At 41.5% G+C, this 57,671-nt stretch carries 60 protein-coding genes and 1 pseudogene (1 of these 61 running past the window's edge); 38 read left to right on the top strand and 23 right to left on the bottom strand.

Annotated elements, in window-relative coordinates:
- The 5 genes from DWX43_RS22710 to rsmI all read left to right on the top strand — a co-directional run.
- On the top strand, positions 1-584 hold the 3' portion of the coding sequence (locus tag DWX43_RS22710; protein ID WP_118621986.1) for a LysM peptidoglycan-binding domain-containing protein. The gene continues 379 nt to the left of window position 1, outside the view; the window shows 584 of its 963 coding nt (coding positions 380-963); the start codon falls outside the window, past its left edge; the stop codon is at positions 582-584.
- A 175-nt stretch (positions 585-759) separates the two neighbouring features.
- On the top strand, positions 760-1,755 hold the full coding sequence (holB, locus tag DWX43_RS22705) for a DNA polymerase III subunit delta' (protein ID WP_109733883.1): 996 nt from the start codon (positions 760-762) through the stop codon (positions 1,753-1,755).
- A gap of 4 nt (positions 1,756-1,759) precedes the next feature.
- Positions 1,760-2,665, top strand: a complete 906-nt coding sequence (locus DWX43_RS22700) for a stage 0 sporulation family protein (protein ID WP_109733882.1) — start codon at positions 1,760-1,762, stop codon at positions 2,663-2,665.
- The gene (locus tag DWX43_RS22695; RefSeq protein WP_109733881.1) at positions 2,655-3,368 is read left to right on the top strand and encodes a tRNA1(Val) (adenine(37)-N6)-methyltransferase; all 714 of its coding nucleotides are present in this window, start codon (positions 2,655-2,657) and stop codon (positions 3,366-3,368) included. Before DWX43_RS22700 ends, DWX43_RS22695 begins: the two co-directional genes overlap by 11 nt.
- A gap of 49 nt (positions 3,369-3,417) precedes the next feature.
- Complete coding sequence (gene rsmI / locus DWX43_RS22690; protein ID WP_109733880.1) at positions 3,418-4,266, top strand: 16S rRNA (cytidine(1402)-2'-O)-methyltransferase; 849 nt, start codon at positions 3,418-3,420, stop codon at positions 4,264-4,266.
- A gap of 661 nt (positions 4,267-4,927) precedes the next feature.
- On the opposite strand, the gene DWX43_RS22685 is transcribed toward rsmI, so the two are convergent.
- Both DWX43_RS22685 and DWX43_RS22680 read right to left on the bottom strand, forming a co-directional pair.
- The gene (locus DWX43_RS22685) at positions 4,928-5,584 is read right to left on the bottom strand and encodes an ABC transporter ATP-binding protein (protein WP_118621984.1); all 657 of its coding nucleotides are present in this window, start codon (positions 5,582-5,584) and stop codon (positions 4,928-4,930) included.
- Between the two features lie 128 nt (positions 5,585-5,712).
- The gene (locus DWX43_RS22680) at positions 5,713-6,249 is read right to left on the bottom strand and encodes a nucleoside recognition domain-containing protein (RefSeq protein WP_109733898.1); all 537 of its coding nucleotides are present in this window, start codon (positions 6,247-6,249) and stop codon (positions 5,713-5,715) included.
- Between the two features lie 147 nt (positions 6,250-6,396).
- Between DWX43_RS22680 and DWX43_RS22675 the strand changes: the two genes are divergently transcribed.
- Positions 6,397-8,148: a DUF885 domain-containing protein gene (locus DWX43_RS22675; RefSeq protein ID WP_118621982.1), complete on the top strand. Its 1,752-nt coding sequence runs from the start codon at positions 6,397-6,399 to the stop codon at positions 8,146-8,148.
- Here the strand turns inward: DWX43_RS22675 and DWX43_RS22670 are convergent.
- Complete coding sequence (locus tag DWX43_RS22670; protein ID WP_109733877.1) at positions 8,145-9,221, bottom strand: GGDEF domain-containing protein; 1,077 nt, start codon at positions 9,219-9,221, stop codon at positions 8,145-8,147. The genes DWX43_RS22675 and DWX43_RS22670 overlap by 4 nt on opposite strands.
- Before the next feature lie 97 nt (positions 9,222-9,318).
- Between DWX43_RS22670 and DWX43_RS22665 the strand changes: the two genes are divergently transcribed.
- The 4 genes from DWX43_RS22665 to DWX43_RS22650 all read left to right on the top strand — a co-directional run bounded on the left by DWX43_RS22665 (position 9,319) and on the right by DWX43_RS22650 (position 14,758).
- On the top strand, positions 9,319-9,930 hold the full coding sequence (locus tag DWX43_RS22665) for a nucleoside recognition domain-containing protein (RefSeq protein WP_118621980.1): 612 nt from the start codon (positions 9,319-9,321) through the stop codon (positions 9,928-9,930).
- Positions 9,931-10,063: 133 nt separating this feature from the next.
- On the top strand, positions 10,064-12,379 hold the full coding sequence (locus tag DWX43_RS22660) for a beta-L-arabinofuranosidase domain-containing protein (RefSeq protein ID WP_118621978.1): 2,316 nt from the start codon (positions 10,064-10,066) through the stop codon (positions 12,377-12,379).
- A gap of 31 nt (positions 12,380-12,410) precedes the next feature.
- The gene (locus tag DWX43_RS22655; RefSeq protein WP_118621976.1) at positions 12,411-13,658 is read left to right on the top strand and encodes an aminopeptidase P N-terminal domain-containing protein; all 1,248 of its coding nucleotides are present in this window, start codon (positions 12,411-12,413) and stop codon (positions 13,656-13,658) included.
- A gap of 29 nt (positions 13,659-13,687) precedes the next feature.
- Positions 13,688-14,758, top strand: coding sequence for a Xaa-Pro peptidase family protein (locus DWX43_RS22650; protein ID WP_118621974.1), 1,071 nt, complete (start codon positions 13,688-13,690; stop codon positions 14,756-14,758).
- A gap of 64 nt (positions 14,759-14,822) precedes the next feature.
- On the opposite strand, the gene DWX43_RS22645 is transcribed toward DWX43_RS22650, so the two are convergent.
- The 6 genes from DWX43_RS22645 to DWX43_RS27110 form a co-directional block, all read right to left on the bottom strand.
- The gene (locus DWX43_RS22645) at positions 14,823-15,785 is read right to left on the bottom strand and encodes an ABC transporter ATP-binding protein (RefSeq protein WP_109733872.1); all 963 of its coding nucleotides are present in this window, start codon (positions 15,783-15,785) and stop codon (positions 14,823-14,825) included.
- Positions 15,778-16,830 (bottom strand): ABC transporter ATP-binding protein, encoded by a 1,053-nt coding sequence (locus tag DWX43_RS22640; RefSeq protein ID WP_109733871.1) that lies wholly within the window; start codon positions 16,828-16,830, stop codon positions 15,778-15,780. The genes DWX43_RS22645 and DWX43_RS22640 overlap by 8 nt, the downstream gene beginning before the upstream one ends.
- Positions 16,831-16,844: 14 nt before the next feature.
- On the bottom strand, positions 16,845-17,768 hold the full coding sequence (locus DWX43_RS22635; protein ID WP_109733870.1) for an ABC transporter permease: 924 nt from the start codon (positions 17,766-17,768) through the stop codon (positions 16,845-16,847).
- A gap of 9 nt (positions 17,769-17,777) precedes the next feature.
- Entirely contained in the window at positions 17,778-18,698 is a 921-nt protein-coding gene (locus tag DWX43_RS22630; protein ID WP_109733869.1) for an ABC transporter permease, read from the bottom strand.
- 78 nt (positions 18,699-18,776) lie between these two features.
- Positions 18,777-20,414, bottom strand: a complete 1,638-nt coding sequence (locus DWX43_RS22625) for a peptide ABC transporter substrate-binding protein (protein ID WP_109733868.1) — start codon at positions 20,412-20,414, stop codon at positions 18,777-18,779.
- Between the two features lie 20 nt (positions 20,415-20,434).
- Positions 20,435-20,608, bottom strand: coding sequence for a hypothetical protein (locus DWX43_RS27110; protein ID WP_181368869.1), 174 nt, complete (start codon positions 20,606-20,608; stop codon positions 20,435-20,437).
- 232 nt (positions 20,609-20,840) lie between these two features.
- Between DWX43_RS27110 and DWX43_RS22620 the strand changes: the two genes are divergently transcribed.
- From DWX43_RS22620 to DWX43_RS22600, 5 genes are all read left to right on the top strand, one after another.
- Positions 20,841-21,620 carry a Uma2 family endonuclease gene (locus tag DWX43_RS22620; protein WP_118621972.1) on the top strand — a complete coding sequence of 260 codons (780 nt, stop codon included), beginning with the start codon at positions 20,841-20,843 and terminating at the stop codon, positions 21,618-21,620.
- 30 nt (positions 21,621-21,650) lie between these two features.
- Positions 21,651-22,352: a FadR/GntR family transcriptional regulator gene (locus DWX43_RS22615; protein WP_118621970.1), complete on the top strand. Its 702-nt coding sequence runs from the start codon at positions 21,651-21,653 to the stop codon at positions 22,350-22,352.
- A 287-nt stretch (positions 22,353-22,639) separates the two neighbouring features.
- Positions 22,640-24,013 (top strand): gluconate:H+ symporter, encoded by a 1,374-nt coding sequence (locus DWX43_RS22610; RefSeq protein WP_118621968.1) that lies wholly within the window; start codon positions 22,640-22,642, stop codon positions 24,011-24,013.
- A gap of 70 nt (positions 24,014-24,083) precedes the next feature.
- Positions 24,084-25,829 carry a dihydroxy-acid dehydratase gene (gene ilvD / locus DWX43_RS22605; protein ID WP_118621966.1) on the top strand — a complete coding sequence of 582 codons (1,746 nt, stop codon included), beginning with the start codon at positions 24,084-24,086 and terminating at the stop codon, positions 25,827-25,829.
- A gap of 39 nt (positions 25,830-25,868) precedes the next feature.
- Positions 25,869-26,957, top strand: coding sequence for a sugar kinase (locus tag DWX43_RS22600; protein WP_118621964.1), 1,089 nt, complete (start codon positions 25,869-25,871; stop codon positions 26,955-26,957).
- 57 nt (positions 26,958-27,014) lie between these two features.
- Here DWX43_RS22600 and DWX43_RS22595 read toward each other — a convergent pair whose 3' ends face one another.
- Positions 27,015-27,929: a LysR family transcriptional regulator gene (locus DWX43_RS22595; protein WP_118621962.1), complete on the bottom strand. Its 915-nt coding sequence runs from the start codon at positions 27,927-27,929 to the stop codon at positions 27,015-27,017.
- Positions 27,930-28,169: 240 nt separating this feature from the next.
- Between DWX43_RS22595 and DWX43_RS22590 the strand changes: the two genes are divergently transcribed.
- The 3 genes from DWX43_RS22590 (at position 28,170) to DWX43_RS22580 (ending at position 31,069) form a co-directional block, all read left to right on the top strand.
- Positions 28,170-29,591 carry a M20 family metallopeptidase gene (locus tag DWX43_RS22590; protein ID WP_118621960.1) on the top strand — a complete coding sequence of 474 codons (1,422 nt, stop codon included), beginning with the start codon at positions 28,170-28,172 and terminating at the stop codon, positions 29,589-29,591.
- 61 nt (positions 29,592-29,652) lie between these two features.
- A complete protein-coding gene (locus tag DWX43_RS22585; protein ID WP_118621958.1) occupies positions 29,653-30,375 on the top strand; it encodes a DUF5058 family protein in 723 nt (240 codons plus the stop codon).
- 1 nt (position 30,376) lies between these two features.
- Positions 30,377-31,069 (top strand): hypothetical protein, encoded by a 693-nt coding sequence (locus DWX43_RS22580; protein WP_118621956.1) that lies wholly within the window; start codon positions 30,377-30,379, stop codon positions 31,067-31,069.
- Between the two features lie 121 nt (positions 31,070-31,190).
- Here DWX43_RS22580 and DWX43_RS22575 read toward each other — a convergent pair whose 3' ends face one another.
- The 5 genes from DWX43_RS22575 to DWX43_RS22555 are packed head-to-tail and all read right to left on the bottom strand — an operon-like array spanning position 31,191 to position 33,744.
- Entirely contained in the window at positions 31,191-31,643 is a 453-nt protein-coding gene (locus tag DWX43_RS22575; RefSeq protein WP_118621954.1) for a GNAT family N-acetyltransferase, read from the bottom strand.
- Positions 31,643-32,170, bottom strand: a complete 528-nt coding sequence (locus tag DWX43_RS22570; protein ID WP_118621952.1) for a GNAT family N-acetyltransferase — start codon at positions 32,168-32,170, stop codon at positions 31,643-31,645. The genes DWX43_RS22575 and DWX43_RS22570 overlap by 1 nt, the downstream gene beginning before the upstream one ends.
- A gap of 25 nt (positions 32,171-32,195) precedes the next feature.
- On the bottom strand, positions 32,196-32,876 hold the full coding sequence (locus DWX43_RS22565; RefSeq protein ID WP_118621950.1) for a phage head-tail adapter protein: 681 nt from the start codon (positions 32,874-32,876) through the stop codon (positions 32,196-32,198).
- 51 nt (positions 32,877-32,927) lie between these two features.
- Entirely contained in the window at positions 32,928-33,278 is a 351-nt protein-coding gene (locus DWX43_RS22560; protein ID WP_118621948.1) for a DUF2200 domain-containing protein, read from the bottom strand.
- A complete protein-coding gene (locus DWX43_RS22555) occupies positions 33,268-33,744 on the bottom strand; it encodes a GNAT family N-acetyltransferase (RefSeq protein WP_118621946.1) in 477 nt (158 codons plus the stop codon). Before DWX43_RS22555 ends, DWX43_RS22560 begins: the two co-directional genes overlap by 11 nt.
- Before the next feature lie 223 nt (positions 33,745-33,967).
- On the opposite strand from DWX43_RS22555, the gene DWX43_RS22550 reads away from it, so the two are divergent.
- The 16 genes from DWX43_RS22550 to DWX43_RS22470 all read left to right on the top strand — a co-directional run bounded on the left by DWX43_RS22550 (position 33,968) and on the right by DWX43_RS22470 (position 49,485).
- Complete coding sequence (locus DWX43_RS22550) at positions 33,968-35,164, top strand: ATP-binding protein (protein ID WP_118621944.1); 1,197 nt, start codon at positions 33,968-33,970, stop codon at positions 35,162-35,164.
- A gap of 328 nt (positions 35,165-35,492) precedes the next feature.
- A complete protein-coding gene (locus DWX43_RS22540; RefSeq protein ID WP_000420682.1) occupies positions 35,493-35,807 on the top strand; it encodes a YdcP family protein in 315 nt (104 codons plus the stop codon).
- A gap of 15 nt (positions 35,808-35,822) precedes the next feature.
- Entirely contained in the window at positions 35,823-36,209 is a 387-nt protein-coding gene (locus tag DWX43_RS22535; RefSeq protein ID WP_000985015.1) for a YdcP family protein, read from the top strand.
- A gap of 28 nt (positions 36,210-36,237) precedes the next feature.
- Positions 36,238-37,623, top strand: coding sequence for an FtsK/SpoIIIE domain-containing protein (locus tag DWX43_RS22530; protein ID WP_000813488.1), 1,386 nt, complete (start codon positions 36,238-36,240; stop codon positions 37,621-37,623).
- Positions 37,624-37,625: 2 nt separating this feature from the next.
- Positions 37,626-37,778, top strand: coding sequence for a hypothetical protein (locus DWX43_RS22525; RefSeq protein WP_000879507.1), 153 nt, complete (start codon positions 37,626-37,628; stop codon positions 37,776-37,778).
- A gap of 22 nt (positions 37,779-37,800) precedes the next feature.
- Positions 37,801-39,006, top strand: coding sequence for a MobT family relaxase (gene mobT, locus DWX43_RS22520; protein WP_000398284.1), 1,206 nt, complete (start codon positions 37,801-37,803; stop codon positions 39,004-39,006).
- 42 nt (positions 39,007-39,048) lie between these two features.
- Positions 39,049-39,270: a hypothetical protein gene (locus tag DWX43_RS22515; RefSeq protein WP_001009056.1), complete on the top strand. Its 222-nt coding sequence runs from the start codon at positions 39,049-39,051 to the stop codon at positions 39,268-39,270.
- 116 nt (positions 39,271-39,386) lie between these two features.
- Complete coding sequence (locus tag DWX43_RS22510; RefSeq protein WP_000342539.1) at positions 39,387-39,884, top strand: antirestriction protein ArdA; 498 nt, start codon at positions 39,387-39,389, stop codon at positions 39,882-39,884.
- An 88-nt stretch (positions 39,885-39,972) separates the two neighbouring features.
- Complete coding sequence (locus DWX43_RS22505; protein ID WP_000723888.1) at positions 39,973-40,365, top strand: conjugal transfer protein; 393 nt, start codon at positions 39,973-39,975, stop codon at positions 40,363-40,365.
- A complete protein-coding gene (locus tag DWX43_RS22500) occupies positions 40,349-42,796 on the top strand; it encodes an ATP-binding protein (RefSeq protein WP_000331160.1) in 2,448 nt (815 codons plus the stop codon). The genes DWX43_RS22505 and DWX43_RS22500 overlap by 17 nt, the downstream gene beginning before the upstream one ends.
- A 2-nt stretch (positions 42,797-42,798) precedes the next feature.
- Positions 42,799-44,976, top strand: a complete 2,178-nt coding sequence (locus DWX43_RS22495) for a membrane protein (protein WP_000804748.1) — start codon at positions 42,799-42,801, stop codon at positions 44,974-44,976.
- Complete coding sequence (locus DWX43_RS22490) at positions 44,973-45,974, top strand: bifunctional lysozyme/C40 family peptidase (RefSeq protein WP_000769868.1); 1,002 nt, start codon at positions 44,973-44,975, stop codon at positions 45,972-45,974. Before DWX43_RS22495 ends, DWX43_RS22490 begins: the two co-directional genes overlap by 4 nt.
- Positions 45,971-46,903, top strand: a complete 933-nt coding sequence (locus tag DWX43_RS22485) for a conjugal transfer protein (RefSeq protein WP_001224318.1) — start codon at positions 45,971-45,973, stop codon at positions 46,901-46,903. The genes DWX43_RS22490 and DWX43_RS22485 overlap by 4 nt, the downstream gene beginning before the upstream one ends.
- Before the next feature lie 244 nt (positions 46,904-47,147).
- Positions 47,148-47,264: a tetracycline resistance determinant leader peptide gene (locus DWX43_RS22480; protein WP_001814923.1), complete on the top strand. Its 117-nt coding sequence runs from the start codon at positions 47,148-47,150 to the stop codon at positions 47,262-47,264.
- 15 nt (positions 47,265-47,279) lie between these two features.
- Positions 47,280-49,199, top strand: coding sequence for a tetracycline resistance ribosomal protection protein Tet(M) (gene tet(M), locus DWX43_RS22475; RefSeq protein WP_026389858.1), 1,920 nt, complete (start codon positions 47,280-47,282; stop codon positions 49,197-49,199).
- A 118-nt stretch (positions 49,200-49,317) separates the two neighbouring features.
- Positions 49,318-49,485 (top strand): cysteine-rich KTR domain-containing protein, encoded by a 168-nt coding sequence (locus DWX43_RS22470; RefSeq protein ID WP_000336323.1) that lies wholly within the window; start codon positions 49,318-49,320, stop codon positions 49,483-49,485.
- A 59-nt stretch (positions 49,486-49,544) separates the two neighbouring features.
- On the opposite strand, the gene DWX43_RS22465 is transcribed toward DWX43_RS22470, so the two are convergent.
- The gene (locus tag DWX43_RS22465) at positions 49,545-49,898 is read right to left on the bottom strand and encodes a helix-turn-helix transcriptional regulator (protein ID WP_001227347.1); all 354 of its coding nucleotides are present in this window, start codon (positions 49,896-49,898) and stop codon (positions 49,545-49,547) included.
- A gap of 504 nt (positions 49,899-50,402) precedes the next feature.
- Between DWX43_RS22465 and DWX43_RS22455 the strand changes: the two genes are divergently transcribed.
- Positions 50,403-50,825 carry a sigma-70 family RNA polymerase sigma factor gene (locus DWX43_RS22455; RefSeq protein ID WP_000804885.1) on the top strand — a complete coding sequence of 141 codons (423 nt, stop codon included), beginning with the start codon at positions 50,403-50,405 and terminating at the stop codon, positions 50,823-50,825.
- Entirely contained in the window at positions 50,822-51,052 is a 231-nt protein-coding gene (locus DWX43_RS22450; RefSeq protein ID WP_000857133.1) for a helix-turn-helix domain-containing protein, read from the top strand. The genes DWX43_RS22455 and DWX43_RS22450 overlap by 4 nt, the downstream gene beginning before the upstream one ends.
- A 225-nt stretch (positions 51,053-51,277) precedes the next feature.
- Here the strand turns inward: DWX43_RS22450 and DWX43_RS27475 are convergent, their stop codons facing one another.
- Positions 51,278-51,529 carry a hypothetical protein gene (locus DWX43_RS27475; RefSeq protein WP_001845478.1) on the bottom strand — a complete coding sequence of 84 codons (252 nt, stop codon included), beginning with the start codon at positions 51,527-51,529 and terminating at the stop codon, positions 51,278-51,280.
- On the opposite strand from DWX43_RS27475, the gene DWX43_RS22440 reads away from it, so the two are divergent.
- Positions 51,513-51,716 (top strand): excisionase, encoded by a 204-nt coding sequence (locus DWX43_RS22440; RefSeq protein WP_000814511.1) that lies wholly within the window; start codon positions 51,513-51,515, stop codon positions 51,714-51,716. The two genes, DWX43_RS27475 and DWX43_RS22440, sit on opposite strands and share 17 nt — an antisense overlap.
- Before the next feature lie 81 nt (positions 51,717-51,797).
- Complete coding sequence (locus tag DWX43_RS22435) at positions 51,798-53,015, top strand: tyrosine-type recombinase/integrase (protein ID WP_001291561.1); 1,218 nt, start codon at positions 51,798-51,800, stop codon at positions 53,013-53,015.
- 283 nt (positions 53,016-53,298) lie between these two features.
- Here the strand turns inward: DWX43_RS22435 and DWX43_RS22430 are convergent, their stop codons facing one another.
- The 6 genes and pseudogenes from DWX43_RS22430 to DWX43_RS27105 all read right to left on the bottom strand — a co-directional run.
- Positions 53,299-53,970 (bottom strand): AAA family ATPase, encoded by a 672-nt coding sequence (locus DWX43_RS22430; protein WP_118621942.1) that lies wholly within the window; start codon positions 53,968-53,970, stop codon positions 53,299-53,301.
- 20 nt (positions 53,971-53,990) lie between these two features.
- On the bottom strand, positions 53,991-54,884 hold the full coding sequence (locus DWX43_RS22425; RefSeq protein ID WP_118621940.1) for a GNAT family N-acetyltransferase: 894 nt from the start codon (positions 54,882-54,884) through the stop codon (positions 53,991-53,993).
- Positions 54,881-55,228, bottom strand: coding sequence for a hypothetical protein (locus DWX43_RS22420; RefSeq protein ID WP_118621938.1), 348 nt, complete (start codon positions 55,226-55,228; stop codon positions 54,881-54,883). The genes DWX43_RS22425 and DWX43_RS22420 overlap by 4 nt, the downstream gene beginning before the upstream one ends.
- Positions 55,229-55,244: 16 nt before the next feature.
- Positions 55,245-55,769: a histidine phosphatase family protein gene (locus tag DWX43_RS22415; RefSeq protein ID WP_118621936.1), complete on the bottom strand. Its 525-nt coding sequence runs from the start codon at positions 55,767-55,769 to the stop codon at positions 55,245-55,247.
- A gap of 280 nt (positions 55,770-56,049) precedes the next feature.
- Positions 56,050-56,967, bottom strand: coding sequence for an Rpn family recombination-promoting nuclease/putative transposase (locus tag DWX43_RS22410; RefSeq protein ID WP_118621934.1), 918 nt, complete (start codon positions 56,965-56,967; stop codon positions 56,050-56,052).
- Between the two features lie 470 nt (positions 56,968-57,437).
- Positions 57,438-57,671, bottom strand: a pseudogene (locus tag DWX43_RS27105) (hypothetical protein); the annotation flags it as partial.

Raw genomic sequence — 57,671 nt, 5'->3', positions numbered from 1 at the left:
TTTACGCAAATTTGAACTGGTGGAATCAATATCTTCCCGGGCTGGATCGGTTTACCAAGTGGATTGCGCAGTATAACAGTACTTGTGATTATACTGGCAAAAATAAGGATATGTGGCAGTACAGCAGTACCGGACGGGTAGCAGGAATCAATGGAAACACAGATATGAATGAGTGCTACAGGGATTTTCCAAATGAAATTAGTGGAGGACTAAAGACCCAGCAGCACGGCACCAAACCGGATGGGAAACCAGAATTCAAACCGCAAAATGGGACAGGTACTGAAGAAAGGACGCATACTGTACAACGAGGTGAAACATTGAGCCAGATTGCGGCGAGATATGGAACGACGTATCAGCAGCTTGCAAAGATCAATAACATAGCCAATCCAGATTTAATTTACCCGGGCCAGATTCTTAAAATAAACGGTGTGGTGGCTTCATCAAAGTCATACACTGTTCAAAATGGTGACACATTGTCAGGCATTGCATCCAAGTATGGTACAAGCTATCAGCGACTCTCCCAGATTAATGGTATCAGTAATCCGGATCTGATTTTTCCGGGACAGATTATAAGAATCAGTTGAATATCCATCTCCGGGCAGTAAGAAAATATCAAAGAAAACCCGCATTTATGGACTATATCTTCACGAAAAATTATGATATACTTAATGAGTAGTTCACAACTTTGTAAGATACCTGTAGTACAATATACGAAAAGTAACTTACAAAGGGAAAATAGAAGAGGCAGCAGGTGATTTTATGAGCGGATTTAAAGATGTAGTGGGACATAAGAATATTATACAATATATAGGGAATGCAGTGAAGACGGACAAGGTTTCCCATGCATATATCCTAAATGGGGAAAAGGGGTCCGGCAAGAAACTGCTTGCCAGCCTGTTTGCTATGAGCCTGCAGTGTCAGGACAGGGAAGAAGACGGGGATGCGTGCGGCAAGTGCCAGTCCTGTAAGCAGACGGTTAATAATAACCAGCCTGACATTATCAAAGTGACACACGAGAAGCCGAGTACCATCAGTATTGATGATATCCGGGAACAGGTGAATAATGATATTGTGATCAAGCCTTACAGCAGCAGATACAAGATATATATCATTGCCGATGCGGATATGATGACTGTTCAGGCCCAGAATGCGCTCCTGAAGACAATTGAGGAACCGCCGGAGTATGCCGTGATCATGCTGCTGACGGAGAATGCTGAGACATTGCTGCCGACGATACGGTCCAGATGTGTAATGCTTAAGCTGCGTAACATTAAGGACCAGCTTGTGAAGAAGTATCTGATGGAGCAGATGGAGATACCAGATTATAAGGCGGATGTTTGTGTGGCATTTGCGCAGGGTAATATGGGCAAAGCCATTATGCTTGCTACGTCCGAACATTTTAATGAGATCAAGGAAGAGGCAGTTCATCTGCTGCGAAATATTAACGAGATGGATCTGAATGAACTGATCGATGCCGTGAAGAGATGTATGTCCTACAAGCTGGAGATTTCGGATTATCTGGATGTGATCGCGATATGGTACCGTGACGTGCTGATCTATAAGGCAACACGCAATGTGGACAGGGTGGTTTTTTCAGACCAGCTGAAGTATATCAAGGATCGTGCAAATAAGAGTTCCTATGAAGGGATTGAGATAATTTTAGATGCACTTGAGAAAGCAAAGTCAAGGCTTAAGGCAAATGTAAACTTTGAGCTGACGATGGAATTGCTTTTACTGACAATAAAGGAGAACTAATAGGATGACTAAAGTAATAGGTGTGAGATTCCGTACGGCCGGGAAGATTTATTTCTTTGCGCCGGGGAAGTTCGACATCAGGCAGGGTGATAATGTAATCGTAGAGACTGCGCGCGGCGTTGAGTTTGGACGTGTCGTTGCAGGGCCTAAGGAAGTAAAGGATGAAGAGGTGGTTCAGCCGCTGAAGTCTGTGATCAGGGTAGCTACTGAGCAGGACAGCAAAGTGGAGGAGAAGAACCGGGAAAAAGAAAAAGAGGCTTTCAAGATCTGCCTCGAGAAAATCCGCAAGCATGGGCTTGAGATGAAGCTGATAGATGCAGAATATACATTTGATAATAATAAGGTATTGTTTTATTTTACGGCTGACGGAAGAATCGATTTCAGAGAACTGGTAAAGGATTTGGCAGCGGTTTTCCGTACAAGGATTGAACTGAGGCAGATTGGTGTGAGGGATGAGACTAAGATCCGCGGGGGAATTGGCATCTGCGGAAGGCCCCTTTGCTGTAACACCTATCTTTCCGAATTTGCAGCAGTTTCGATTAAGATGGCGAAGGAACAGAACCTGTCCCTGAATCCGACGAAGATTTCCGGTGTATGCGGGCGCCTGATGTGCTGTCTGACGAATGAGGAAGAGACTTACGAGGAGCTTAACAGTCAGCTCCCGTCCCTTGGAGATACCGTCACAACAGCTGAGGGGCTTACCGGAACCGTACATTCACTGAGCGTGTTAAGAAAGCTGGTCAAGGTAATTGTAACTTTGGAGAATGATGAGAAGGAGATCCGGGAATATAAAGCGGAGGAACTGAAATTCAAGCCAAGGCGCAGGAAGGCCAAAGTATCCAGGGAAGAGATGAAGAAGCTTGCAGAACTTGAGAAAGGTGAAGGAGCATCGAAATTAGATGACAACTAAATTATATCCCGGGGAGCGGCTCGATGACCTGCAGCTGGACGGGTACGAGATCATTCAGAACCCGGAACGTTTTTGTTTCGGGATTGATGCGGTGCTGCTTTCTGATTTTATCAGAGTAAAAAAGGATGAGACTGTGCTAGATTTAGGAACCGGGACTGGTATCCTGCCAATCCTGATGGCGGCCAAGACATCCGGCAGCCATTTTACAGGGCTGGAGATACAGGCTGAGAGCGCAGACATGGCAAGGCGGAGTGTGATTCACAACCGGCTTGAAGATAAGATCGATATCGTAACAGGAGATATAAAAGAGGCGGCTGAGATACTGGGGCCGGCCTTTTTTGATGTAATCGTAACAAATCCACCATATATGCTGGATCAGCACGGACTTAAAAACCCACAGGATGCAAAAGCAATAGCCCGGCATGAAATTTTATGTACACTTGATGATATTTTGCGAGAGAGCGGGAAAATGCTGCGGGAAAGTAAGGGCAGATTTTACATGATACATAAGCCATTCCGGCTTGCAGAGATCATGGTGAAGATGAATCAGTATAAAATAGAACCAAAACGGCTGCAGTTTATTCACCCTTATGTGGATAAAGAACCAACAATGGTGATGATAGAGGGGATAAAAGGCGGTAAATCCCGGGTGACAGTAGAACCGCCGGTAATCATGTACAAAAAGGTACAGGGCAAAAGTTAATTTGGGACGTAGTAAACCTGAAAAAGATTACGTCCTCTAAGGAGGGTTTATGTCAGGAACTTTATACTTATGTGCGACTCCCATCGGAAATCTTGAGGATATGACGTTCCGTGTGATCCGCACGCTGAAAGAGGTGGATTTGATAGCTGCGGAGGATACCCGCAACAGTATTAAGCTGCTGAATCATTTTGAAATCCAGACGCCTATGACGAGTTATCATGAGTATAACAAGTTTGATAAGGGAAAAAAGCTTGTGGAAAAGCTGCAGGATGGGATGGATATTGCTTTGATAACTGACGCCGGGACGCCCGGGATATCTGATCCGGGGGAGGAACTGGTTAAGATGTGTTATGAGGCAGGAATTCCAGTGACATCACTTCCCGGTGCGGCGGCCTGCATTACGGCGCTCACTTTATCCGGCTTATCCACTCGGAGATTTGTATTTGAAGCGTTCCTTCCGACGGAAAAGAGGGAGCGGGCCTGGGTGTTGGAGGAGCTGGAGAGAGAATTCAGGACGATGATCCTGTATGAAGCTCCTCACAGGCTTGTGAAGACTCTGAAGCTGCTTCTTGAGCATTTAGGAAACCGGAGGGTAACTGTGTGCAGGGAGCTGACGAAGCGTCATGAAACGGCATTTGCAACGACCCTTGAAGAGGCAGCGGTTTATTATGAAAATAATGAACCTAAGGGGGAATGTGTGCTTGTTATTGAGGGCAGGAACCGAGAAGATGCCGTGCGGGAAGAGCGTGAAAAGTGGGAAGAGATGAGCGTTCAAGAACACATGGATGTATATCTGTCACAAGGCCTCAGTAAAAAAGATGCCATGAAAAAGGTGGCAAAAGACCGTGGTGTGCAGAAGAGGGAGATTTATAATTACCTCGAAGGCAGGGGGGAATAAAATTAGTAAGATTGTTAAAAATTTGTTGATATTCTAAGATTATTTTAGAAAAATATCACATTGACGTTTTGAACGAGTGAGTATAAAATAAAAACCAAGTTCAAAGTGAACCAAGCTGACAACGGTGTCGCGGATATCGCGGCACCTTTTTGCAAAATTTCGGATATGACATCAGTGCTGACGTCAGGTAAGATCTCAGGAATATGACATCAGGTAAGACATCGAGGATAGACAACAGGCAGGACATCTGGGACAGACATCAAGGATATGACAACAGGCAGGACATCTGGGACAGGCATCAGATAAGGCAACAGTTTTGACATCAGAGATCAGTATCATGTAAGGCAGCGGGGAGAGACATCATGTTCAGACAGGAAAGACATTTAAGAATCCGGAATTATAACATAGGACTTGGATTGAACTCATGTTAGGGCGTATTGCATAAGCTGCAATACGTCTTTTCATTTAAAGAAAAATATTTGAATGAAAGCATAGATATTTTTTAAAATAGCCACTTAAATGCAAATCTACAAAAATAAAAGTACATAAAAACAGCTGCCGCATACAATAAACTCTCAACAGGACATGATACAATGCAGATCAGGTAGTACCAATATTCTGTATAAAAAATTTAATATACGGCAGCTTTAAAAAAACTATTTTACTGACGTACTTCTGTAATTTCCCCTTCTTTCATAAAAACAATTTTTGTTCCGAGTGTAATTGCTTCATCATAATTATTTGTCACATAGAGCACAGTTATCCCCAAATCTTTATTGATTTTCTTGATATCTGCGATCATTTCCTGACGGCACTGTTCATTCTGCCTTGCGAAATCCTCATCAACAAGCAAGACTTTTGGATGGCATACAATAGCCCGTCCCAGGGCAACTTTTTGTTTTTCCGATTCAGAAATAGACCGGATTTTCTTGTCAATGATGCCCGAAATACCGAAGAAATCGGCAGCTATTTTAACGCGGGTATCAATGACTCCGCGGGGGAGGTTGCGCAGTCTGAGCCCCAATGCCATGTTATCGTAAACGTTAAAATGAGAATACAGTACATAATTCTGAAAAGCCATTGCAAGGCTCCTGTCTCTGGGGAGGATGTCATTAAGCAGTTCCTTTCCCAGATAAATTTCCCCGGTAGTGATATCCTCCAGTCCGCCTATCATGCGGAGTATCGTAGATTTACCACAGCCGCTTGGACCGTGGAATGTTACAAATTCACCATCTCCAATTTCAAGAGAAACATTTTTAACGGAAATAAATCCGTTGGGATAAGTTTTATTTAAATTCTTCAAAGTCACACTGGCCATAGAAACACCTCCGCTTTTTCTTAACACAATTTTAGCACATCCCATATGGCAATGCAAAGGGGTCAGACCCTTTTGCAGTTCATTTTCTGAATTGTATCTGAAAATTCGAAAAACGGAGCTCAAAAGGGTCAGACCCCTTTGAACATCATCCCCGCGAGGAGCACACTTGCGACGAGTCCTGCGAAGGTTGCGAGCAGTGCGCCGGGCAGGGTGTAGCGTGATTTTTTTATTTTGGCGGTCATGAAGTATACGCTCATGGTGTAAAATATGGTTTCTGTGCATGCCATTGAGATGGAGGCGATGAGTCCGAGGCGGGAGTCGGTGCCGTATTCTTTAAAGATGTCGAGAAGCAGCCCTGTTGCCGCGGAGGAGGAGAACATTTTTACAATGGTAAGGGGGACGAGCTCTCCGGGGAAGCCTATGTACGCGGTAAAATGGCCGATCAGGGAGGAGAGGAAGTCGAGGAAACCGGAGGCGCGCAGGATACCGACGGCGACCATGAGGCCGATCAGGGTGGGCATGATCTTTATGACTGTGAAGAACCCGCTTTTGGCTCCTTTGATGAAATTGTCGTATACGTTCGTTTTCATCAGGACTCCATAGGTGACGATGGCGAGTATGATAAAGGGAACAATAAAGTCTGTGATATAAAGAAAAAACTGCATGAAATACCTCGGCCGGTTATTTACTATTGCTTTATTTATATGCCTTTTTCTGAAAATCAATGTATAGAAATTACAGGAAATGCCTTCGTTTAGCATATCGTCTTTCTTTTTTTCATAAAATAAAGCAAAGATATCAGGGGAGTTCTTATGCCATCTCTATTTCCCAGACATATAAAGAAGCGGCTTCTTGCCGTTTGTCTTACTATCAGCATAGCAGGTACATTGCTGTTCACGGGGTGCAGCCAGAAGTCCGGCGCCAATCAGAATAAAACATTCCAGTCATTTACAAATGAAGTATTCTGCCAGGAGGTTTCCTCGAATTCGATCAGCCTCCATTATTCCCTGAAGGATCCGGAAAAGTACGGGATCAGGGAGGACCCGGTAACATTCGGAAGCTTTTCGGCAGATTCAAAAGCTGCTGAGGCTTCTTACGAGAACCTGAAAGCTGCTTTGAACCAGTTTTCTTATGACAGCCTGTCTGTGGAAAACCAACTGACTTATGATGTTCTGGATTATTATCTACAAATGGCCCAGAAAAATGCAAATTATCTTTTATATGAGGAGCCTCTGGGACTGGTCAGCGGAATCCAGACGCAGCTTCCGGTACTGCTGTCGGAATATCAGTTCTACAGTGAGGAAGATATTGATACATATCTGGAACTCATGCAGACCACTCCCGATTATTTCGATTCTCTGATTGCATTTGAGAAGGAAAAATCAAAAGCCGGATTGTTTATGGCGGATTATGCGGCTGACACGGTTATTGCCCAGTGCACAGCCTTTATGGAAATGGGGGAGAGTAATTATCTGATTTCTACTTTTGTGGACCGCCTCAAGGAACTGAATATTTCAAGTGCACAGCAGAGCAGTTATATTAAGAAAAATGCCCAGATGCTTCAGAGCTATGTCCTGCCGGCATACAGCCGACTGGTTTCGGCAGTGCAGAGCCTTAAGGGAACCGGAAAAAATGAAGAGGGACTCTGCCACCTGCCTGATGGAAAAAACTATTATGAGCAGATTGTGGAAGAAGCGACCGGGTCGGGCAGGACAGTACCGGAGCTGGAAGATCTGACAAGACGGCAGATCATATCAGATCTGGAGGCTATGGAAGAAGTTCTCCAGATTGCAGGGAATGAAGCGAAAGAAACGGCTGCTATGGAGGATAACAACCCAGTTACGATTCTGAATGAACTGGAATCGAAGACAGGGAAGTCATTCCCGGAGCATCCTGAGACTGTGACTCAGGTAAAATATGTCCCGAAAGCAATGGAAGAACATTTAAGCCCGGCTTTCTATATGATACCGGCAATCGATAACACGAAAGAAAATGTGATTTATGTCAATCAGTCACAGATGAGCAATAACCTTACATTATATACAACTCTTGCCCACGAGGGTTACCCGGGACACCTGTACCAGACTGTTTACTATGCAGGAACAGACCCGGACCCATTAAGGAGTATCTTCAACTTTGGCGGATATGTAGAGGGATGGGCAACCTATGCAGAGATGTGCAGTTATTATCTTTCTTCGCTGAGTAAGGAGCAGGCCACACTGCTGCAGAAAAACAGTTCGATTATTCTCGGATTATATGCACTTGCCGATATGGGAATCCATTATGAAGGATGGAGTAAGATTGACACCATTGCCTTTTTTAAAAACTATGGAATCAAAGACAGTAAAGTGATTGAACGGATTTATGAACTGATCATCGGCTCACCGGGAAACTATCTAAAATACTATATCGGATATGTGGAATTTCTGGAATTGAAGAAGGAATGGGCAAAACAAAAGGGCAATGATTTTTCACAAAAAGAATTCCACGAGGCGGTGCTCTCTGTCGGGCCTGCACCATTTACACTCGTGGAAGAATATATGGGGAAACTGACGAACCATTAATGTAAAATATGGTAGAACGCATACTGGTTCTTTCCGTTTTGCTTAGATAAATAAAGAGCTTCATCACCGTGCTTGAACAGTTCCTTAAAAGAATTGCCGTCCTCCGGGAAAAAGGCGACTCCGACGCTTGCGCTTATATGCGGAATCTCTTCTCCGGCAGAGTCATTGATATTACCGACATCTTCAAGAAATCTGGAAATACGCTGCCGGATGATCTCCGGATCAATGCAGTCAGGAAGAAAGACGATAAACTCATCCCCGCCGAGCCGTCCGATAATATCCGTTGAACGAAAGGAATGCTTCAGTGCAGATGCAATCTCCTTGAGCACCCGGTCTCCACAGTCATGCCCTTTGGAATCATTGACCAGCTTAAAATTATCAATATCAATGACAAGGAGGGCACCTTTCGAACCATTCTGAGCAGTAAATGCCGTGATCTTTCTTTCACAGAAACCACGGTTCCACAGGCCGGTCATCTTGTCTGTATCTCTCTGGATTGCCAGAATATTATTGGACATAACCTGCTTCATATTCAGGTAGTTAGACTGATGAGAAGTCAGGATACTGATCAGGAAAAATATAACGGTATTAATGATATCGTAAGATGCAACATACGGAACTTTAAAGTATCTCGTCATAATACAGAATATAAGGGAAAACACACTCATAAAGAAACACATTCGCGACGGAAGATCGATCATAAATAGAGGCAGAACGACCAAAAACACAATAAATGTGACAGCGTTCATATCAGGCTGTGCTATAGTGCCGAGATAAACTGCGGCAGACATAATGACCGAATATGTGATATAAAAAGCAATAGGAATGGCATGTATATGTTTCTTTAGAAATGTTTTAGTAAGTATATTCAAAATTAAGGATGCAAGAAATAGCGTAATGTATGCTCCCGTAGCGGTTAGAAATTCTTCAATTACCAGTGAAATAACAATCAGAGGAATTCCTGCAATTGTCCCCAGCATGGATATAAGACGCAGGGACTTTAAATTTTTATCAGCAATGTCTTCATAATATGTATGATAATTTTCAACATAAAAATTACTATATGGAATCATAACAGGTACCTCGAATCATGAAGTTATTTTGAGTCTATTGTAACATAAAAATCACAGAAATATTACATTAATCTTAAAAAAATCAAAGGAGGAAGAAATGCTGAATTATTTGTGGGCAGCCATGATCATAATAGGAGTCGTATTCGGCGCTTTTAACGGCAAAATGCCGGATATCACCAATGCCGCTCTGGATTCTGCGAAAGAGGGTGTAACATTGTGTATTACTATGATGGGTGTTATGTCATTCTGGGTAGGGATGATGGAGATCGCGACAAGAGCGGGAATTATAGAAATGGCATCGAAAAAAATGAGACCGCTGATCCGGTTTCTGTTTCCGGATATACCAGAAGGACATAAGGCGAATGAGTATATAACAACAAACTTTATTGCCAATTTCCTTGGGCTGGGCTGGGCGGCGACACCGGCCGGGCTGCAGGGCATGAGTGCACTTGCAGAACTCGAAAAGGAGAGGCGGCAGAAGGGGATTAATACAGTAAAACCGGGAGTGGCTTCGGATGAGATGTGCACGTTTCTAATCATGAATATCTCATCGCTGCAATTGATACCAGTGAATGTGATAGCTTATAGGAGTCAGTACGGATCTGTGAACCCGGCGGGGATCGTCGGCGCGGGGATACTGGCGACGGCGGCGAGCACGATGGTGGCTATGGTCTATTGCAAGATGAAGGCGAAAAGGCGGAGGGCCTGAAAGGGTCCTCCGAACTCTAAGCGGGACATTATCCGTATACATGATTTATCAAACACACTCTGGTTTGATGTTAAGTAATGTGTTATGATGAAGAAAAATCGGACACGCGCTTAAACAAAAGGAATAGATTATCATGATGACAACGACAGAAAAACAAAATGTGATTGAAGAAGACATTCATGCCATTTATCTGGGAAATTTGAATACCGTAGAATTTAACCTCGATCTTCCAACTAAGGGGAAGAATGGGAGCGTCATTACATGGGAATCTTCTCATGAAGGTATTTTGCAGCCGGATGGAACCGTAAGAAGACCTGCATATGGAATGGGGAACCGGAAAATTGAATTAACGGCAACATTTACATATGGGGAGGTCTGCAAAACACAAGTCTATGATATTACAGTATTGGAAGAAGTGAAGAAAGACACCATTCAAAAGGTATATCCATTGAAAGTAAGGGTGAACAAAGGAAAGGAATATATGCTTCCAGCGTACACTGTGGTGGATACGGAGGATGGAGACACGATTGTAAAAGAAGTCCAATGGGATGAGAACCGGATGCATTTATTTGAGTATGGTGGTACATACTTTTTTTCTGGAAAAGTTAAGGACACGAAAGAAGCTGTTACACTGGAAGTTCAGGTTCTTGAGGAATCCAAGGCAGACATTTGCAATAAAGAAAAGAAGGCCATCAGTATCAGTGATACAGAAGATGCAGGGAATCTGATACTATTGGAAGGTTCGCCTTATTATGAGGCACAACAGAACATGCATACGTATTTAAAAAAGCAAGATTTAGACCAGTTTCTCTATAGTTTCCGGGAGGCAGCAGGACTTCCTGTCAGACAGGCAAAACCAATGAGGGGATGGGATTCTCCAGAGGGTTTGTTAAGAGGGCATACGACAGGGCATTTTTTGACTGCATTGGCACTGGCTTACCATAGTACAGGTGAAGAGTGTTTTAAGGAAAAAGCAGACTATCTGGTAGAGGAACTGCAAAAATGTCAGGAAGCTTTTGGCCGGTTAGAAGGATACCAGAAAGGATTTTTAAGTGCATATTCTCAGGAACAGTTTGATTTATTGGAGCAATATGTTACATATCCCAAAATCTGGGCGCCTTATTATACCATGCACAAAATTTTAGCAGGACTCATAGACAGCTATCGTTTTACCCGGAACGAAACCGCACTGAAGGTGGCAGAAGGATTAGGAGACTGGATTACAGCGCGATTAAAAAAACTACACCCGGAACAACTGGAAAAGATGTGGAGCATTTATATAGCAGGAGAGTTTGGGGGAATTAATGAAAGCCTGATCTGGCTATACGAATATACAGGGAAAACAGAATATATAGAAACAGCACGTCTGTTTGATAATGAAAAGCTGTTACTGCCATTAGAAAATCATATCGATGCCTTAAGTGGTATACACGCCAACCAACACATTCCGCAAATCATTGGAATGCTGAAGCGTTTTGATGCGACGAAAGAGGCCCCTGATTATGAAAGGGCTGCATTCTTTTGGGACGTTGTAACACGTTTCCATTCGTATTCCATTGGTGGCGTTGGGGAAGCAGAGATGTTTCATGCCAGAAACCGGATTGGGGGATTGCTTACAGACAGTACGGCAGAAAGCTGTGCCTCCTATAATATGCTGAAACTGACGAAGATGCTCTATGAATATGAACCAAGGGCAGATTATATGGATTACTATGAACGAACGGTGCTCAATCATATCGTGCCGGGTCTGGACAAGAAAAAAACAGGTGAAAGTACCTATTTTTTCCCGTTAAAGGCCGGGGCGAAAAGGGAGTTCCTTTTTGAAAATTCCTGCTGTCATGGAACCGGAATGGAAAGTCATTCTAAATATTTAGACAGTGCTTATTTTTATGGGGATGAGACCCTTTATATCAATCAGTTTATTCCATCTAAAATCTTATGGGATAAGGGTGGATATGAAATTGTACAGTACGGTGAAAGTAATCATCCGGAAAAGATTGTATTGGAGATTTCCCGCTTGTCAAAGGAATCTGCGAGGCCTATAATAAAAAGAGTAAAACTTCGCAAACCAGACTGGTGTCAGGGTGAAGTGAAACTAAAAGTAAACCAGGAGATACAAGTGGCAGAAGAGCAAGAGGGATATATTGTGGCAGATCTTTGTTTTGAACAGGGAACTGTGGGATTGGAACTGGAGTATCCCTGTGGACTGCATATTAGGACGACGCCAGATGTTCCGGAATTAACGACGCTTTTTTATGGCCCTTATGTACTGGCAGCAGTTACGGATGAGCTGGAGCATATCCATGTAAAGAAAGGGGACAAACCATTAGAAACGTTGTGGAAAAGGGATGGTGAAGAGTTGGTTTTTCACTGTCAGGGATATTCGTTTATACCACTTTATCAAATTGACGAACAATCTTATCAGGTATATTTCGTCATGGAGTATTAGTATTACTTAAGTCAGAATATAGGAGGCAGTCATGGACGCAAAATTCTATAAGGAAAACAGATCTGCATTATACCGAAATTTAAAACCATCCTCAATGGTACTTATTTTTAGTGGGGAGGAGCTTCGAAAAACGAATGATGAAGATTACCCATTCTTTGCAAACAGAAATTTTGTTTATTTGACAGGAGTGGAACAAAAGGAAAGCATTCTTTGGGGACAGGTCACAGAAACAGGTGACATAAAAGAAACCTTGTTTCTTCTCCCACCAGATAAGATGAAAGAAAGATGGACTGGAAGGAGATTGACAATGCCAGAGGCAGAAGCAGTCTCAGGTGTTGCAGACTACGCCTTTTTGGAAGCATTTCAGCCAATGTTAGAGCAGACACTTTCGCAAAGACAGGTGGATACTGTCTATTTGGATATTGATGAAAGCACCATTGGTGGAAATGTCAGATATCCGGCCCGGAGCATTCAATCTTATATTGAAGAAACATATCCGGACATTAAAATTGACAGTGCAAGAGCAATCTTAAAGACCTTAAGAACGATCAAAAAACCTTGCGAAATTGAAGCGCTGAAGAAGGCAGAGGAAATCACAAGAGAAGGTATCCTTGCAATGATGGAACATTCAAAACCAGGGATGTATGAATACCAGTATAAAGCATATTATGATTTTGTATTAGCACAGCATGGACTTTTAGAGCCAGGATTTCCTTCGATTATTTCCGGTGGAAAGAACAATTTCTGTATTCATTATTATAGTTATATGGGGCAGGTGTGTGATGGAGATATGGTTTTAAATGACGTAGGAGTCAACTATGACCATGTGACTACGGATGTTTCCCGCGGATGGCCCTGTAATGGGAAATATTCAGACAAACAAAAGCTGTTATACGAATGTGCATACAATACTTCAGAGTATATGTTCAGAACCGTAAAACCAGGTATTCCAGCTATGGATATTGATAAGATGATAAAAAGCTATAACTGCCGGCAGCTAATGGAAGCAGGAGTTTTGGATAATGCGGATGACATAGACACTTATATGTGGCATGGCGGTGCACATCATATTGGGTTTGATGTGCATGACGTGGTTGATGTAAAAGGCAGGCTGACAGAACCGGGCATGGTATTCTGCATTGATGTGGGTATCTATCATGAAGAATGGGGAATTGGTTTCAGGCTGGAAGATAATTGTCTGGTTACAGAAGACGGCTGTGTAAATTTATCCGCAAATATACCGAGAAGATGGCAGGATATTGAAGAAATCATGAAATAGTGTGGTAATGCCACATAGGAGGAGCAAAGATGAACAACGTACAGAAATTATTAACGTATATGGAAAAAGAAAACCTGGAGGCATTTTACATAAGCAGTCCTGCAAACGTAAGATACATCAGTGGATACACAGGGGATGATTCATACCTTGTTATTACTAAAAACAAAAAATATTTTATAACCGATCCAAGATATACAGAACAGGCTGCTGAGGAATGCCCGGATTATCAGATTTATAATTGGCGTACTCCCGGGAAAACCATTGGTGATGCTCTGGGTAATATTATAAGCACAGAGCATATTAAAAATGTGGGGTTTGAATCAGATAAGGTAACCTTTCAGGACTATAAAGAAATGGAAGATAAGGCAAAGGCAGAACTCGTTCCTACCGTAGATGTGATAGAAACATTCCGTGCAATTAAATCAGAAGAAGAAATTGCATGTCTGCGTATATCCTGTGACATTGCTTCCAGGGCATTTGAGAAAATCATCAAAGATATTCGCGTTGGTGTAACAGAAAAAGAACTGGCATCGAAATTGTCACACTATATGGTGATGGAAGGTGCTGATACAAAACCTTACGGTGGAATTCTGATTTCAGGGGCAAGAACTTCTTTACTGCATGGGATTCCTTCTTCAAAAGCACTGGAATATGGAGACTTTGTATTGATGGATTACGGCTGCCAGTACAAAGGCTATTTATCAGATATGACAAGAACAGTTGTATTAGGGAAGGCAACAGCAAAGCAGAGAGAGGTTTATGGACTGGAGCAGCAGATGGTAGAAGATTTTGAAGCCATCTTAAGACCCGGAACAACTGGAAAAGAAACCTATGAAGCATCTTTAAAAGCCATCAGAGGAACAGAGTACGAGCAGTATAACTATGGTGGCATCGGACATGGAGTAGGTGTATTCGTACATGAGATTCCGTTCCTGGGTTCGAATTCTACAGCAGTACTTGAAAAAGGAAACGTTGTGACAGTTGAACCCGGACTATATATCCCGGGCTGGGGCGGAGTCCGGATTGAAGATCAGGTACTGATTACAGAAGATGGATATGAGAACCTCATTAGTGCGACAAAAGAATTAATTGAACTATAAAAATAATCCGTGGAAAGCTTTCATGCATTCCACGGATTTTTACGTCAAAGATGGTACCATCAGATTACACAAGATGGCATGCTACATAATGTCCCGGAGTCATTTCGCGAAGTTCAGGCTGCTCTTTGTGACAACGTTCTGTTGCATATTGGCACCGCTCCACGAACCGGCAGCACTCCGGCGGGTTAATAGGACTTGGAATCTCGCCCTTAATCGGAATACGCTGGCTCGCTTTTGCCCTATCAGGATCTGCCTCTGGAATGGCGGAAATCAGCGCTTTTGTGTAAGGATGCATAGTGTTGCCGTAAAGCTCCTCCGTCTCAGCAGTCTCGACCACTGTTCCCAGATACATAACAACTACGCGGTCTGAAATATATTTTACTACACTCAAATCGTGGGCAATGAACATGTAGGTCAGTCCACGTTTCTCCTGAAGCTCCTTCAGCATGTTAATAACCTGTGCCTGTACAGACACGTCAAGGGCTGAAATCGGCTCGTCACAGATAATAAAGTCCGGCTCTACGGAAAGTGCTCTGGCAATACCGATACGTTGTCTCTGTCCGCCCGAGAACTCATGAGGGAAACGGGACATATGATCCTTATTAAGGCCTACCGTTTCAAGAAGCGTTTTTACACGCTCCTCCAGTTCTTTTCTGGGTGTTCCATGCTGCTTTAAACCTTCTCCTACGATCTCCTTAACTGTCATACGGGAATTAAGCGACGCATAGGGGTTCTGGAAGATCATCTGTACTTTTTGGCAGAACTGCTTCTGCTCCTCTTTGGAAAGCTTTGTAATATCTTTGCCATCGTAAATCACTTCCCCGGCTGTAGGCTCGTAGAGACGAATCATACAGCGGCCAAGGGTGGATTTACCACAGCCAGACTCTCCAACGACACCTACTGTCTCACCTTTAAAGACATCAAAGGAAACATGGTCTACTGCCTTTAGATAAGCCTTTTTCCCGACTTTAAAGTACTTACATACATCCCTTACCTGCACGAGAGGCTGTTTTTCATTATTATTCATCCGTCTTCACCTCTCCTTCCTCAAGTATTGCTGCGTTTGCTTTCTTCATGTCCGTATCAGGAGCAAATTCATGCTGGAGCCAGCAATTTGTAATATGCTCATCTGTTATATGGTAGCAGCCTGGCGGATTGTCTTTACATACATCCATAGCGTATTCGCAACGGGCTGCAAATGGACATCCCTTCGGGGGGAAGAATAAATCAGGGGGTGTACCATCGATAGGGGTCAGTTTTGCTCCTTTTGCTGTATCCAGCTTCGCAATGGAGCCCATCAGGCCCTTTGTGTATGGATGAGCTGTATCATAAAATATTTCCTGTACGGTACCTTTTTCGACAACCTTGCCGCCATACATAACTACCACCCGGTCACACATACGTGCGATAACGCCCAGGTCATGTGTAATAATAATAATCGACGTTCCAAGTTTTTCTCTCAGTTCAAGAAGCAGATCAAGGATCTGTGCCTCAATGGTTACATCCAGAGAAGTAGTTGGCTCATCGCAGATAACAATGTCCGGGCGGCTCACAAGGGCAATGGCAATCATAACACGCTGCTTCATACCACCTGACAATTCGTGGGGGTACTGTTTATATCGCTTCTCTACATCTGAAATACCAACCAGCTTCATAATCTCAAGGGCTTTTTCCTTCACTTCTTTCTTTGTTACATCAGTGCGCCCTAAAAATACTTCTTCAATCTGTGCGCCAATCTTCATGGTTGGATTCAGGGATGTCATAGGATCCTGGAATACAAACCCGATATCCTGCCCCCGGAGCTTACGCAGCTCTTTCTTTGTCATTTTCAAAACATCTTTACCGTGAACAAGTACCTCGCCGCCCTCGAAAAATCCCGGCGGTTCCGGGTTCAGTCTCATAATGCACTGGGCTGTAACACTTTTTCCGCAGCCAGACTCACCCACAATTCCAAGTATCTCTCCCTTCCTTACTTCAAAGCTTACGTCACGCACAGCTTTTACTTCGCCGCCGTATGTATGGAAGGAATATACTACATTTTTCAGTTCTAGTATCTTTTCTCGTTCGGTCATTTCTACGACTCCTCCTATTCTGTTCCGCGCAGTCTTGGGTCGACTGCGTCACGCAGGCCGTTACCGAGAAGGTTCAAAGCCAGCATGGTCGTACATACAAAAAATGCCGGTATCAGCACCTGATGCGGTGAATAGCGCAGGTACTGAATTCCTTCTTTGCAGATAACTCCCCAGCTACAGTCAGGCGGTGTAATACCAAGTCCGATGTAACTTAGAAAGGCTTCCTGGAAAATAGCTCCCGGGATTGCCATACACAGGTTTGTTACGAGCATTCCAAGAATATTTGGAATCATATGCTTAATAATAATCTTAAAGTCCGGTACACCGAGTACTCTGGCAGCAAGGACAAAATCCTGCTCCTTAATACGATATACCTCGCCACGTACAAAGCGGCATGTCCCAATCCATCCAACGACACACATGGCTACGATCAGCGGTGTAATACCTTTACCAAGTACCATCATAACAAGGATGGTGATAATTAGACTGGGAATTCCGTATAAAAGGTCTACAATACGCATCACAATCATATCCAGCTTACCGCCGTAATATCCGCAAAGTCCGCCGATTACAGCACCTACACACATATTTACAACTGCTGCAATCAGGCCGATACTAAGAGATACACGCGCTCCCATCCAGATACGCACCCAAAGGTCGCGTCCTGTAGAGTCTGTGCCGAGCCAATGAGCGCTGGAGATAAATGCGCTTCTTGCATTGATATCCATCTGGGATTGTGTGTACTGGCTGAACATCGGTGCGAAAATAGCCAGCAATGCATAAAGCACAACAATGCAAAGTCCGATAAATGCACTCCGGTTCTTCCGAAGGCGTCTCCATGCATCCTGCCAGAAGGAGAGGGATGGCCTGCTGATGTTTTCCATGCGGGTGGTGTCTTTCCCGCGTATTATAAAAGCTTCTTTATTTAATTCTGCCATTTCTCTCACCTACCTTTCGCCAATGCGTACACGCGGATCTGCCACGCCGTACAGAATATCTACAACCAGATTACACAAAATCAAAAATACACCGTAGAAAATCGTCATACCCAATACCATAGAATAGTCGTTGTTTGACACACTTTCTACGTAATATTTTCCCATTCCGGGAATGGCGAAAATAGCTTCGATAACAAAGGTTCCGGTAAGCACTGATGCTACCGTTGGTCCCATTACAGTCATAACAGGCATGATTGCATTTCGTATTTGATGCTTACATGTGATTCTCAATTCAGACACACCTTTTGAGCGGGCCGTCTTAATATAATCCTGCTGGGAAACTTCCAGCATACTTGCCCTCATGATACGGGAAACCGAGGCCAATGTGTAAAACGCCAGCGCGCACGCAGGCAAAATCGTATATTTTATGCCGTTATACTGTGCTACAGGCAAGAGCCCCCACTTAATACCAAATCCATACTGTAGTATAGCTCCCATAATAAAGTCGGGGATACTGGTTCCCAGAACCGCTATGATAACACAGACAAAATCCAGCTTATTTCCTCTGTTTCTTGCCGAAATAATTCCAAGCACGAGTCCCATTGACAACGCCAGCACAAGTGCGCGGATTCCCAGGTCCGCGGAGAACGGGAATGTCTCACCAATAATCGTGTTAACTGTTTTGTTAGTAAATTTCATCGAATAGCCCAAATCACCCTGAAACAGATTCTTCATATATGTACCGTACTGTACAATAAGTGGCTTATCAAATCCGTAATAGCTCTCCAGATTTGCCCGCACCTCAGCGGTCATCTTTGGATTCTGAAATGGGTCTCCGGGCATCAGACGAATCAGAAAAAAGACGGCGGTAATCAGCACCCACATCGTCAGGACTGCAGCTATCACACGCTTTAATATGTACTTCCGCATGCGTAATCCTCCTTGTATACGAATAAATTCGCCGCCCGGTATCCCCGGGCAGCGATAAAATTTTATAATGGTATGCGATTACTGAATATCTGCATATACCCAATCAATATTAACACTGCAGTAGAAGAACTTAACGTTCTTTACATCTTCATCAAGAAGGTAATGAACATCTCTCTCTGCCTGAGGCAGGAATGCTGCCTCGTCTATGATAATCTGCTCTGCTTCATGAAGCAGATCCATACGTGCGGCTGCATCTGTCTCTGTCTGGGAAGCAGCCAGAAGTTCATCCACTTTGTCATTTTTGAAGCGGCTGTAGTTGTAGGAACTGTCTGATTTGAAAAGCTCAAGGTAGCTGTATGGATCATCGTAATCACTTCCCCAGCCGCCCCATGCGATCTCATAATCGCCGCTCTGCTGACGCTTTAATGTTTCTGCGTATGTAACCTGATTGATTTCAACATTGATACCAAGGACATCGCTCCACATTTCCTGGCAAACCTCAGCCTGCTTCTTAGCAGAATCAGCATCTGTTGTTGTAATTGTAACTGTAATGTCAGATGCGTTTGATTTGCCAAGCTCTGTTAATGCAGTGGCTAAATACTCTTTTGCTTTATCTTTATCGCCATCAAGAGGATAGGATTCCAGATTGGATTCTTCGCCGTACGTGCTATTAGCTCCTGATAATCCGCTGAATACAAGAGCGTTACTTGGTACATGTACACCGTTGTTAGCCAATGTGTTAAATGAATTTCTGTCCAGTGCATAGTTCAGTGCCAGACGGAAGTTCTTATTTGCTATCGGGGAACCCGTTGATTCATCGCAGTTGAAGTAGTAATAATCTACATTACCATTACGGAATGTATTATCCTTGCCTTCATAGGTTGGTACTGCTGCGGAAGGAATCTCAGAATAATCCAGGTCTCCTGACTCGTACATTGCAAGGGCCGTCTCCTGATTCTGTACATAGCTCAGCTCTGCACGGTCAAGTTTAATAGAATCTTTGTCCCAGTAATTTTCATTTGGCTCAAATATCCATTTCTGGTTCTTGGCACTTGTCAGTACGTAAGGACCTGAGTAAATATTCTTCTCGGCATCAGCAGCGAATTCTGCGCCGTACTTTTCAACGATATCCTGACGAAGAGGCGCGAACTGTGGCTGTGCGCCGATCATACTCAGGAAATATGCTGTCGGATGTTCCAGCGTTACTTCAAATGTCACATCATCCACAGCAGCAACTCCAAGTTCAGAAGGCTCCATCTTACCAGTCTCAACTGCAAGACCATTCTTAATGTACTCACCAATGAATGCATACGGTGCGGCTGTGTCGGGATCCAGCAGTCTCTGCCAGCTATATACGAAATCACCTGCTTTGATCTGCTCTCCATCACTCCACTTTGCATCTGGATTCAGGTTGAATGTGTAAACAAGACCATCATCAGAAACGGTCCAGTCTGATGCAACACCTGGTGTTACCTCGCCGCCAGTATTTCTAACGAGGCCCTCCGTAATGGCATGCTGAATCTCACAATCAGGGATACAGTTAGTCTTTGACGGGTCCAGAGTCGTTGGCTCTGTTCTTGAGGAATAACGAAATACCTTTTCTCCAGACTCAGAACTGGAATCCTCCTGCTTGTTTGTCTTTGGTGTTGAGCAGCCGGCTAACATGCCGATTGCCATTGTCGCAGCAAGCAGTGCTGCTAAAACTCTCTTTTTCATAAGATCTCCTCTCTTTCTGCCTATACTTTTATAAGCTTGGGTGTAGCACTTAACAGGTCCTTATATTTTCCATATAATTCCCTGGTTCTACCGTAAAGATATATATCCTGAATGATTTTTGGAACTCCGGATAATGGATATATTATATCATAATTAGTGACAACAGAAAAGAGAATTTCCACTTGTATTTCCATAGTCTTATCCTCGTTTTATGCCAGATATTGAATTTTTATAATAACATGAAATTGTTTTGCACATATCTGTATAGCATATTATGGGAAAAGATTAAAATATGGATATTTTGCGGATATAAATATAAAAATGCGGTTGTTTTTTGGAGTGTTAGATGTTATATTAAAAATAATCAGATAAACAATATAAGTCCATCCACAAGCCGCTTTTTATTCAAAGAAAGGATGTATGTCTATGACGATTCAGGAAATGAAGGAACGAAAGAAGGAACTGGGTTATACATATGCCCAGATTTCAGAATTATCAGGTGTCCCGCTCGGGACTGTACAGAAGGTTTTTAACGGTGCCACGTCCTCCCCGCGTTATGAGACGCTTCAGGCGTTAGAGAGACTGCTGGGCAGTTCAGGGGATGCATATATCCGTGAGGCACAGAGCACTTATGCTATGAAACAGCAGGGGGAATATACTCTGGAGGATTATTATGAGATTCCAGATGACATCAGGGTGGAACTTATCGACGGAGTTTTCTACAACATGACCGCTCCCACCTCCCCGCACCAGTTGATTGCCGGATTTATTTATGCAAAACTGCTTGGTCATGTCATGGATAATAAAGGGACATGTCTTCCGATGATTTCACCGCTAGATATCCAGCTGGACTGCGACGATAAGACGATGGTCCAGCCGGATGTTATTATCGTATGTGACAGGGATAAGATCATTAACAGATGTGTTTATGGCGCGCCTGATTTTGTAATTGAAGTACTTTCCAAATCCACCAGAAAAAAGGACATGGTCACTAAGCTGAATAAGTATATGAATGCCGGGGTAAGGGAGTACTGGATGATTGACCCGATCAATAAAAAGGTAATCGTATATGATTTTGAACATGAGGAATATCCTGTTATTTATGGTTTTGATGCGAAGATACCGGTGCAGATATGGGACGGGGAATGCGTTATTGATTTTCAGGAAGTGTATGAACATATCAGGTTCCTTTATGAAAGGAAATGATGTGGGAAGCGAGAACGGAGCAGCAGATATATGTATAATTTTGACAGATCTAACAAAAAGCCTTTAGGCGACCAGATTGAAGACAGGTTAATGCAGTACATTTTAAATGAACCGGTAAATGTCGGACAGAGGTTACCGAATGAATTTGAACTTGCCGGGATGTTTGGTGTAGGCAGGAGCACCATCCGTGAAGCGGTGAAAGGGCTTGTATCAAGAGGTATTCTGGAAGTGAGGCAGGGAGCCGGTACATATGTGATTAGCACGATCTCCCAGCGGGAAGACCCACTTGGTTTGGACCAGATAGAGGATAAGTATGAGCTTGCCCTGCAGCTTTTTGAAGTTCGTTTGATGATAGAACCGGAAATCGCCGGACTTGCCTGTAAGAATGCCACGGACGGGGAATTAAAAACGTTAAAACGGCTGTGTGAAGAAACCGAAAGACTCTATGTGAGTGGAACAGAACATATTAACAAAGATATAGAATTCCATACCTGCATTGCAAGATGCAGTAAGAATCAGGTGGTCGAGCTTCTGGTTCCGGTTATTAATACGGCAGTGCTGACTTTTGCGAACGTCACCCACCGCCTTTTGATGGAGGAGACAATAAAAACACACCGGGCGATTACAGAAGCTATTCTGAACAGAGACTCTGTAGGCGCAAAGTGTGCGATGATTACGCATCTGACTTATAACCGTCAGGCAATCATGAAACTGCTGGAGGAACGGAATTAGAAAAATACATCAGATGTATTTGGGGCTGGAATGACATTTAATAAAAACATATAGGAAAAATGTACAGAACAAGCGGGAATATTGTTACGTATGCCCGCTTGTTTTTGTGCGTTAAGTGGAAATAGGAATAAATACATCAGATGTATTGCGGTTTTTAAGTTAAATATTATAATGAAATTACAAAAACATAAGACGTCATATGTTATAGAGCAAAGAGAAATAAGGAATGTGCCGGTGTGTTGGTATGCGCATATTTCGGGTATAGAATGAGTTTGGGAGGAAACATTATGATTGAATTTACAGCATCTTCAGAAAGATTGATTATAGGTGCATTGATTGGCTTTGCTGTGCTGCTTTTTCTGATTATTAAAGTAAAGATTCAGCCGTTTATTGCAATAATGACTTCAGCATTGATTATTGGTTTGGCGGTTGGTATGCCATTTACAATGATTACGGATACGCTTGCAGAAGGTGTCGGGACCACGCTCCAGACAATAGCTATTTTAATTGGCCTGGGTTCTATGTTCGGTGCGATCCTGCAGGTATCCGGCGGGGTGGAGGTAATTGCGGACACGCTCCTGAATAAATTCGGAGAGGAAAAGGCTTCATGGGCTCTTGGTGTTACCGGGCTGATCGTGGGAATGCCGGTATTTTTTGAATCAGGATTATTAATTTTGATTCCTGTTGCATTTGGTATCGCACGTAAGACGCAGAAGTCGGTCTTTCATTATTCAATCCCGTTATTAGCGGGTCTGGCAATCGGCCATGCATTTGTCCCCCCGACACCGGGTCCGGTTCTGGTGGCGGAGATGCTCAATGTGGAGTTAAGTTATGTCATTATTTTAGGCATTATTGTGGGAATACCGGCAATGATTATTGCAGGCCCCATATTCGGAAAATTTGCAGGCAGGAAGTTTGACTGTGCTGTTCCGAGTTCTTACCTTGAAAATGAAAGGGAGGCGCAGGAAAAGAAAAAAGAAAACGTAAAACCGCCGAGTTTTATACTGATTGTCTGTATCATCCTGCTTCCGTTATTCCTGATTATTTTAAATACACTTTCATCCATTATACCGTTACTGGCACCCGCCCAGCCTGTATTAGAGTTCTTAGGGACACCTGTTATTGCGCTGCTTTTGTCAACAATCTGCGGGATGTATTTTCTCGGAATCCGTGGAGGGTTCAGCATAAAAGATATTACTTCTGTTATGACAAACTCCCTGCATTCCTGCGGCAACATCATTCTTTTGATTTCAGGCGGCGGTATGTTAAGGTTTATTCTGCAAAATTCAGGCATTGGTGAAGTGTTCGGGAACTTTGTCGGGGGCCTGCCGCTGCCGTTGGTGATTGTCGCATTTTTAGTGGCGGCAGTTGTAAGAATTTCTGTCGGTTCGGCAACCGTTTCTATGACTATGGCAGCGGGGATTATGGCATCAATGCCCGCGATTGCGGAATTGTCCCAGATTCAGCTTGCAACTATTACAATTGCGGTTGCGGCCGGAGCGACGGCATTCAGTCATGTGAACGATTCAGGATTCTGGCTCTCCAAGTCGCTTTTTGAGGTGGATGAAAAAACAAATCTGAAAACATGGACTGTCATGGAGACTTTAGTAGGGGCTGTGGGAATTATTGGAGCTACAATTGTCTGGTTTGTAGTGGCATAAACATGAGAAGCAGTCTGTCAAAAAATTATATGAGTTAAAATAAATTATATAGAAAGATGAGGAGATTACTATGAAATTGAAAAGTCAGGAAATGCGGAAACTGGCACCGGAACTTGACCCTCTCAGGATCGGGACCGGATGGAAGCCGGAAGATTTAGAAAAGACACAGGTGATGATAGAGAGCACTTTTGGGGACAGCCACCCGGGAAGCGGACATCTGGACACGCTGGTGGAAGAAGTGCAAAAAGGTGTTGCAAAAGCCGGAGGATTCGGCGCCCGGTATTACTGCACGGATATTTGTGACGGGGAGAGTCAGGGGACGGATGGTATCAACTATAGTCTGGTAAGCCGTGAGATGATCGCCAATATGATTGAAATCCATGCCAACGCCACGCCTTTCGATGCCGGTGTTTATCTGGCAAGCTGCGATAAGGGGATGCCCGGAAATCTGATGGGACTGGCAAGAGTAAACATCCCGTCTGTGGTAGTTCCGGGGGGGACGATGAATGCCGGACCGGAAATGCTGACTCTGGAACAGCTTGGAATGTACAGTGCAAAGTACCAGAGAGGTGAGATCGATAAAGAAAAACTAGACTGGGCAAAATGCAATGCCTGCCCCGGCTGCGGGGCCTGTTCGTTTATTGGAACGGCTTCTACCATGCAGATTATGGCAGAGGCTCTGGGACTGGCACTGCCGGGGAGTGCGCTTATGCCGGCATCCAGCCCGGACCTTCTGGCTTTTGCAAGAGAAGCAGGCGAACAGGCGGTGCGGCTTGCATCTATGCCGGACATGCGTCCCAGCGATATTGTCACAATGGAGAGCTTTGAAAATGCGATTCTCGTCCATGCGGCTGTTTCCGGGAGCACGAACTGTCTTCTGCATATCCCTGCCATTGCCCATGAATTTGGAATTGAGATTACAGGCGATACTTTCGACCGTCTTCACAGAAATGCCCGCTATCTTCTGGATGTGCGCCCGGCAGGGCGCTGGCCGGCAGAGGTCTTCTACTATGCAGGAGGGGTGCCGGCTATCATGGAAGAGATTCAGGAACATCTGCATTTGGATGTGATGACTGTTACAGGAAAAACATTGGGTGAAAATCTCAATGAATTAAAGAAAAACGGGTTCTATGAGAGATGCGGGAAATGGCTCGCTGACTTTAACCGGCGTTATCAGGTATCACTGAAAAAGGAGGACATAATCCGTCCTTATAATGAAGCTCTTGGTACGGATGGCAGTATTGCTGTCTTAAGAGGCAATCTGGCACCGGAGGGTGCTGTCATCAAGCATACAGCGTGTCCGAAAGAAATGTTTACAGCTGTTTTAAAGGCAAGGCCATTTGACAGTGAAGAGGAATGTCTGGATGCAGTTCTTAAGCATAAAGTTCAAAAAGGAGACGCTGTTTTTATCCGCTACGAAGGGCCAAAGGGAAGCGGAATGCCGGAAATGTTCTACACATCGGAGGCTATCAGCAGTGACAAAGAACTCGGAAAAAGCATTGCACTGATTACAGACGGGCGGTTCTCCGGCGCCTCCACGGGACCGGTGATCGGACACTGCAGCCCGGAAGCGGTCGACGGAGGCCCGATTGCACTTGTAGAAGAAGGAGATCTGATTGAAATCGATATAGCCGGACGGAAGCTGAATATCGTAGGAATCGCGGGCGTACCAAAGAGTATGGCGGAAATAGATGCTGTATTAAAGCAGCGCCGTGAAAACTGGAAACCCCGTGTACCGAAGTACAAAAAAGGAGTACTCCGTATGTTCAGTGAGCATGCGGCAAGCCCGATGAAAGGTGCATATCTGGAATATTAAGAGACAAAAAAGCGGAAAGACCGCAGAGGAGGAAGTCCTATGGAATACAATAATTCATTAACCGGAGAAAGGGAAAACCGCCACAGGTTTATCACGATCGGCGAGATTTTGCTGCGCCTGACACCGCCTGATTATGGGAAAATCCGAATGGCGGCAAACTTCGAAGCAAGTTATGGGGGAAGTGAGGCGAATATCGCCCTGGCCCTTGCAAATCTTGGTATAGACAGTACTTTTTTCTCTGTAGTTCCCAATAACAGCCTCGGAAAAAGTGCGGTCAGAATGCTGAGAAGCAATGATGTCAACTGTACCCCCATGATTTTAAGCACACCTGAGGAGACACCGACACACCGGCTGGGTACATATTATTTGGAAAATGGGTATGGGATCCGTCCAAGTAAAGTAACCTATGACCGGAAAAACAGTGCCATTACAGAATATGATTTCAGTGAAATTGATTTAGATGCATTGCTGGATGGTTTTACGTGGCTTCATTTAAGCGGTATTACCTCTGCCCTCGGTGAAAACTGCAGGAAACTGGTGTCAGACTGTTTAAAAACAGCAAAGAAAAAAGGAATTACCGTCAGCTATGACGGTAACTTCCGCAGTACTCTGTGGTCATGGGAGGAAGCCAGAGATTTCTGCACTGACTGTCTGCCTTATGTGGATGTTCTGCTCGGGATTGAGCCGTACCACCTGTGGATAGATGAGAGCAATCATGAAAAAGGAGACGTCAAGGATGAGATTCCCTTTCAACCAGATTTTTGGCAGCAGGAGGCAGTCTTTCAGGTGTTTGCCGAGCGCTATCCAAACCTTAAATGTATTGCCCGCCATGTACGTTATGCATACAGTGGAAGCGAGAACAGCTTAAAGGCATATATGTGGTACTGCGGGCAGACATATGAGAGCAAATTGTTTTCGTTTCATATTCTGGACCGCGTCGGCGGGGGTGATGCATTTGCCAGCGGATTGATTTATGCCATGATGAACGGATATGAGCCGGAAGATATGGTGAACTTTGCAGTTGCGAGCAGCGCAATTAAGCATACAATCCGCGGGGATGGGAATATCACGGATGATGTCTCCGTAATCCAGAATTTGATGAACATGAATTATGATATAAAGCGTTAGTCTGCGAAATATTACTGAAAAATTTAAAGTATAGCCTGTTGTATTTGATACGGCCGGCTATACACTTTTGGTGTAGTCGAGCTCATTTTGAACTAATTCTATGTACCGAAGTGCTTCTTCACCTAGCTTTGTGTTTTTCTTTTTTATATATACGATATTGCAGCGGATGTCAGCGATCGGGATACTGACCCAGTTTTCGTTATCCGCAGCCAGGGGGTGCTGTACACATCCTACGCTGAATGCATTTGTGGATGAAACGAGTTTTCGGCGTGTTTCTTTATCATGCACAGAAATATTTTTGCAGGTGTCGATCAGATCCATATAAAACAGGCTTGGATATTCATCTCTTCTATTAAAATCGTAGGAAATATGTACGTATTTTTTCAATGAATTCAGAGACACATTTTCGATGCCTGCCTCCAGTGCGGGATGGCCTTTTCGAAGATTGATGTTCATGGGAAGTCTTTTTAACAAGGTCATCGTGATATCTTTAGCCCCCATAAGTTCTCTGTAAAGTCCCATTGCCTTATCATCAAATGCAGTTATGCCGATCTGGGCCTTGTTCAGGTAAACCTCGTTAATTACAGTCTTTACATTGCCTGATGCAAGAGAAAGATCGAGTCTTTTGCAGTTTTCATATTCTTTGCATAATTTGATAAACGCCTCTGACAATGAAGTGTGGTTAAAAGAGGAAATAATGTTTAGCCGGCTGGAGTTTTTATCGAGCCGGCTTCCTTTAATCTGCCGGAGCTGTTCGGCAATAATCTCTGCATGCTGGATAAAATATTCTCCTTCTTCTGTGAGTACGATCCCCTGGTTGGTACGCGAAAAAATCTGGTAACCGAGCTCTGCCTCAAGAGAAGAAACGGCACGGCTGATATTGGGCTGGGATACGAAAAGATTCTCAGCAGCGGCCGAAAACGATAAGGTTCTGGATGCTTCCACAGCGTATTCGATCTGTTGAATATTCATAAATTCTCCTTTTCCGAAACAGGTTTAATAAACAGGGGGCGGGATAACCAAAGTGCATACCCCCATGCCGGATAAATATTGGTATTCTGGCAGAAGACACAATAAAATAGAATTAAGCATTGAAATACCTGCAAAAAGCCGGCCGGCTGGTTCATGCATTTATTATAAGTCAGCGAAGATTTTATTGCAATAAACCCATGCAGGAGTATTTGAAAAAACAATTGAGAAGGAGATATTTTTGTGAATAAAGAACTTTTGAGCAGCCTGATTGAGGAAAAAAAGGATATCTTTGCTGAGATCAGCGATAAGATATGGGAATTTGCGGAACCGGCCTTTCAGGAAAAAAAGTCAAGCCGGCTGCAGATGGAGAAGCTTCGGGAAGAAGGATTTGAGATTACAGAAGGAATCGCCGGGATTCCGACGGCCTTTAAGGCCAGTTGTGGTTCCGGTAAACCGGTCATAGCTTTTCTTGGAGAGTATGATGCCCTTCCGCTGCTGTCACAGAAAGCCGATATCATGAAAAAAGAGGAAGAAACAGCAGGCAGCTGCGGCCACGGCTGTGGGCACCAGCTTCTGGGGACGGGGTCAGTACAGGCAGCGGTTGCGGTAAAAGACTATATAGAAAAAGCCGGGCTTGGGGGTACAGTCCTGTATTTTGGATGTCCGGCTGAGGAGGGTGAAGCAGGAAAGGCATTCATGCTGAAGGGACATGCATTCGACGGGTGTGATATCTGCCTGACATGGCACCCATATACGATGCACGTATGCTCTATGTCATCTCTGGCGAATGCCCGGGTTAAGTATACCTTCAAGGGGATAAGCGCCCATGCGGCAACTTCGCCGCATCTGGGAAGAAGTGCTCTGGATGCAGTCGAGCTGATGAATGTAGGCTGCAATTATTTGAGAGAACATATCCCGACGGACTGCAGGCTTCACTATGCCATTACAAATACCGGGGGGGATGCGCCTAATGTCGTGCAGGCAAAGGCAGAAGTACTGTACGCTATCAGGGCCCCAAGAAATACAGACACGGTCAGTCTTGTGGAAAGGGTCAATAAAGTTGCCCGGGGGGCTGCCATGATGACAGAGACGGATGTAGATATCGAAATATGTTCTGCCTATGCAGACCTCATCCCGAATAAGACACTGAACGAACTGGTTCTTAAGAATATGAATGAATTTTCTAATATTCCATATACCGGAGAGGATATGGATTATGCAAAAAAATACAAAGAACTTGCAGATGCGGATGAAATCCAGAGAATCAAAGGAGCGGCACAGAAGTTTCTGGGAGAAAAAGCAGAAGCGGTGCTTAGTCAGCCTGTGTCAAAACTGATTCTTCCCCCGGTAGGCCTGAAGCAGGGATCCAATGATGTGGGGGATGTCAGCCAATGCATTCCTACGGCATGTTTCAGTTCTGCCTGTTTTGCATTAGGTACAGCACTGCATACATGGCAGGCTGTTGCCCAGGGAAAGAGTTCCATTGCCCATAAGGGAATGTTTTTCGCGGCACAGGTGCTGGCGGCTACAGCAGTGAATCTTCTTGAAACCCCGGATATCGTTGAAAAAGCAAAGGCTGATCTGGCAGAAACAATGGACGGAAGAACCTATGAGAGTATGATACCTGCAGGCCAGAAACCTGCGATATTGAAAGAACAGTAAAAATAGTAATGGGCCGGATGGCATACAGTCAGGCCTGAAAGGCTCAATCAGGAGGAAAATAATGGGTGATAGTTATTCTTTTATATCAAACAGTGGATGGATGGCAGTTTTATGCGGTATCGTGATTATATTTGTCATGATCCAGTCCGCACTGTTTCTACGGGCCGCATGGAGACGCTCAGGGGAGATTGGAATTGATAAAGCAGACAGAAAAAAGATCATAAAAAGCAGCTCGGTTTTCTCTATTGTACCGTCTCTGCCGATTCTGATCAGTTACGTTATACTGATGCCTGCGCTGGGCCGCTTTTTCCCGTGGCTCAGGCTCAGTGTCATCGGTTCGGCAACCTATGAGACAATGTCGGCCAATATGGCAGTTACGGCGGCCGGGTACGATAGTTTATCAAGTGGTAATTTTACACCGGATACATATGTCATGATTATGTGGGCCGTAACTCTGGGAATCATGCTGTCAAGCCTGGCAGTACTGATCCTGAAGAAATATGACAAGAAGATGCAGTCACTAAGCAGTAAAAACATGGCGTTTACAACGATGATGACTTCTATTATGTTTCTTGGAATGATGGCTACATTCTCCGCACCGTACATCGTTGATTATAAAAATGTTACAGCAATAGTAACCATTATAGTTTCTGCCGGCTCCATGTTCCTGCTGGAAAAAGCATCGAAAAAGTGGAAACCACTGAAAGAATTTTCTTTTGCGATCAGCATGGTGGCAGGAATGGCATCGGCCTGTATCGTTACAAATGTGATAGGAGGTATCTGATATGCAGAGCGGCGAACAATTTAATAATAAAATTCACAGGCTGGGTATTTTAACAACTCTGGTGGTTGGGATTCTGTTTATATCTGTCCCTCTGGGAATTACTCTCATATTCGGAATTACCCTCGACTGGAAGCAGGTTCTCACCGTTTCAGCCCCGATCGGAGTTATTTTTGGCATCACAGGTTTATGTGAAAAGCTGGCTATGGCTCCTATAATCGGACCGGGCGCGGTATATCTGGCATCCTCGACAGGAAATGTGCAGAATATGAAGCTCCCTGCAGCACTGAACGCCATGCGTGTAATGGAGTGTGAAGAAGGGAGTGAGAAAGGACGGGTAGTCTCAATTATAGCAGTTGCAACCTCGGCTTTCGTAACTACAATTATAGTATTTGCAGGAATGCTGTTTTTGGCACCTTTGGTAGTGCCGCTGCTGTCCAACCCTGTGATTTCACCGGCATTTGACAACATGTTCCCTGCACTTCTTGGACCGATGGTACTGCCGGTATTGTTAAAAAACTTCAAGGCGGCTGTCCTCCCATTTGGTCTGGCCATCGTATTTGCCATCGTTCTGGGCTCCAGTTACGGCCAGCTTCAGAGTATCGTAATGGTTGCAGTAATCCTATTATCAATTGGTGGGATGAAACTAATCATGGACAGAAAAAAAACCGGGACAGAAGAGGAAACCGAGTCATAACACGTCTGCGGGTGTGATAAAACGGTGGATAGATTTCACTTTGGGCTGCCTTTTTATGAACTGTGTTATTCCCGCGAGCAACGAGCCAAAGTCATGTTTACATGACCTTGGCGACTGCCGCTTATTTTATATTAATTCGCTTTCTTTTCAAATAAACCATATCAACCAGCTGTATTCCATCTTCGTATATAGGATGGTCATAGTTTTCAGTAAAAAAATTCTTTACCCTGTGTGATTCTGTAAACCCGCAGCTATGGTAGAAGGAAAGGGAAGAAGGGCAGTCCCCTGTTCCGGCATACAGGACACTTAAGTCTGTATAATGAGTAATAATATATTCAATCAGGTCTTTTCCGTAACCTTTCCGCTGATGATCAGGCAACACGGCAATATTCTTCAGCTCATAAACGCCATCGTCTTCTTTGGTTATTACGCATTCGGCTTTTATACCATTATCGTCTAAAACAAACATTTCCCCTTTTTCCAGATATTTATCTATCATACTTTCCTGCTCGTCAGCCAACAGCAGTAAATCAATATATTCTTTTTTGCTGCCCGTAACTTTTTTTATAATCATTAGTTATCTCCTTCACAGCTATTAAATTTCACTAAAGCATACATTTTCATGTCTATTATTTTCCCGTTTTTAACTGCATTGCTATGTAGTGTTCCTTCAAACTGAAAACCCACCTTTTCCAGTACATGGCAGGAAGCAGTATTGTAGGCAAATGGTTCGGCAAAAATCCGGATAATGTCAGTATTGTCAAATATATATTTGCAAGTTTGCTTTACTGCGCTCGTTGCGAATCCTTTTCCCCAATATGGTTCACCTACATAATAACCCATTTCGGCAGTCCGGGAATGAATATTGCCGCATCGAAATACTCCGATACTGCCAATTGCTATATCGTTTACGGTAATCGCAAATGCGAATGTTTTAGTCTTATCTGCAGAAAGCATGGATACAATATATTCTTCTGCGTCATCTGCGGTATACGGATAGGGTAATCCATCACGCAAATTGTTCTGAATTTTTTTATTATTCAACAATTCAGAAAGTTTATGTTTATCTTCAATTTTCCATTCTCTGATGATACAATTCATAATTATCTCCTATTCGTTTTAAAGGTTATTCCTGTCTTTGTGAACCTCTTTTTTGTTTTATACCTTTGCAAATACGCAGACATGCTTCTATATGCATTATCCAGTGTCTGGAAAAAGGCATCTGTATTAATCCTCTGACGTCTTTTCCACACCAGTAATCAATCAGCCAGCGTACTTCTTCGTCCTCACTTACAACGTTTAATGATATTAAGCGTTCTTTATCGGTATCGGTCATCTTACGTTTTAAATCTGTAAAAGAAAGGTTTTCTAATATAGTATCTGTACTATTTTTTACTAATGTAGCATAACGATATAATTCCTCTAAATTTAAGGCTTCTGAAAATTCTACAATCTGCTGTTTTACAAGTTCGTTTCCGGTTGTGATTATGGGAGAACCTATGTATTTCTGGTATTCACCTGAAAAGAAAATTTGTTCGTCCTGGCAGATGAGGGTATGTGCAACGATATCTTCTATTCGAAAGATATGCCATATTGAATAAGCAATTGTCTTACTATGATAGCCACCTGCATTTATAAAAGGGATTGCATTAAAATCTTTTCTGTTCAATTCATCTTTGAGCTGATACAATGTATCAACTAATTGCTGACGCAGCTTCAAAAGAGTTTCTATTCCCTCATGAAAAGAAGCATCTTTTTTGATCTGTGTCTGCATTGTTCTATTTAATTCTGACCATTCTTTATTCAACAGAAGACCTCCATAAGCCTTAACATGATAAATAGTATTAAGTGCTGTTTTTTATTTTCTTAAAATCTTTTCCATTGCCTTTCCTTTAGCTAATTCATCAATGAGTTTATCCAGATATCTGATTTTCTGCATCAATGGATCTTCAATATCTTCGACTCTATAGCCGCATATTGTTCCTTTGATCTGCTTACAATGAGGGTTTATTTGCGGTGCCTCGTTGAAAAAAGTACTGTAATCAGCTTCTTTATCAAGCTGGGACTGTAATTCTTTTTCTGTATAACCTGTAAGCCAGCAGATAATCTCATTTACTTCCTGTTTTGTGCGGTTTTTCCGCTCTGCTTTTGCAACAAGCAGAGGGTATATGTCAGAAAACTTCATTGCAAAGACTTTTTTATTTTCCATAATAGCTGTGTACTCCTTTATCTGTTTTTTCCATAACAAAATTTGTAAGATAAATTCCCTGCCGTTCTACCTGCTGTTCTTTTATAACTTTATATCCTCTGTTTTCAAAAAAAGGTCTTGCAGTAATAGAAGCATGGGTGACAATTTTCTCTTGGACAGTCTGTTCCAACTGATTGCACAGGGCGGTGGCAATCCCTTTTCTCTGGTAATCTGCATGCACATATAGACGGTCAAGGTAACCTGTGTTATCTATATCTCCAAAGCCGACAATGGTTTCTCCTTCAACCGCGACAATACTATAATGTTCCTGAAGTGACAGGTTCCATTTTTCTAGATCTGCCTGTCCGGGTGCCCAGACATTTACTTGTTCTTTCGTATAATCTTTGCTATTAACTATGTGAACTGTATTGTAAAAAAGTTCTGTTATTTCCATGCAATCCGAAGGGAGATATTCTCTGATTAACATTTCTTTGTCCTCCATAATAGTAAATTTGTATCTGTCAAACTGGTGTTGAACAAAATTGCTGCCCTATGGTCTAATAATTCTATTATAGCTGAAAGCCAGAAAAAAACCATATAATTTATAACTCAAAAAGCTATATAAGGAATTATAGTTTTTTCTAACTCTAAGTAAATACTATTGAAGATTATATAATTTTTAGATATGTTATTAAAGGGAGGGCTATGCCATGATTATTAGACCAAGATATTTAGATATCCTTAGAACCTACCGTGATGTGCCGCTTGTAAAAATACTTTCAGGAATACGGCGTTGTGGTAAATTTACTATACTAGAAATGCTTAGAAAAGATCTGTTGGAAAGCGGCACCCCATCAGATCATATTATCAGTTTGCGCTATACCTCGGAAAACTTTGATGATGGAATGACCGCTAAAGAAATGTATCAAGGCATAAAAGAGAAGATGTCCGATGTTGGCCGGTATTATCTCCTGCTTGATGAAGTACAGGAGGTAGACGGCTGGGAAAAGGCAATTAACAGCCTCCTTGAGGATGCGGACACAGATATATATGTTACAGGTTCAAACTCCAAACTGATGTCCAGTGAAATATCCACCTATCTTACAGGCAGATACATCTCCATTCCTGTTTACACCTTGTCTTTTGCCGAGTATCTTGCATTTAAGAAAAACAGCAGGCTCTCTGAAAAAGAGCTGCTGAATGAATACATCCGCATGGGTGGTTTTCCCATTGTTGCTCTGGGTAACTTTGATGAACGGTCCTCATATCAAATTGTGGAAGGCATTTATACTTCTGTGATTAGCAGCGACATTACCAGGCGGCATCAGGTAAAGAACTTTGATTTGTTTAACCGGGTCGTAAGGTATATTGTGGAGAACGTGGGCAAAACCTTTTCAGCAAACGTCATTGTTAAGTTTCTAAAAAATGAAGGCCGTGCTCTATCTGTTGAAACTGTATACAATTATTTAGAGTGGCTTGAGAAAGCTTTTGTCATTTACCGCTGTCCAAGATATGATTTACAGGGTAAGTTAGTACTGAAGACACAGGAGAAATTTTACCTTGCCGATGCTGCTCTGAAATACAGCATCATGAGTTTTAACCCGAAATCAATTGCAGCCATGCTTGAAAATATCGTGTATTTTGAGCTGCGAAGAAAAGGATATGAAGTATATGTAGGCAAAAACGAAAAAAAAGAAGTTGACTTTGTAGCAGTTAAGCGTGATGATCGTGTTTATGTGCAGGTATGCCGCAGACTTCCAGAGGAATCTGACCGTGAAGTTGCAAATCTTCTTGAGATAAAGGACCATTATCCCAAATATGTAGTAACATTGGATGAATTTGCTGCGGGAAATGTTAATGGAGTAAAGATCGTACATCTTTCACAGTTTTTGCTATGTAAAAAATAGCATAAAAATCTAGTTATCCGCATAAAAACTGGACTTATCACACTTTATCAAGGTCAAAACCACTCAATTTACTACTAATTTACTACTTATGAATGAGCTTTGATACGACGATTTATCCTTGAAAAGTGAAGATATAAAGATACTTCCAATAAAATTTGAATATTTAATAGGTAGACACTTCAAAAAATGAGGTGTCTATTTTTTTACCCGATTTTGAAAGGAAGTGAACTTATGAAAACAAAAAATCAAGAATCAAAAGGTCGTTCCCCACTCTTTAAGACCATCAAACATTCATTCAGCCAATAAAAAAGAAAGGATAGGTAAAAATATGGAACTTAAATTTGTGATTCCCAACATGGAAAAAACATTCGGCAATTTAGAATTTGCTGGCGAGGATAAAGTCGTTCAGCGAAGAATCAACGGACGGCTAACTGTCTTATCAAGAAGCTATAATCTCTATTCTGATGTTCAAAGAGCAGATGATATTGTGGTGGTGCTTCCTGCTGAAGCTGGCGAAAAACATTTCGGCTTTGAGGAACGTGTGAAGTTAGTCAATCCACGTATTACCGCAGAGGGCTACAAAATCGGCACTCGTGGTTTTACAAATTACCTTTTACATGCTGACGACATGATAAAAGAATAAAGAAAGAGAGGAAAAATGATGAGATTAGCAAATGGCATTGTATTAGATAAAGACACGACTTTTGGAGAATTGAAATTCTCTGCTCTACGTCGTGAAGTGAGAATCCAAAATGAAGACGGGTCGGTTTCAGATGAAATCAAGGAACGTACCTATGACTTAAAATCCAAAGGACAAGGACGCATGATTCAAGTAAGTATTCCTGCCAGCGTGCCTTTGAAAGAGTTTGATTATAACGCACGGGTGGAACTTATCAATCCCATTGCGGACACCGTTGCTACTGCCACCTATCAAGGAGCAGATGTTGACTGGTATATCAAGGCAGACGATATTGTGCTGACAAAGGATTCTAGTTCATTCAAAGCTCAACCACAAGCAAAGAAAGAACCGACACAAGACAAATAGTCGCTAGGTAGAAAGGAGACTTTTTCGCATGAAACAGCGTGGTAAAAGGATTCGCCCATCTGGTAAAGATTTAGTCTTTCATTTTACGATAGCGTCACTCCTGCCTGTTTTCCTGCTGGTTGTCGGACTGTTTCATGTGAAGACAATCCAGCAGATCAACTGGCAGGATTTTAACCTATCACAAGCAGATAAGATTGACATTCCCTATTTAATTATCAGTTTCAGTGTCGCAATTCTTATCTGCTTGCTGGTAGCGTTTGTATTCAAACGGGTTCGCTATGATACGGTTAAACAACTTTACCACCGTCAAAAACTGGCAAAGATGATACTTGAAAACAAGTGGTATGAATCTGAACAGGTCAAAACAGAGGGTTTCTTTAAAGATAGTGCTGGTCGTACAAAGGAAAAGATAACCTACTTCCCTAAAATGTATTATCGACTTAAAAATGGCTTGATACAGATACGGGTGGAAATCACGCTGGGAAAATATCAAGACCAACTCTTACACTTGGAAAAGAAATTAGAGAGTGGCTTGTACTGTGAGCTGACGGATAAAGAGTTAAAGGATTCCTATGTGGAATATACTTTGCTCTATGACACCATAGCCAGTCGTATTTCTATTGATGAAGTAGAAGCTAAAGATGGTAAACTTCGCTTAATGAAAAACGTATGGTGGGAATATGATAAGCTCCCTCATATGTTGATTGCTGGTGGTACAGGTGGCGGTAAAACTTACTTTATACTGACACTGATTGAAGCCTTGCTTCATACAGATTCAAAACTGTATATTCTTGACCCGAAAAATGCTGATCTTGCGGACTTAGGTTCTGTGATGGCAAATGTCTACTATAGAAAAGAAGACTTGCTTTCTTGCATTGAAACATTCTATGAAGAAATGATGAAACGTAGTGAGGAAATGAAGCAGATGAAGAACTATAAGACTGGCAAAAATTATGCTTACTTAGGTCTCCCGGCACACTTCTTAATCTTTGATGAATACGTCGCTTTCATGGAAATGCTGGGAACAAAAGAAAACACCGCAGTTATGAATAAGCTGAAACAGATTGTCATGTTAGGTCGTCAAGCTGGCTTCTTTCTAATACTGGCTTGTCAACGTCCAGACGCAAAATATTTAGGCGACGGAATCCGTGATCAGTTTAATTTCAGAGTGGCTTTAGGTCGTATGTCTGAAATGGGCTATGGCATGATGTTTGGCAGTGACGTACAAAAGGATTTCTTCTTAAAGCGAATCAAAGGTCGTGGCTATGTTGATGTAGGAACAAGTGTCATATCAGAGTTTTATACTCCCCTTGTACCAAAAGGATATGATTTCTTGGAGGAAATTAAAAAGTTATCCAACAGCAGACAGTCCACGCAGGCGACGTGCGAAGCGGAAGTCGCAGGTGTGGACTGATCTTGCTGGCTGGTGTGGCAATAGCCACGCCAGCACTTAACCCCCCGTATCTAACAGGGGGGTACAAATCGACAGGAAACAGTCAAAAAAACATTAGAAAATCCTTTGGTTACAAGGGATTTACAAAATTTCAGCGTATGTCAAATGGGCTTTAAAAGTTGACATACGCCTTTTTGATTGGAGGGATTTTTACTGAATGAACAAACTTGGTTACAGCATTTAAAAGAAAAACGCTTGGCTTATGGACTATCTCAAAACCGTTTAGCTGTTGCGACTGGTATTACAAGGCAGTATCTAAGCGATATTGAAACAGGAAAAGTCAAGCCATCAGAGGATTTACAGCAGTCCCTTTGGGAAGCTCTGGAACGCTTCAATCCCGACGCTCCCCTTGAAATGCTGTTTGATTATGTAAGAATTCGCTTTCCGACAACAGACGTACAGCAGGTGGTCGAAAACATCTTACAACTGAAACTGTCCTATTTTCTTCATGAGGACTATGGTTTCTATTCTTATTCAGAGCATTATGCTTTAGGCGACATATTCGTCCTTTGCTCCCATGAACTGGACAAAGGAGTTCTGGTGGAATTGAAAGGTCGTGGGTGCAGACAATTTGAAAGCTATCTTCTGGCACAACAAAGAAGCTGGTATGAGTTCTTTATGGACGTTTTGGTGGCTGGCGGTGTGATGAAACGCCTTGACCTTGCCATTAACGATAAGACAGGGATTTTAAATATCCCTGTACTCACTGAAAAGTGCCAACAGGAAGAATGTATCTCCGTCTTCCGCAGTTTTAAAAGCTATCGCAGTGGCGAACTGGTACGCAAAGAGGAAAAGGAATGTATGGGAAACACCCTCTATATCGGTTCATTACAAAGTGAAGTTTATTTCTGTATCTATGAAAAGGACTACGAGCAGTACAAGAAAAATGATATTCCCATTGAAGACGCAGAAGTAAAAAACCGTTTTGAGATTCGATTGAAAAATGAGCGTGCCTATTATGCAGTCCGTGATTTACTCGTCTATGACAATCCAGAGCATACCGCCTTTAAAATTATCAATCGGTATATCCGTTTTGTAGATAAAGACGATTCCAAACCTCGTTCTGATTGGAAACTGAATGAAGAATGGGCTTGGTTTATTGGGAACAATCGTGAACGATTAAAACTAACCACAAAACCAGAGCCTTACTCCTTCCAAAGGACGCTGAACTGGCTATCTCATCAAGTTGCCCCGACCTTAAAGGTTGCGATTAAACTTGATGAAATCAACCAGACGCAGGTTGTAAAAGACATTCTCGACCATGCGAAACTGACAGACCGACACAAGCAGATTTTGAAGCAACAGTCAGTAAAAGAACAGGACGTGATAACAACAAAAAAATAACTCAAATACAAATTCATTGAATATAGAGAGGAGAACATTTTTATGAATTTTGGACAAAACCTTTATAACTGGTTTCTATCAAACGCTCAATCACTGGTGCTTTTAGCAATCGTTGTGATTGGCTTGTATCTTGGCTTCAAGCGTGAGTTTAGCAAACTGATTGGCTTTTTAATTATTGCGATTATTGCGGTTGGCTTAGTCTTCAACGCTGCTGGAGTAAAAGACATTTTACTAGAGCTATTCAATCGCATTATTGGTGCTTAAATAAAACCGTTCTTTTGTGGAATATAAGTGGTTTTCTTATGTTCCGCAAAGGAATGGTACACCAAACGAAGTGCGGTAGGGATTTTTGAATCTCTACAAAGAAAGGACGTGAATATATGGACGATATGCAAGTCTATATTGCGAATTTAGGCAAATACAATGAGGGCGAATTGGTCGGTGCGTGGTTTACCTTTCCCATTGACTTTGAGGAAGTCAAAGAGAAAATCGGCTTGAATGATGAATATGAGGAATACGCCATTCATGACTACGAGTTACCCTTTACGGTTGACGAATACACTTCCATTGGCGAACTCAATCGACTATGGGAAATGGTATCGGAATTACCCGAAGAATTACAATCGGAGCTATCTGCTCTGCTCACTCATTTTTCAAGCATTGAAGAACTAAGCGAACATCAAGAGGATATTATCATTCATTCCGATTGTGATGATATGTATGACGTGGCACGCTACTACATTGAAGAAACGGGTGCTTTAGGCGAAGTACCAGCTAGTCTTCAAAACTATATTGATTATCAAGCCTATGGTCGGGATTTAGACCTTTCAGGAACGTTTATCTCAACCAATCATGGGATTTTTGAAATCGTCTATTAAATCTGTCGGTACATTACTACTGGCAGATTTTCTATTTTACGGGGTGGCTCAATCAGCTACCCCTATTTTTTATGAAAGGATTGATTACATGAAGAAAATACGAAGCTATACCAGTATCTGGTCTGTGGAAAAGGTACTGTATTCTATCAATGATTTTAGACTTCCGTTTCCCATAACCTTTACGCAAATGACATGGTTTGTCGTGTCACTCTTTGCAGTGATGATACTTGGCAACTTGCCCCCTCTTTCCATGATAGAGGGAGCATTTCTCAAATACTTTGGGATTCCTGTGGCTTTCACATGGTTTATGTCTACAAAAACTTTTGATGGTAAAAAGCCTTATGGATTTTTGAAGTCTGTCATTGCTTATGCACTGCGACCAAAGCTGACCTATGCAGGAAAAAAAGTAACGCTTGGCAGAAACCAGCCACAAGAAGCCATTACAGCAGTTAGGAGTGAATTTTATGGCATATCCAATTAAATACATTGAAAACAATCTCGTCTGGAATAAAGACGGGGAATGTTATGCTTACTATGAGCTTGTTCCTTACAATTACTCATTTCTAAGTCCAGAACAGAAAATACAAGTGCATGATTCTTTCAGACAGCTTATCGCACAAAATCGTGATGGCAAAATTCATGCTTTACAAATCAGTACAGAATCCAGCATACGTTCTGCACAAGAGCGTTCCAAAAATGAAGTCACTGGCAAGCTCAAAGCGGTTGCCTATGACAAAATCGACCAACAGACAGACGCTTTAATATCCATGATTGGCGAAAATCAAGTGAACTACCGTTTCTTTATCGGCTTTAAGTTGCTTCTCAACGATCAGGAGTTTTCTATGAAAAGTCTTACCGTTGAAGCAAAAAATGCTTTGTCTGATTTTGTCTATGATGTGAACCATAAGCTGATGGGCGATTTTGTTAGTATGAGTAATGATGAAATCCTGCGTTTTCAGAAGATGGAAAAGCTCTTAGAAAATAAAATCTCTCGTCGTTTCAAAATCCGCAGGTTAGATAAGGACGACTTCGGCTATCTGATTGAACACCTTTACGGACAGACAGGCACTGCCTATGAAGAGTATGAGTACCATCTATCAAAGAAAAAGCTGGATAATGAAACGCTGATTAAATACTATGACTTGATTAAGCCTACTCGCTGTTTGGTGGAAGAAAAACAGCGATATTTGAAAATCCAGCAGGAAGATGAAACCGTCTATGTAGCTTACTTTACCATTAACAGCATTGTCGGAGAACTGGACTTCCCGTCCTCTGAAATCTTCTACTACCAGCAACAGCAATTTACATTCCCGATTGATACGTCAATGAATGTGGAAATTGTAGCGAATCGTAAAGCCCTATCTACTGTCCGCAATAAAAAGAAAGAACTGAAAGACTTGGATAACCACGCTTGGCAAAGTGATAATGAAACCAGCTCCAATGTGGCGGAAGCTCTGGAAAGTGTGAATGAGCTGGAAACCAATTTAGACCAAAGCAAGGAATCTATGTACAAGCTGTCTTATGTGGTAAGGGTATCAGCAAATGATCTTGACGAACTCAAACGTCGTTGTAATGAAGTGAAAGATTTTTATGACGATTTAAGCGTAAAACTGGTACGACCATTTGGGGATATGCTCGGCTTACATGAAGAATTTTTACCTGCCAGCAAGCGTTATATGAATGATTATATTCAATACGTGACCTCTGATTTCCTCGCTGGTTTAGGTTTTGGTGCTACTCAAATGCTGGGGGAAAATGAGGGGATTTATGTTGGCTACAGCTTAGATACTGGACGCAATGTCTATCTGAAACCTGCTCTTGCCAGTCAAGGGGTTAAGGGTTCAGTAACCAATGCGTTAGCGTCGGCTTTTGTTGGTTCGCTGGGTGGTGGTAAATCCTTTGCGAATAACCTTATCGTCTATTATGCGGTGCTTTATGGGGCACAAGCAGTGATTGTAGACCCAAAAGCAGAACGTGGCAGATGGAAAGAAACCTTGCCAGAGATTTCCCATGAAATCAATATCGTCACTCTGACTTCTGATGAGAAAAACAAAGGCTTACTTGACCCTTATGTGATTATGAAAAATCCCAAAGATTCTGAATCACTGGCTATTGATATTCTGACATTCCTTACGGGGATTTCCTCTCGTGATGGGGAACGCTTCCCAATCCTTAGAAAAGCCATTCGTGCAGTAACCAATAGTGAAGTACGAGGGTTGATGAAAGTGATTGAGGAATTACGGGTTGAGAATACGCCACTAAGTACCAGTATAGCCGACCATATCGAAAGTTTTACAGACTATGACTTTGCACATTTATTATTCAGTAATGGTTATGTGGAGCAGTCTATCAGCTTAGAAAAACAACTGAACATTATACAGGTTGCGGACTTGGTACTTCCCGACAAGGAAACTTCCTTTGAGGAATATACCACTATGGAGCTTTTATCCGTTGCTATGCTGATTGTCATTAGTACCTTTGCTTTAGACTTTATCCATACAGACCGAAGCATTTTCAAGATTGTAGATTTAGACGAAGCATGGAGCTTTTTACAGGTAGCACAAGGAAAAACACTATCTATGAAGCTGGTTCGGGCTGGTCGTGCTATGAACGCTGGGGTATATTTCGTGACCCAAAATACAGACGACCTCTTAGATGAAAAACTGAAAAATAACCTCGGCTTAAAATTTGCATTTCGTTCCACTGACCTTAACGAGATTAAAAAGACCTTAGCCTTTTTTGGTGTAGACCCAGAGGACGAAAACAATCAGAAGCGATTGCGTGATTTGGAAAACGGGCAATGCCTTATCAGTGATTTATATGGTCGTGTCGGTGTGATACAGTTCCACCCTGTATTTGAAGAACTGCTCCATGCCTTTGATACCAGACCACCTGTGCGAAAAGAGGTGTAAATGTGAAACCATCAATAGTAAACAGAATAAAATCAAACTGGACGCTGAAACGTCTAGGTAAAGTGGCAATGACAGTGGCTTTCACACTTGTGATTGCCATTTTTCTTTTAGCCATGCTGGGAACGGTGGTTCAAGCTGCGGGCTTGGTAGATGATACGGTCAATGTGGCAAATGAATACAGCCGATACCCACTTGAAAACTATCAACTGGATTTTTATGTGGATAATAGCTGGGGCTGGCTTCCGTGGAACTGGTCGGACGGGATTGGAAAACAGGTCATGTATGGACTATATGCCATTACCAATTTTATTTGGACAATCAGTTTGTATGTTTCCAATGCGACAGGTTACTTAGTACAGGAAGCCTATTCCTTAGACTTCATTTCCGCTACAGCAGATTCCATTGGTAAGAATATGCAGACCTTAGCTGGTGTGAGTGCAAACGGATTTTCAACAGAGGGTTTCTATGTTGGATTCCTCTTACTCTTGATTTTGGTTCTTGGGGTTTATGTTGCCTATACGGGACTGATAAAGAGAGAAACCACAAAGGCAATTCATGCCATTATGAATTTTGTGCTGGTGTTTATCCTATCGGCTTCCTTTATTGCCTACGCTCCCGACTACATTAAAAAAATCAATGACTTTTCATCAGACATCAGTAATGCCAGTTTATCACTTGGCACGAAGATTGTCATGCCCCATTCCGATAGTCAAGGCAAGGACAGCGTGGACTTAATCAGAGATAGCCTGTTTTCCATACAGGTTCAGCAACCGTGGCTACTGCTTCAATACAACAGTTCAGACATTGAAAGTATCGGTATTGACCGTGTGGAAAGCCTGCTCTCCACCAGCCCAGATTCCAACAATGGCGAAGACAGAGAAAAAATTGTTGCGGAAGAAATTGAAGACAGAAGCAATACCAATCTAACCATTACAAAGACCATTAACCGTTTAGGTACAGTCTTCTTCCTATTTGTCTTCAATATTGGGATTTCCATATTTGTATTCCTATTAACAGGAATCATGATTTTCTCGCAGGTACTTTTTATCATCTATGCTATGTTTCTGCCTGTGAGCTTTATTTTAAGCATGATTCCATCATTTGATGGTATGTCAAAACGAGCCATAACAAAGCTCTTTAATACCATTTTGACACGAGCTGGAATCACATTGATTATTACGACAGCATTTAGTATTTCAACCATGCTCTATACCTTATCGGCTGGTTATCCGTTCTTTTTGATTGCTTTTCTACAGATTGTGACCTTTGCAGGAATCTACTTCAAGCTGGGCGATTTAATGAGTATGTTTTCTCTACAGAGTAACGATTCTCAAAGTGTGGGAAGTCGTGTGATGAGAAAACCTCGTATGCTTATGCACGCTCACATGCACCGTCTACAGCGGAAACTTGGACGTTCCATGACTACTCTAGGGGCTGGGTCTGCCATTGTTACAGGTAAAAAAGGACAGTCGGGTTCGGGGAGTTCTGCAAGGACACAAGCAGATCACTCCCGACCAGACGGAAAGGAAAAATCAACACTTGGAAAACGTATCGGTCAAACCATCGGTACAGTAGCTGATACCAAAGACAGAATGGTAGACACTGCTAGTGGTTTGAAAGAACAGGTTAAAGATTTGCCGACCAATGCAAGATATGCAGTATATCAAGGAAAATCCAAAGTAAAAGAGAATGTCCGTGATTTAACCAGTAGTATTTCTCAAACCAAAGCGGACAGAGCCAGTGGACGCAAGGAACAGCAGGAACAAAGGCGAAAAACCATTGCGAAGCGTCGCTCTGAAATGGAACAGGTCAAACAGAAAAAACAGCCTGCTTCTTCTGTTCATGAAAGACCGACTACAAGACAAGAACAATATCATGATGAACAGACCTCAAAACAGTCTAATATTCAGACTTCATATAAGGAATCTCAACAAGCCAAACAAGAGCGTCCAGCAGTTAAGTCCGATTTTTCAAGTCCAAAAGTGGAACGCCAAGGCAATACCGTTCAAGAAAAAACCGTTCAAAAGCCAGCAACTTCAACCACTACAGCAGATAGAACTTCACAACGTCCAATCACAAAAGAACGTCCGTCTACTGTTCAAAGAGTACCACTACAAAATACAAGAAGTAGACCACCAATCAAAACCGCCACCATTAAGAAAGTCGGTAAGAAACCATGAAGTTGAAAACTTTAGTGATTGGTGGTTCTGGATTATTCTTGATGGTCTTCTCACTGCTTCTGTTTGTTGCCATTTTATTTTCAGATGAACAGGACAGCGGAATTTCCAATATTCATTATGGAGGTGTGAATGTTTCCGCAGAAGTGCTGGCTCATAAGCCTATGGTAGAAAAATATGCCAAAGAATATGGCGTTGAAGAATATGTCAACATACTTCTTGCGATTATACAGGTGGAATCGGGCGGTACTGCGGAAGATGTTATGCAGTCCTCGGAATCCCTCGGTCTTCCACCTAATTCATTGAGTACAGAAGAATCCATTAAGCAAGGTGTGAAGTATTTCAGTGAATTATTAGCCAGTAGCGAAAGGCTCAGTGTAGATTTAGAATCGGTTATCCAGTCCTACAATTATGGTGGTGGTTTCTTAGGGTATGTGGCTAATCGTGGAAATAAATATACCTTTGAACTGGCTCAAAGTTTCTCAAAAGAGTATTCAGGTGGCGAAAAAGTGTCTTACCCCAATCCCATAGCCATACCTATCAATGGGGGCTGGCGATACAACTATGGCAATATGTTTTATGTGCAACTGGTAACGCAGTATCTTGTCACAACAGAGTTTGATGATGATACGGTACAAGCCATCATGGACGAAGCACTGAAATATGAGGGCTGGCGATACGTTTACGGTGGAGCTTCCCCGACTACTTCTTTTGATTGTAGCGGACTGACACAATGGACGTATGGAAAAGCTGGAATTAACTTACCACGAACCGCACAACAGCAATATGATGTGACCCAGCATATCCCACTATCGGAAGCACAAGCTGGCGATTTGGTTTTCTTTCATTCTACCTATAACGCTGGCTCTTATATTACTCATGTTGGGATATACCTTGGCAATAACCGTATGTTTCATGCAGGCGACCCAATCGGTTATGCCGACTTAACAAGCCCCTACTGGCAACAGCATTTAGTGGGAGCAGGACGAATCAAACAATGAGAAAGGAAGATTTAATGATGAAATTTAGAAAAAATCAGAATAAAGAAAAACAGATACCAAAGGAAAAGAAACCTCGTGTCTATAAGGTCAATCCTCATAAAAAGGTTGTGATTGCCTTGTGGGTACTTTTAGGGCTTAGTTTCAGCTTTGCGATATTCAAGCACTTTACAGCTATAGATACTCATACTATTCACGAAACAACTATCATAGAAAAGGAATACGTTGATACTCATCATGTAGAAAATTTTGTAGAGAACTTTGCGAAAGTCTACTATTCATGGGAGCAATCCGATAAGTCCATTGATAATCGAATGGAAAGTCTAAAAGGCTATCTGACAGATGAACTTCAAGCTCTCAATGTTGATACAGTACGCAAAGATATTCCTGTATCGTCTTCTGTAAGAGGATTTCAGATATGGACGGTAGAGCCAACTGGCGACAATGAGTTTAATGTAACCTACAGTGTAGACCAGCTCATTACAGAGGGAGAAAATACAAAGACCGTCCACTCTGCTTATATAGTGAGTGTCTATGTAGATGGTTCTGGAAATATGGTACTGGTTAAGAATCCGACCATTACCAACATACCTAAGAAATCAAGTTATAAACCAAAAGCCATTGAAAGTGAGGGGACGGTTGATTCCATTACAACCAATGAAATCAATGAGTTTTTAACGACGTTCTTCAAGCTCTATCCTACAGCGACAGCCAGTGAACTTTCCTACTATGTGAATGACGGGATATTAAAACCAATCGGAAAAGAGTACATCTTTCAAGAACTGGTAAATCCTATTCACAATCGTAAGGATAATCAAGTCACGGTATCGCTGACAGTGGAGTATATCGACCAGCAGACCAAAGCAACGCAGGTATCTCAATTTGATTTGGTACTTGAAAAGAACGGGAGTAATTGGAAGATTATAGAATAACAAATATTGGTACATTATTACAGCTATTTTGTAATCACGTACTCTCTTTGATAAAAAATTGGAGATTCCTTTACAAATATGCTCTTACGTGCTATTATTTAAGTATCTATTTAAAAGGAGTTAATAAATATGCGGCAAGGTATTCTTAAATAAACTGTCAATTTGATAGTGGGAACAAATAATTGGATGTCCTTTTTTAGGAGGGCTTAGTTTTTTGTACCCAGTTTAAGAATACCTTTATCATGTGATTCTAAAGTATCCGGAGAATATCTGTATGCTTTGTATGCCTATGGTTATGCATAAAAATCCCAGTGATAAGAGTATTTATCACTGGGATTTTTATGCCCTTTTGGGCTTTTGAATGGAGGAAAATCACATGAAAATTATTAATATTGGAGTTTTAGCTCATGTTGATGCGGGAAAAACTACCTTAACAGAAAGCTTATTATATAACAGTGGAGCGATTACAGAATTAGGAAGCGTGGACAGAGGTACAACGAAAACGGATAATACGCTTTTAGAACGTCAGAGAGGAATTACAATTCAGACGGCGATAACCTCTTTTCAGTGGAAAAATACTAAGATGAACATCATAGACACGCCAGGACATATGGATTTTTTAGCAGAAGTATATCGTTCATTATCAGTATTAGATGGGGCAATTCTACTGATTTCTGCAAAAGATGGCGTACAAGCACAAACTCGTATATTGTTTCATGCACTTAGGAAAATAGGTATTCCCACAATCTTTTTTATCAATAAGATTGACCAAAATGGAATTGATTTATCAACGGTTTATCAGGATATTAAAGAGAAACTTTCTGCGGAAATTGTAATCAAACAGAAGGTAGAACTGCATCCTAATATGCGTGTAATGAACTTTACCGAATCTGAACAATGGGATATGGTAATAGAAGGAAATGATTACCTTTTGGAGAAATATACGTCTGGGAAATTATTGGAAGCATTAGAACTCGAACAAGAGGAAAGCATAAGATTTCATAATTGTTCCCTGTTCCCTGTTTATCACGGAAGTGCAAAAAACAATATAGGGATTGATAACCTTATAGAAGTGATTACGAATAAATTTTATTCATCAACACATCGAGGTCAGTCTGAACTTTGCGGAAAAGTTTTCAAAATTGAGTATTCGGAAAAAAGACAGCGTCTTGCATATATACGTCTTTATAGTGGCGTACTGCATTTGCGAGATTCGGTTAGAATATCGGAAAAGGAAAAAATAAAAATTACAGAAATGTATACTTCAATAAATGGTGAATTATGTAAAATCGATAAGGCTTATTCCGGGGAAATTGTTATTTTGCAGAATGAGTTTTTGAAGTTAAATAGTGTTCTTGGAGATACAAAGCTATTGCCACAGAGAGAGAGAATTGAAAATCCCCTCCCTCTGCTGCAAACGACTGTTGAACCGAGCAAACCTCAACAAAGGGAAATGTTACTTGATGCACTTTTAGAAATCTCCGACAGTGACCCGCTTCTGCGATATTATGTGGATTCTGCGACACATGAAATCATACTTTCTTTCTTAGGGAAAGTACAAATGGAAGTGACTTGTGCTCTGCTGCAAGAAAAGTATCATGTGGAGATAGAAATAAAAGAGCCTACAGTCATTTATATGGAAAGACCGTTAAAAAAAGCAGAGTATACCATTCACATCGAAGTTCCACCGAATCCTTTCTGGGCTTCCATTGGTCTATCTGTAGCACAGCTTCCATTAGGGAGCGGAGTACAGTATGAGAGCTCGGTTTCTCTTGGATACTTAAATCAATCGTTTCAAAATGCAGTTATGGAGGGGATACGCTATGGCTGTGAACAAGGATTGTATGGTTGGAATGTGACGGACTGTAAAATCTGTTTTAAGTATGGCTTATACTATAGCCCTGTTAGTACCCCAGCAGATTTTCGGATGCTTGCTCCTATTGTATTGGAACAAGTCTTAAAAAAAGCTGGAACAGAATTGTTAGAGCCATATCTTAGTTTTAAAATTTATGCGCCACAGGAATATCTTTCACGAGCATACAACGATGCTCCTAAATATTGTGCGAACATCGTAGACACTCAATTGAAAAATAATGAGGTCATTCTTAGTGGAGAAATCCCTGCTCGGTGTATTCAAGAATATCGTAGTGATTTAACTTTCTTTACAAATGGACGTAGTGTTTGTTTAACAGAGTTAAAAGGGTACCATGTTACTACCGGTGAACCTGTTTGCCAGCCCCGTCGTCCAAATAGTCGGATAGATAAAGTACGATATATGTTCAATAAAATAACTTAGTGTATTTTATGTTGTTATATAAATATGGTTTCTTGTTAAATAAGATGAAATATTTTTTAATAAAGATTTGAATTAAAGTGTAAAGGAGGAGATAGTTATTATAAACTACAAGTGGATATTGTGTCCTGTATGTGGAAATAAAACACGATTAAAGATAAGGGAAGATACTGAATTAAAAAAATTCCCCCTCTATTGTCCGAAATGCAGACAAGAAAATTTAATTGAAATAAAGCAGTTCAAAGTAACTGTGATTACAGAGCCAGACGCAAAGACGCAGAGCCGATAAAATGAGATTAATACAATCTCATTTTATCGGCTCTTTCCGTTATGTATGGATTCTTTTAATTAGTCTTCGATGTTTCTTGCTTCGTTGATACCGCTGGCTAAAGATTCCATTAAGGATAGTTCTTTGTCTGTAAAGCTATCCATGTATTTCTCTATCTGTAATCGTCGGGTGCTTTTTACCAAGTTATTAGCAGGTAAGAAAAATTCATCAACGGAAACATGAAGTAACGATACAAGGTCATAAAGAACTTGTATGCTGGGGTGTTGCCCTTTATTTTCAATATTAGTTAAGTACCGTGGGTCAATTTCAATCAATGCTCCCACTTGTTCACGAGTTAAACCTCGTTTCAATCGAGCTTCTTTAATGGCTAAACCAAAGGCTCTAAAATCATATTTATCTTCTTTTTTACGCATAGTAGACCACCTCTATACATTTTATTGTTCCTACTGAATTAAAAACAGGTATAGAAAAACGTGTTATATGGTTTATAGGTTTATATTTAATAAAAAGCACTACTAAACGCCAATAAAAAAAACCGTTATATGGTAGTGCTATTTACGCTGTTAAAATATTGTATATTACTTCCAAATGGCGGTTTGTTGGAGGTCAACGTCGCCATGAAGTACATCATATACAATAAATTTCCTTACATTGGGTTCTTGTCAAAAAAAGTCGTCTATCTGCAATAGATAAGTACGTCCACCAATGTGGTTTTATAAATCATATAGATAGAATAACAGAAGCATGTAAACAGAGAAATAAATCTGTTTATATGCTTTTTTGGCTATTCAGAACTTTTTTACAAAGTTTATTTATCAGTAATGCAACAAATCCCCCTTTCACATTGGGACTAAGAGTGAAAGGAGATAAACGAGCAAGGCTCACTTCCTTTCCTAGACAGAAAGGGGGTGAGAAACATGAAACCATCTTCTTTTCAGACCACAATAGAAAATCAGTTTGACTATATCTGTAAACGTGCTATGGAAGACGAGCGAAAGAATTATATGCTTTATCTTTCAAGGATTGCAAAGCGTGAGGTGTCCTTTTCGGATGTTGGCGATTATCTTGTTAGCCAGTTTGCGACAACAGATAACTATTCAACTGACTTTCAGATTTTTACACTCAATGGGTTATCAGTAGGCGTTGAAAATGATTTGTTGAGTGAAGCATTACGTGAGTTGCCAGACAAGAAACGTGAAATTCTACTGCTGTTTTACTTTATGGACATGAGCGATTCAGAAATTGCAGACCTGTTGAAATTGAACCGTTCTACTGTCTATCGGCATAGAACCAGTGGACTAGCCTTAATTAAAAAGTTTATGGAGGAATTTGAAGAATGAAAACACAATATCCTATGATTCCCTTTCCTCTCATTGTAAAGGCAACAGATGGCGATACCGAAGCGATTAACCAGATTCTACATCATTACAGAGGGTACATAACGAAGCGTTCCCTACGACTTATGAAAGATGAATATGGCAATCAAAGTATGGTCGTTGATGAAGTCTTACGTGGAAGAATGGAAACCAGACTGATTACAAAGATTTTGTCATTTGAAATTAAGTAATATCCTCTCTCCTTTCGTGGAAGCGTGCTAAACCATTCCACGCTTCCCGAACAGGGAGGTTTGTTATTCCACCAAAGCATATTGAGCTTTCAATGTGTTTTGATAGGCTAACGAGCCATTGTTCTTTGAAAACTGAATAAAAGTAATCGAATACGTTTCGATAAGAAAAGAGCCAACGGAACTAACCGCCATGACCTATCTTATAAAGATAGCGAGCGATTCATGTTAGTGATCCGAGAAGCAATCTTTAGCAGGATTGCCTGCAACGACATTCTTATCGTGATAATGATACTCCCATACAGTCAATAGTCCGAGCGTGATAAAACCGTCGCAGGCAATGAGTATGGCTACATGAGAACCATGCAGGGGTGGAACTCCCGTGAGCTTTGCTAAAGCTGTTCGATTGCTGGTAAAACAACTTTTATGAAATCCAAATAAGTGATTTGGAAAGGAGGATTTTATGAAGCAGACTGACATTCCTATTTGGGAACGTTATACCCTAACCATTGAAGAAGCGTCAAAATATTTTCGTATTGGCGAAAACAAGCTACGACGCTTGGCAGAGGAAAATAAAAATGCAAATTGGCTGATTATGAATGGCAATCGTATTCAGATTAAACGAAAACAATTTGAAAAAATTATAGATACATTGGACGCAATCTAGCGTCGCCAAAGGGTCTTGTATATGATAAAATAGTATTAAGTCGTATCAAGGCTCTTTCCATAAAGGAAAGGAGCAAATGCCATGTCAGAAAAAAGACGTGACAATAAAGGTCGAATCTTAAAGACTGGAGAGAGCCAACGAAAAGACGGAAGATACTTATACAAATATATAGATTCATTTGGAGAACCGCAATTTGTTTACTCGTGGAAACTTGTGGCTACAGACCGAGTACCAGCAGGAAAGCGTGATTGTATCTCACTTAGAGAGAAAATCGCAGAGTTACAGAAAGACATTCATGATGGTATTGATGTTGTAGGAAAGAAAATGACACTCTGCCAGCTTTACGCAAAACAGAACGCTCAAAGACCAAAGGTTAGAAAAAACACTGAAACTGGACGCAAATATCTTATGGATATTTTGAAGAAAGACAAGTTAGGTGTAAGAAGTATTGACAGTATTAAGCCATCAGACGCTAAAGAATGGGCTATTAGAATGAGTGAAAATGGTTATGCTTATCAAACCATCAATAACTACAAACGTTCTTTAAAGGCTTCATTCTATATTGCTATACAAGATGATTGTGTTCGGAAGAATCCATTTGACTTTCAACTGAAAGCAGTTCTTGATGATGATACTGTCCCTAAGACCGTACTAACAGAAGAACAGGAAGAAAAACTGTTAGCCTTTGCAAAAGCTGATAAAACCTACAGCAAAAATTATGATGAAATTCTGATACTCTTAAAAACAGGTCTTCGTATTTCAGAGTTTGGTGGTTTGACACTTCCAGATTTAGATTTTGAGAATCGTCTTGTCAATATAGACCATCAGCTATTGAGAGATACTGAAATTGGGTACTACATTGAAACACCAAAGACCAAAAGTGGCGAACGTCAAGTTCCTATGGTTGAAGAAGCCTATCAAGCATTTAAGCGAGTGTTAGCGAATCGAAAGAATGATAAGCGTGTTGAGATTGATGGATATAGTGATTTCCTCTTTCTTAATAGAAAGAACTATCCAAAAGTGGCAAGTGATTACAACGGCATGATGAAAGGTCTTGTTAAGAAATACAATAAGTATAACGAGGATAAATTGCCACACATCACTCCACATAGTTTGCGACATACATTCTGTACCAACTATGCAAATGCAGGAATGAATCCAAAGGCATTACAGTACATTATGGGACATGCTAATATAGCCATGACGCTGAACTATTACGCACATGCAACATTCGATTCTGCAATGGCAGAAATGAAACGCTTGAATAAAGAGAAGCAACAGGAGCGTCTTGTTGCTTAGTAGTACAAATGAATTTACTACTTATTTACCACTTCTGACAGCTAAGACATGAGGAAATATGCAAAGAAACGTGAAGTATCTTCCTACAGTAAAAATACTCGAAAGCACATAGAATAAGGCTTTACGAGCATTTAAGAAAATATAAAAAGATAATTAGAAATTTATACTTTGTTTAAGTGAAAAATATTAAAAATATCTTTTGGGTTTATAAGGAAAACAGCCGTGACAGTATATAATCACGGCTGTTTTCCTATTTATGTTATCGTCTGCCATTAGTACCTCTTCATACTTTCTTTTTCCAGCCTGATAGACGGGGGTCATGAATCAAAATCTTATCTTCCGGCAAATCAGACCTCGACCCATTCACGATTACATCCACATGTTTCCACGCTTCCTCCTCCAATAATAAAGGAAGCATCAGGGAATCCCACCAGTCAGCGAATTTTGTGACAGACTCGACGGTACCGCCATTTTCCCCATTCGCAACATCTCTCTGTACAACACGGTTCCGGGCGATCCCGGGCTCTGTGTCGACCCAAATGGAATATGCCCCAGCTGCGCGCATCGATTTTCTGCACGCGCCCATGCCCTCTATGATGAGCGCCCTGTCAGGATCGGCATTGATGTAACCGGGACGGTTTTCCTTGATCCAGCTGGCAGGCTTATAAGAAACTTTCTTCCCATAGAGCCAGGGGTTCACGATGCCCGCAAGCATCTCATCGTCCCAGTGGACCGGGTCTGCACACCAGCTTACATCATCTGTATGAACCAGATCTGCATACAGCAATTCAGCAAGCTTTTTCGCTAAGGTTGTCTTTCCTGAGCCGGCAGCCCCATCAATAAGTATCAAAGGTCTGGGCATGCGATTTAATATTTTTGCAGCCAGAACGGACAGTGTTTCTTCCGACCACGATTTTATTTCAAGTGATGGAAGTGTAGTTAATATTGGGTTCATAGGCACTCCTTTACTTTTCGCTATGCATGAGAATATTCGGGGAAATAAAGTTTATTCTCTTCGATTTCTTTTAATATATTTCCCATGCAGAAAAGACGATAATTGTCAGCACCGTCATATTCTTCTAAATCAAATATATCTAAATCAAATTTCTTAGGTGTAAAACCAATGATAACTCTATCAAATGTATCTGGAATTTTCGCTAATACATCTCTAACAGAAGTCTCTTTATCTGCAATTATACTGTTAAGATACAATGTCTTTTCATTACACTCATAGCATGCGAAACAATTAAGACTTTTTGAATAATATACATTCTGGAAATCGCCAGTATAGAACATTTGAAGACCAAACTTATTCGTCTGTTCAAAAGAGCTGTTACAGGTAGTAAGCTTGACCATAGCTAAATAGTTCTCTCTTTTTTCTTTATTCTTCCTGATTTCTATGAAATCGGCATCTTTTTTTTCTATTACAATATTTTTTTTAACAGATACTTTACACTGCATGCTTTTCCAGAATCCAAGATCTTCGTAAAAATTGAGAGCGCTGAGATTTGCAAACAGATATATTCCATCACAATTGTCACGGTAATCCTTAATAATTTCTTTGATTAATCTCCCGGCAAAACCCATTCTGCGATACTCGGGCAAAGTCATAACCGTACCAATCTGTATATAGGTTCTTTCTTTGTACTCACCATCTAAATTAATTTGAGAAAATTTCATAATATTGGCCGAAGCATTAGAAATAATCTTTCCATCAATTTCTATGGAATAAGGTATATATTCTCCGGTATAGTAACCATTGTTATACCAGTCTGTGAAATCAAAGCCATATATGTCCCGCGTAAGAGAATTTAGAAGCGTTCTCTTTGCATCATCATTAAAATAGCCTTTAATGAAATGTTCCATCATAAATCCTCCTGCTCATTTATTATTTCCACCTCACTAATATTTTCTATCCTGAGCAGCTTTATGATTTGATTTTTCTTCCTATCTACAAAGCGGACTTTGATCCATTCATCATCTGCATCTAATACAAAACAATTCAATTCCGTATTTCCTACTAATTGCAGGGCATCATCGGATTTTATTTTGCAATCTTTACTGACTAATTCACTGATTAATTTTGACATATAATTTTCTCCTTTTTGCTTTTTCTCTAATCTTTTTACCGCTGCTTCAAGCCGTTTAACTTTGCCGGGATATGAAGAATAACAAAATACAAGGCAAAGGGCCACTAATCCAAACCATTCCATGAGATTCCTCCATTTACTAGAATTCTTCTAGCGTACCATTTTCTAATCTATAATTGAAAAATTCATCATTTGTCATATCTTTAAAATATGTTCTGATAATGCGGCATACTCCGCCATGACTAATGATAAGAACATTTTTTCCGTATTGTTCTTCCTTTATTTTATCAATTACTCCATATATTCTGTATGCCACCTGCAACATAGATTCGCCTTCAGGATATCTATATGCAAAATCTCTTTTATTATTTAGAAAACGAGGATCATTTCTGTCTACACCCTCATAAATACCATAATTTTGCTCAACAAGAAGGTCCTCTATCTGAATTGCAATATTATTTTTTCGGCCTATAATCTTACTTGTTTCCACGGCTCTTTTTAACGGGGACGATAAAATAATATCAATATTATAATTTCCCACTGTGTCTGCTAATTTTTCCGCTTGCACTATTCCCTTTTTGTTTAGTCCTATATCAGTAACTCCACATACTTTATTTTGTGCATTCCAGGAAGTCTGACCGTGACGGGCAACATATAGCTTCATAAAGATATCTCCTGTTTAATTTTAGTTTTTACTTGTCTTTTATTATGATGTTCATAACGAGTTTAACCAGATAAATTATATCATGCATAAATCTAAAAGGATAGTAAGATATATTCAATATTGCGGCATTAACGCTTACTAATAAAAACCAGCTATCCTCTTATGCCAAAGCCATAGAGGGTAGCTGGCAGCTATAGATACTATGGGATCCGAAGCGTGATCCTTAGTTGATCAAATGTCTTTCGATTTCGGGAATATTTGCGCTCGAAAATGATAGAGGCTACTTTAATATTTGCTTCACTTTGTCAATACTGATATTACAGAGAACGGCAATTTCTTCGGGAGACTTGCCCTGCATATATAGTTTAAAAACCTGACGGGCCTCCTCTACTCCTAACTCTTTGCCCTTTCGTATTCCAATCTCTTCGCCGGCCTTTCGTCCAATTTCCTCCCCGGCCTTGCGCCCAATCTCTTCTCCGGCTTTAAGTCCCCTCTTTTCAGCGCTGCTGATCTGGGTATTATAATCCTTCAATGCCTTTTCCCTTGCTTCATATTCCAGCCGTTTCTTCTCGTCAGCACTTAGATTGAGCAATGTATTGTATGCTTCATCGAAATATTCGTTTGTTTTAGCCATATTCTGAAACTCCTCCTTGCTTTTGCTGCTGAAGAACCTCATCCATGCAAGAACATCTTCTCCGGTCTTAACCTCAGGAGGCAGTTTTTTCAGTTCCAGTATCTGAAGCTCCATTTTATCGGAATACAGTTTTGATGTCTGATCATCCCGGAAATGAATCCTGCGGTAACATTCTTTATCATTCGGAAAATGGATGAAGTCTAAAATACTTACATGGATACACTTTTGCAGCTTCTCATAGGACTCACCTTTACGGATCTGGCTGTCAAACATCTTACTAAGGTAGAACAAGGCGCGTTCATCCCAGTATTCAAAGTATTTGACCTGCATTTCCATGTTCATCTGCGTCCCGTCCTTAAGTAATACCCGTACATCCATAATTCCCAGCATATCATCAGCCGAGTCTCTCGGCAGCAGTGTGGGCAGAAGGACGGTGTCTTCCACTTCGTCCGGAGACAGGTCCAGCAAAGCCGAAATGAATCCTTTCCTGACTTTGGGGTTCTGCATCAGTTCCTTGAAACAAAAGTCTACAGTGGGTAACATAATAAAATTGCTTTGGGCCATAAAATGAAATCTCCTTTCCTGTGCAGAAAACGAATGTTACACATGTAAGGAGTTATTCTGGTTTATTATTATCATATCATGATATATGGATATGTAAAAGACAGAAGTACCTTAAAAATGTAGAAGATTCATTGTTTTCTGCGGTTCTAATAAGTAATTAATTGGGGTAAACCGGCGAACTGCCGATCGAAAAATGAAAGGTGAATACCTTTCGAAGTTTCTTGGTGAGAGTATATCATGAGATAAGGGAAAGAGCAATTAGGCAATATGACGAAATTGGAGTTGCATTTTTCTCATTCCTGCTAAGCGCGTGAATATGATTTAACAGAAAATAATAAAAACCAGCTATCCTCTTACCAAGGCCAGAGGGCAGCTGGCAACTATAAATTACTATGATATCCGAAGCGTGATAATCTGATGATCAAATGTCTTTTGATTTCGGAAACATTTGTGTTTGAAAATGATAGAGACTACTCCAATATTTGCCTCACTTTGTCGATACTGATATTACAGAGACCAGCAATTTCTTCAAGAGACTTGCCCTGCATATATAATTTGAAAACCTGACGGGCCTCTTGAACTCCTAACTCTTTTCCTAACTCTTTGCCCTTTCGTATTCCAATCTCTTCGCCAGCTTTGCGTCCGATTTCCTCCCCGGCTTTGAGTCCCCTCTTTTCAGCGCTGCTGATCTGGGTATTATAATC

The sequence above is a fragment of the Clostridium sp. AF19-22AC genome, assembly GCF_003479085.1.
In the GTDB taxonomy this organism is placed as follows: Bacteria; Bacillota; Clostridia; order Lachnospirales; family Lachnospiraceae; genus Faecalicatena_A; species Faecalicatena_A orotica.
Note: the sequence above shows the minus strand (reverse complement) of the source record. Positions and strands in the feature narration are given on the sequence as shown.

Coding starts and splice junctions, on each gene's coding strand:
- DWX43_RS22580 (WP_118621956.1), top strand. CDS start 30,377: ATGCAGAGCGGCGAACAATTTAATAATAAAATTCACAGGCTGGGTATT.
- DWX43_RS22505 (WP_000723888.1), top strand. CDS start 39,973: ATGAAGAAAATACGAAGCTATACCAGTATCTGGTCTGTGGAAAAGGTA.
- DWX43_RS22465 (WP_001227347.1), bottom strand. CDS start 49,898: ATGCGTAAAAAAGAAGATAAATATGATTTTAGAGCCTTTGGTTTAGCC.
- DWX43_RS22555 (WP_118621946.1), bottom strand. CDS start 33,744: ATGTTAATCAGAGAATATCTCCCTTCGGATTGCATGGAAATAACAGAA.
- DWX43_RS22455 (WP_000804885.1), top strand. CDS start 50,403: ATGAAACCATCTTCTTTTCAGACCACAATAGAAAATCAGTTTGACTAT.
- DWX43_RS22670 (WP_109733877.1), bottom strand. CDS start 9,221: ATGATTCCATATAGTAATTTTTATGTTGAAAATTATCATACATATTAT.
- DWX43_RS22700 (WP_109733882.1), top strand. CDS start 1,760: ATGACTAAAGTAATAGGTGTGAGATTCCGTACGGCCGGGAAGATTTAT.
- DWX43_RS22695 (WP_109733881.1), top strand. CDS start 2,655: ATGACAACTAAATTATATCCCGGGGAGCGGCTCGATGACCTGCAGCTG.
- DWX43_RS22615 (WP_118621970.1), top strand. CDS start 21,651: ATGTATAATTTTGACAGATCTAACAAAAAGCCTTTAGGCGACCAGATT.
- DWX43_RS22650 (WP_118621974.1), top strand. CDS start 13,688: ATGAACAACGTACAGAAATTATTAACGTATATGGAAAAAGAAAACCTG.
- DWX43_RS22440 (WP_000814511.1), top strand. CDS start 51,513: ATGAAGCAGACTGACATTCCTATTTGGGAACGTTATACCCTAACCATT.
- DWX43_RS22515 (WP_001009056.1), top strand. CDS start 39,049: ATGAATTTTGGACAAAACCTTTATAACTGGTTTCTATCAAACGCTCAA.
- DWX43_RS22425 (WP_118621940.1), bottom strand. CDS start 54,884: ATGATGGAACATTTCATTAAAGGCTATTTTAATGATGATGCAAAGAGA.
- rsmI (WP_109733880.1), top strand. CDS start 3,418: ATGTCAGGAACTTTATACTTATGTGCGACTCCCATCGGAAATCTTGAG.
- DWX43_RS22485 (WP_001224318.1), top strand. CDS start 45,971: ATGAGAAAGGAAGATTTAATGATGAAATTTAGAAAAAATCAGAATAAA.
- DWX43_RS22640 (WP_109733871.1), bottom strand. CDS start 16,830: ATGACCGAACGAGAAAAGATACTAGAACTGAAAAATGTAGTATATTCC.
- DWX43_RS22550 (WP_118621944.1), top strand. CDS start 33,968: ATGATTATTAGACCAAGATATTTAGATATCCTTAGAACCTACCGTGAT.
- DWX43_RS22645 (WP_109733872.1), bottom strand. CDS start 15,785: ATGAATAATAATGAAAAACAGCCTCTCGTGCAGGTAAGGGATGTATGT.
- DWX43_RS22680 (WP_109733898.1), bottom strand. CDS start 6,249: ATGCAGTTTTTTCTTTATATCACAGACTTTATTGTTCCCTTTATCATA.
- DWX43_RS22585 (WP_118621958.1), top strand. CDS start 29,653: ATGGGTGATAGTTATTCTTTTATATCAAACAGTGGATGGATGGCAGTT.
- DWX43_RS22570 (WP_118621952.1), bottom strand. CDS start 32,170: ATGAATTGTATCATCAGAGAATGGAAAATTGAAGATAAACATAAACTT.
- DWX43_RS22435 (WP_001291561.1), top strand. CDS start 51,798: ATGTCAGAAAAAAGACGTGACAATAAAGGTCGAATCTTAAAGACTGGA.
- DWX43_RS22510 (WP_000342539.1), top strand. CDS start 39,387: ATGGACGATATGCAAGTCTATATTGCGAATTTAGGCAAATACAATGAG.
- DWX43_RS22625 (WP_109733868.1), bottom strand. CDS start 20,414: ATGAAAAAGAGAGTTTTAGCAGCACTGCTTGCTGCGACAATGGCAATC.
- DWX43_RS22635 (WP_109733870.1), bottom strand. CDS start 17,768: ATGGCAGAATTAAATAAAGAAGCTTTTATAATACGCGGGAAAGACACC.
- DWX43_RS22420 (WP_118621938.1), bottom strand. CDS start 55,228: ATGGAATGGTTTGGATTAGTGGCCCTTTGCCTTGTATTTTGTTATTCT.
- DWX43_RS27110 (WP_181368869.1), bottom strand. CDS start 20,608: ATGGAAATACAAGTGGAAATTCTCTTTTCTGTTGTCACTAATTATGAT.
- DWX43_RS22595 (WP_118621962.1), bottom strand. CDS start 27,929: ATGAATATTCAACAGATCGAATACGCTGTGGAAGCATCCAGAACCTTA.
- DWX43_RS22430 (WP_118621942.1), bottom strand. CDS start 53,970: ATGAACCCAATATTAACTACACTTCCATCACTTGAAATAAAATCGTGG.
- DWX43_RS22530 (WP_000813488.1), top strand. CDS start 36,238: ATGAAACAGCGTGGTAAAAGGATTCGCCCATCTGGTAAAGATTTAGTC.
- DWX43_RS22540 (WP_000420682.1), top strand. CDS start 35,493: ATGGAACTTAAATTTGTGATTCCCAACATGGAAAAAACATTCGGCAAT.
- DWX43_RS22575 (WP_118621954.1), bottom strand. CDS start 31,643: ATGATTATAAAAAAAGTTACGGGCAGCAAAAAAGAATATATTGATTTA.
- DWX43_RS27475 (WP_001845478.1), bottom strand. CDS start 51,529: ATGTCAGTCTGCTTCATAAAATCCTCCTTTCCAAATCACTTATTTGGA.
- DWX43_RS22675 (WP_118621982.1), top strand. CDS start 6,397: ATGCCATCTCTATTTCCCAGACATATAAAGAAGCGGCTTCTTGCCGTT.
- DWX43_RS22685 (WP_118621984.1), bottom strand. CDS start 5,584: ATGGCCAGTGTGACTTTGAAGAATTTAAATAAAACTTATCCCAACGGA.
- DWX43_RS22535 (WP_000985015.1), top strand. CDS start 35,823: ATGATGAGATTAGCAAATGGCATTGTATTAGATAAAGACACGACTTTT.
- holB (WP_109733883.1), top strand. CDS start 760: ATGAGCGGATTTAAAGATGTAGTGGGACATAAGAATATTATACAATAT.
- DWX43_RS22660 (WP_118621978.1), top strand. CDS start 10,064: ATGATGACAACGACAGAAAAACAAAATGTGATTGAAGAAGACATTCAT.
- DWX43_RS22610 (WP_118621968.1), top strand. CDS start 22,640: ATGATTGAATTTACAGCATCTTCAGAAAGATTGATTATAGGTGCATTG.
- ilvD (WP_118621966.1), top strand. CDS start 24,084: ATGAAATTGAAAAGTCAGGAAATGCGGAAACTGGCACCGGAACTTGAC.
- DWX43_RS22665 (WP_118621980.1), top strand. CDS start 9,319: ATGCTGAATTATTTGTGGGCAGCCATGATCATAATAGGAGTCGTATTC.
- DWX43_RS22600 (WP_118621964.1), top strand. CDS start 25,869: ATGGAATACAATAATTCATTAACCGGAGAAAGGGAAAACCGCCACAGG.
- DWX43_RS22655 (WP_118621976.1), top strand. CDS start 12,411: ATGGACGCAAAATTCTATAAGGAAAACAGATCTGCATTATACCGAAAT.
- DWX43_RS22415 (WP_118621936.1), bottom strand. CDS start 55,769: ATGAAGCTATATGTTGCCCGTCACGGTCAGACTTCCTGGAATGCACAA.
- DWX43_RS22500 (WP_000331160.1), top strand. CDS start 40,349: ATGGCATATCCAATTAAATACATTGAAAACAATCTCGTCTGGAATAAA.
- DWX43_RS22450 (WP_000857133.1), top strand. CDS start 50,822: ATGAAAACACAATATCCTATGATTCCCTTTCCTCTCATTGTAAAGGCA.
- DWX43_RS22620 (WP_118621972.1), top strand. CDS start 20,841: ATGACGATTCAGGAAATGAAGGAACGAAAGAAGGAACTGGGTTATACA.
- DWX43_RS22410 (WP_118621934.1), bottom strand. CDS start 56,967: ATGGCCCAAAGCAATTTTATTATGTTACCCACTGTAGACTTTTGTTTC.
- DWX43_RS22630 (WP_109733869.1), bottom strand. CDS start 18,698: ATGCGGAAGTACATATTAAAGCGTGTGATAGCTGCAGTCCTGACGATG.
- DWX43_RS22490 (WP_000769868.1), top strand. CDS start 44,973: ATGAAGTTGAAAACTTTAGTGATTGGTGGTTCTGGATTATTCTTGATG.
- DWX43_RS22560 (WP_118621948.1), bottom strand. CDS start 33,278: ATGGAAAATAAAAAAGTCTTTGCAATGAAGTTTTCTGACATATACCCT.